Here is a 57,671-nt window from a genome sequence, read left to right on the forward strand (position 1 = left end):
ATTCCTTGCCCTTCGCTTTACGTTTCGGACGGCGATGCTTTGTCGGAAGGGCCGTACTGCCCTCGCACGCAATGCCCGGTCGCATGCGTCAGGTAGCAGATAAGCCACGCTGCTCGTGGGCGGTCGGCGACCCGGATATGGTCGAGTACCACGACAAGGAGTGGGGCACGCCGGTCCATGACGACCGGGTCTTGTTCGAATTCATCATCCTCGAGGGTGCTCAAGCCGGACTGAGCTGGAGCACGATCCTCCATAAACGCGACGGATATCGCCGCGCGTTCGCCGGCTTCGATCCGCGCAAGGTCGCACGTTTCGACGCGGCGCGGATCCGCAAGCTCTTGAAGGATCCGGGCATCGTCCGCAATCGTCTCAAGATCGCCGGCGCCGTTCGCAACGCCAAAGCGTTCCTCGAAATCGCGAAGGAACACGGCAGCTTCAGCAAGTGGATCTGGCGGTTCGTCGGAGGCAAACCGATCGTGCGTCGCGGAAAGCGCAACGTCGACAATCCCTCGACGACAGCCGAATCAGATGCGCTCTCGAAAGCGCTAAAGGAAGCAGGCTTCACGTTCGTCGGCTCGACGATCTGCTACGGGTTCATGCAAGCCGTCGGCATGGCCGACGATCACATCGCGACTTGCTTCCGCGCCAAACGCCGCCGATAATTGTAGTAGGCCGAGCGAAGCTCGGCATTTGAGACGAGGAGGGCGGCGTGAGGATGTTCGTCATGGCGATCGTGATGGCGCTTGTCGGAGCGTCGAGTTTGGCAGGCGCCTGTAGCGAGAGCAAACCCACCGTCGTCCACGGCACATCCGCCATGAAGGTAGTTAAGGGGATGGTGGGCGGTCCGGGTGCGCCGCTGCCGCTCAATCCAGCTCCCTCACCTTGGCCCAATTTCTATGGCCCGACGCAATACGATTTCGATCGAACACATCTTTCTCCGAAGCTTCGGCAAAAAGTGATGAGTATCGTGCAGCGCATTCCGTCGCGCGAGCGCCTTTACGCCCGCTGGCTTCCGTCGCAAGGCGATGTGATCGTCTTCGAAGTGCGACCTGACCAGATCCGAAGCGACGGACGCGGTTACTCGCCGTCTAAGGTCATCAACGAAAAGAACATGTACGTCGACCCGACGGATGGGAACGTTTTCGCCGGTCCGCCTTAGATCGCAAGACCGCGCCGGTCGAGCTGAAGCTCGACCGCTACAGCCGACGTTGGTTCGGCCTAGTTGATCAGTGATTCCGGATGATCGCGTCGGCTTCGATCTCGACGAGCAGATCGTCGCGGATGAGCTTGCTCACCTCGACCATCGTCGACGCCGGCTTGATGTCTGCGAAAACCTCGCCGTGAGCGCGACCGACAAGGTCTGCATTCGCCATATCGACGACGAACATCCGCGTTCGCACGACGTCGCCCAGCGATGCGCCTAACTCCTGGAGCGCGTTTTCGATGATCGCGAGCGCGCCTTTCGCCTGCTCGTATGCGTCGGCCCCAGGCGACGTCGTGCCCGCGACCGCGATAGTATCGCCGACGCGCACGGCGCGTACGTAGCCGTAGAGCGATTCCCATTTGGCGCCGGACAAGGCGGAGCGCCGCGTCATGATGCCTTTAGGCGACGGACGGCGCGCGCAAAGCGCCGGCGATCATGTCGCCGACGTCGTTCGTCGACAGCCCGCTGCTCGCGTCGAGCGATGGGATGCGCTTGCTCGACAAGAGCGAGGCGATCGTCGATTCGATCGCGGCGCCAGCGGCCGTTTCGCCGAGGTAGTCCAGCATCATCGCGACCGCGCCAATCGCGGCGACGGGACTGACGACGTTGCGGCCCTTGTATTTCGGCGCCGAACCGTGGATCGGCTCGAAGAGCGAGACCTGGCCTGGGTGGATGTTTCCCGACGCCGCGACGCCCATGCCGCCCTGCACCATCGCGCCGAGATCTGTGATGATGTCGCCGAATAGATTCGTCGTCACGACGACGTCGAACGATTCCGGGTTCTTCACCATCCACATGCATGCGGCGTCGATGTACGCGAACTCGAACGCGACGTCGGGGTACTCTTTGGCGACCTCTTCGACGGTGCGGCGCCAGAGCTGCTGGATCTCGATGGCGTTCGCTTTATCGACGAGCGTCAGCTTCTTGCGCTTGGCCCGCTTGCGTGCTAACTCGAATGCATAGCGGACGGCGCGCTCGCAGCCTTTACGCGTGAAGATCTGGTTGCCGATGACGACCTCGTCTGGCGTGCCCTTCTTGAAATGGCCGCCGATGCCGGTGTAGAGGTCTTCGGTGTTCTCGCGGACGACGACGAGGTCGACGTCTTCGGGCTTCTTGTCTTTGATAGGGCATAGATGCTCGGCGTAGAGTTTGATCGGCCTTAGGTTGATGTAGAGGTCGAGACCGAAACGCGTCGCGGCGATGACGCCGCGTTCGACGAGACCGGGCGGCAGACGCGGGTCCCCGATGGCGCCGAGCAGTATCGCATCCATTGTCCGGAACTCGTCGAGCTGACCTTCGGGCATGAACTCGTGCGTGGCGAGGTAGTGGTCGGCGCCGAACGGATACGACTTCGTCTCGTAGCTGAAACCAAAAAGGTCCGCCGCTTTCGCGAGGACCTTGAGGCCTTCATCGGTCACCTCGGGCCCGACGCCATCGCCGGGGATGACCGCGATCCGGTATGTCTTTCCCATCAGGCCGACTGCTTCTCCGCCAACCGCTTTTCGACGTAGCGCAGCAGTCCGCCCATCTTGATCAGGTCCTGCATGAACGGCGGCAGCTGCGTCGACTTGTACTCTTTGCCGCTGCGCTCGTTGCGGATGACGCCGTTCGCCGCGTCGACCGTGATCGGGTCGCCGTCTTCGATGGCATCGACCGCTTCGACGCTTTCGAAGATCGGAAGCCCCGTGTTGATGCAATTCCTATAGAAGATCCGCGCGAACGATTTCGCGACGACGCCCGCGACGCCGGCGCCTTTGAGCGCGACCGCCGCGACTTCGCGCGACGAGCCGCAGCCGAAGTTCGTGTCGGCGACGATGAGGTCGCCGGGCTTCGCCTTCTTGACGAAGTTGGCGTCGAGATCTTCGAGCGCGTGCTTGCCGAGCTCGACCGGGTCGATAAGGTTGCAATAACGGCCGGGAATGATGACGTCGGTGTCGACGTTCTTGCCGTACTTGTGCGCAGTGCCTTTGAGGATCATGATCGCTTCCTTACGCCGTCGTCGTCGCGAAGAGCTGCTCGGGTCCGCAGATGTGGCCCGCGATCGCCGACGCAGCGGCGACGTACGGACCCGCGAGGTACACTTCCGACTTCACGTGGCCCATGCGGCCGCGGAAATTGCGGTTCGTCGTCGAGATGCACCGCTCGCCGTCCGCAAGGACGCCCATGTGGCCGCCGACGCACGGCCCGCAGGTCGGCGTCGAGAGGACGCAGCCTGCGTCGATGAAGATTTCCGCCAGTCCCTCGGTGATGCACTGCTTGTACACCTTCTGGCTGCCGGGTATGACGATCGCGCGGACGCTCGGATGGACTTTGCGGCCTTTGAGAATCTCGGCGGCTTGACGCATGTCCTCGATGCGCCCGTTCGTGCACGTACCGATGACGGCTTGATCGACTTTGATATCGCTCAGCTGCGAAGCGTTCTTGTGCGTGTTCTCCGGCAGGAACGGGATCGCGACTTGCGGTTCGATGACCGAGCAGTCGATGGTGAACGAGTTCTGATATTCCGCTTTCGGATCGGCGTGGTAGACGGTGTAGTTCTTCTTGCCGACGGCGGCGCAGTACGCTTCGGCGACTGCGTCGACTGCGAAGATGCCGTTCTTCGCCCCGGCTTCGATCGACATGTTCGCCATCGTGAATCGGCCGCTGATGGGCAGCTCGCGGAGGACGGGGCCGGTGAACTCGAGCGCGCAGTACGTGGCACCGTCGACGCCGACGATGCCGAGCGTACGAAGGATGAGGTCTTTCGCGGAGACGTAAGGCCGGAGTTTGCCCTCGTAGACGAGCTTGATGCTCGGGGGAACGCGGACCCACATCTCGCCGGTCGCGAAGGCAGCCGCGATGTCGGTCGAGCCGACGCCGGTCGCGAACGCGCCGAGTCCTCCGTACGTCGTCGTGTGGCTATCGCCGCCGATAATCGTCTCGCCAGGGCCGACCATGCCGCTCTCGGGGAGCACGACGTGCTCGATGCCGCCGCGCCCTACCTCGAAGTAGTGCGTGATGTTCTGCTCGGTCGCGAAGTCGCGCATCATCTTCGAGAGCGAGGCGGTCGCGATGTCCTTGTTCGGCGTGAAGTGGCTTGGGACGAGCGCGATCTTGTCGCGGTCCCAGACCTTGGTCGCGCCTTTGATCTTGCGGAACTCGGTGATCGCAACAGCTGCCGAGAGCTCGTTCGCCATGACGAGGTCGAGCTCGATCGAGATGATGTCGCCCGGAGCGACCTGCGCCTTGCCCGAGTGGGCGGCGAGGATCTTCTCGGTCATGGTCATGGGGCGCGCCATGGGGTTCCTCCGGCTGATTGCTTGGACGGCCGACCGCACCGGACGACGCGGGTTGCGTCCGAATGGCGGTGCGTGCGGGTGGACTAAGGCGTATGTTTCTGCCCTTCGCCGTGCCGCGCCTCCGGGTGGAATTACCTCGCGGAAAGCACTAGTGGACCGCTATCCAACCCGTGCTGACGAGTCCGGTGTTCTGACCATTGATGACGCGAAGGGGCAAATAGCCGCGCGTGCTCGCCACGTCATCCCGGTAAACGAGCACCGCACTCGACTGTCCGCCGGTGAGACACGGAAATATCACGTCGCCGGCAACGTCAACTGGCCCTCCGTTGAGCGCAAATGGCTGTTGGCCTAGCGGATTGATGACCCGAATAGGCGCCACATCGCCATTCGCTATTGAGGAGAATTCGCGAACCGTTCCTTCCGGGATAATGCTGACGTTGGACACCCAGAGCGTTCCCGGACCGAGCGAGACACCGACTGGTTCGTTCAGCCCGGTGACCGGGCCGGCTATTACCTGTTTCGGCGCGACATTGCCCGACTGACTCGGGCCGAAGCGCATCACTTTCGCTGCGCCTAGATCGGCGACCCACACGTCGCCTCTATCGCTTATGGCGATGCCTGAAGGCTTGACGAGTCCGGTCGCCGGGCCTTCGATCGTGCGGATCGGTGCCGCATCGCCGCTTGCGCCGGGCGCGAACTCCTCGATCGCAGTCAGATTGAGATTGGCCACCCACAAGTCGCCGTTCTTGTCCACCGCCGTCGCTACCGACCATACGCCGCCGTATGACGACGCCGTGAGCGTGCGCGCTGGAGGCGTGTCGCCGTTCGCACCGGGCGCGTACACGACGATGGCATTTGGAGACGCGCCGACCGCGCTCGTCGCCGCATACAAGTAGCCGTTGGAATCGACCGACAAGCCGGCGACACCGAATAGCAACCCCGTATCGGGCCCGCTGATCGTGGCCACGGGCGAAACGTCGCCGTCGGCATCGAAACGATATTCCGTTATGGATGCAGTCGCCGGAAAGCCGTTGGCGGCATAAATGAGTTGCGGGTTCGCCATTTGGGCGTTTGACGCACCGCGCGCGGTGGAGCTTCCGATCACACCGATGACCGCGGCCACCGACAACGATAAGAGCACACGGATTGCACGCATACGGTGGACTTATCTCAGCGGGTCGAGGCGCCCTCTGGCTCGGCGGTCACTTTCGCCATACGACGATAGACCGCGGCGGTCGAGATGAATCTCGACCGCTCCCCGGTTCCTGTCGCGAGTCGGTTAGTGGCCGAAGCTCGTCGTGATGTCGAAGTAGAAGTCGCGTGAGAGCTTCGAGTTCGTGCACGTCGCGTGGAGCTGATCGTAGTATCGGCTGCCCTGCGAGATGAGACTTTGGCCGGTGACCTGCCACGTGCCCGAGACGCCGCATTCGAGTCCGCGGATGTACACGTACTCAGCGTTCACGGCGTCTGCATCGGTCTTCGCGGTGACGACGAGCGCCTTCGCAATGCTGGTGCCGTCGTGCGCCGCGTCCACGACCACCTGCGCCGGAGGCGGAGTCGGCGGCAACGGCCTAGACTCCTCGATCGCGCTCACCTGACCGTTGTCGATCGTATAGAACCATCTCACGCCGTCGGACTCGCCGTACGCAACGCTCGAGCCGCTATCGTAGGTGGCGATCGGAGCGCCGCGCGCGGTCTGAAGCGCAGCCGCCGACATGCCGAGCGCGCCGCCGAACGGATCGGCGAGCGACGATTGCTTCGCCGGCTTCATGCGAGCCGCGATGTTGACGAGCTGGTCCTGATCGAAGAGCAGCTCGAGCCCGACGTTGTGGCGGTCGAAGTCGTAGCGCCACAGATCGCCGGCCGAAGTCGGCACGATCTCGAGCGGCTTGCCGAGTGTCGCCCGAACGTTGAGCGTCGACTCACCGAGGGCGAGGCCGAGCCAGAGCGGCATCCCGGCTGGCGAAGCGGGGGGAGCGGGGCTTGCCGCGTCCGTCGCGCTAAGGTGTGCCGAATTCCGCTCGGCATACCACATCATTGTCATCGAGGCCGGGTTCCAGATCGGCCCCAGCGCGAGCATCATGCAGACGACCAATGCGGAAGTCATCGCGCACTCCCTCTGCTCTAATGTATCGGCAGTTCTGTCCGGAGGGGAGCGATCAGCCTTCTGCTTTGCCGGGGGCCGGCACCGCTGCGGGCGCCGGGGCTGTGAGCTTGGTCCGTCCCAACGCGACGACGACCGCAGCGTACAAGATGCCGAGCCCGATCGTGACGGCGGCGATGATCTGATCGAGTCCGGATTGGTGACGGAAGTTGAGGTCGAGCAGTGCGGCGATCGCGAGCGTGCCGATCGCCGGCAGGACGACGCGCGTCATGTCGGTGAGCGGAGTCCCTTTTCGGACGAAGTGCACCACGCACGAAGCGCCAGTCAGGATGAACGTGAGGTTCAGCAATACCGCCGTCGCGTTGACGACCTCGTTGAGTGCGGCGTTCGCCGAGGGCAGCAGTCCGGTGAGGATGGTGATGACGAACACGCCCGCATTGACGACGGCGATCGCGACGTACGGCGTGCCGAAGATCGGATGCACCGCGGTGAGCGAGCTGGGGAATAGCCGGTCTCGCGCCATCGAGAACATGCCGCGCGAGATGCCGAGCTGCGTCGTCCACAGCGTCGCCGCCGTCGAGACGAGGACCGTCGCGATCATCGCGGTGGAGAACCAGCCGCCGCCGAGCCGTGCGGCGATGTACGCAAGGCTGTCGTCCGAGTTCGACGCTAGGCCTGCGAGCGGAGCGATCTTCATGAAGGCGATCATACAAACGAGGATGAGGACGACGGTGAGGACGAGTCCGATGAGGCCGCCGAGACCGGGAATGCGAGAGCCGCCCTGATTCTCTTCGGACGAATACGATGAGACCTCCCAACCGTCCGTCACCCAAACCGCGAGAACCATCGCGGCGAGGAAGCCGTCGAAACCGCCGGATCCGAACGTGAGGATGTGGAGGTTCGAGGCGGGCGCGATCGCCGCCGCGGGCGGATGGAAGAACGCGAGCGCCGCGAAGCCGAGCAGCACCGCGCACTCGAATAAAAGGAAGAGTCCGGAGACGCGAGCGGTCGGGCGGATGCCGCCGATGAGCAGCAAGCTCGCGATGATGACCCAGACGCTGCCGGTTATCGCCACGACGAGCGCGCTGCTCGACCACGTGCTCGGCACGAGATGGAAGTGCGCCGCGAGATCGAGCGTGTAGATGCCTGCCGGCACGACCGCGGCGACGGCTGCGAAGAAATAGGAAAGCACGACGATCCACGCGCCGAAGGCGCCGATGCCCGGACCGAACGCGAGCCTCGACCACGCGTAGGTCGAACCTGCGTCTGGATGCTCCTCGCAAAGCCGGTGAAACGCGATGGCGATAAAGATGATCGGCACCGTCAAAGCGACGAGCGCCATCGGAGCGCCCGTGCCTGCGGCCGCGACCATCAGACCGAACGTCACCGCGATCGAGTACGCCGGAGCCATGCTTGCGGAAGAGAGAATCGACAGATCCGCAAGGCCTAGGACTCGCGCGAGCGAGCGCCGTTGCGTAGCCACGGCACTTCAATTCCGCCCCCTCGCCCTAGCCCCTGCTCGGGCGCCGGGTGCGACATTTGCGCTGTTGCGAGTGCGGAACCTTAAGAGCGCGCCGTCATCGAACTGCGGCTAAAGCTGCGTCGGCATCGACGCGACCGTACCCTTGGCGCGGATCGTTTACGTTCGTCGCAGTCGATGTGATCATCGTCGCGATTTGCGACGGCGTCAGGTTCGGATCCGCCGATAGCATTAGCGCTGCGACTCCGGCGACATGCGGCGATGCCATCGAGGTGCCCGCGATGAGCACCGTCTGACCGCCTCCCCCGAACGCCGTCGTCGAGTACAAGTTGAGTATCCACTGGAGGTAGTCGATGCAGCTCGACACCGGGCATTGGACTTGCTGCGTGCTCGGATCGCCTCCGGGTGCGACGACGAAGTGCCTCGATCTGTCGGTGGTATAGTTGGAATAGCTGGCGACATATTCATATGCGGTGGCGAAGTCGCGCGCCGAGGAGCCGTCGCACAGCGCCGACGCTCCGACGGCGATGACGCCGGTGTCGGCGGCCGGGAAGTCGAGCGCCGGCTGCCCGACACCGCGCGCGTTGCCGTTGCCCGCTGCTGCGACGACGGTCACGCCGGCGGCGATCGCCCGCGCAACGGCGGGTTCCTCATACGTCGGGTCCGCGCTGGCGGAGCCGAGGCTGAGGTTGATCACCTTTGCGCCGTTGCTCACCGCCCAATCGATGGCAGCGGCGACATCGCGCGTCGACGCCGGCGGATTCGGGTGCTGCGGCGAGGGCGTAGGGAAGACGCGCGCTTCCATGAGGCTGATCCCGCCGGCGACGCCTGCGGTCGCGAGCCCGTCGTTCGTGTCCGCGGCGGCGATGCCGGTCGTGTCCGTGCCGTGACCGTTGCCATCTTGGATGCTCGCGCCCGTGTCGACCGAACCGTCACCGCGATCGTAGACGACCGATGCGATGACGCGGCCGCCTTGCAGATCGCGATTGTTCGCGTCGTAGCCGGTGTCGATGATCGCGACGCGAACCGCGTTCGACCCGAACGCCGTCGCGCGTGCCCACGCGCTCGGCAGCGACATCACGTACATATCCCACTGGATCGGCGGATTCGAGATCGCCGGATCTTTGACGTCGTACGGCAGTACACCGAAGTCCGGGTCGTTGGGGATCACGTCGAGCGGATAGCGCAGCGCGATCGGAGCAGCGTTGATGACGCCCGGCAGCGAGCGCAACGTCTGCGCTGCGGTTCGGGGATCGAGCGACGGAGAGATCGCGATCGTCGCGGCATCGTGTCGATCGATCGGTTGCAGGGCGCTTCCGCCGATCGACGAGGCCGCGCGCTGGAGCAACTGTGGATCGGCCGATGCGAAACGCACGCCCACTTCGCCGATGACGATGTCCGTTGACGGTTCGATCGCCGGCGTCCGGATGCGCGCGCCGGCGAGCATCGCCGAGTTCGGAGATCCCGGCACGAGCGCGCTCTGCACGCAGCGTGTCGCATGCACGGGTGGAATCGCGGGCTCGAGCGTTGAGGATCCGCCGCCCCCGCATGCTGCGAGCGCGAGCGCGGCGGCGCACGCCGAGATGGCGGCGGCCGGCTGACGTGCTAGCGCGAGATTGGCGAGCGACATCGCCCGAAACTATTCGGCACGTGCAAGCGCAGGTGCTCCCGAAAACGCTCGGTTGGCCGCCCGCGAAACGCGGGTCAGCGAGCGGCTTTCCAAGCCATGGAGAGTGCGGCGACCGTCGCGCGACGCTGGATGACACCACGCGTACCCGGCAGGGTCAAGCGTCTTACCGTCGTCTTGTCGCCGGGTCTGGCAAGCGCGACGAAGACGAGGCCGACCGGCTTGTCTGGGGTGCCGCCGCCCGGGCCAGCTATGCCTGTCGTCGAGACCGCGATCGTCGAGTGCAGATGTTCGCGGGCGCCGACCGCCATCGCTTTTGCGACTTCCTCGCTCACCGCACCGTGCTTGGCGATAAGCGCGCGATCGACACCGAGGAGCCCCGACTTCGCGTCGTCAGCATACGCGATGACGCCGCCTTTGAAATAGTCGGAAGCACCAGGGATCGAGGCGATCGCCGCCGCGACGAGACCGGCCGTGCACGACTCGGCGACGGCGATCGACCAGCCGCGCGCGCGGAGCGCTTCGCCAAGGCTGTGTTCGAACGAACCGCCGTCGGTGGCGTATATCGAGTCGCCGAGCCGCTCGCGCAGCTTGGCCTCGAGCGATGCTATCAGCGACGACGCCGCTTGCGCGTCTTGCGCTTTCGCGGTGATCTTGACATCGACGAAGCCGGGGCGCGCCAGCACCGCGATGCTCGGGTTGCGGCTTTCGCGGAAGAGGTCGGCGATACGCTCGTCGAGATCGGACTCGCCGATGCCGAGCGTGTGGAGGACGCGAGTCACGATGACCGCTTTGATCTCGAAGCGCTTGACGATCCACGGTATCGCGAGCTCGTGGAGCATCGGATCGAGTTCGGCGGGCGGCCCCGGCAGCGCGATCGCGACGCGCCGGCCGTCGTCGACGACGAAGCCCGGCGCGCTGCCGTGCGGATTGCCGAGCACGATCGCTCCCTCGGGGACCATCGCCTGCCGCCGGTTGTTCGGCGCCATCGTCCAGCCGGCTTGAGCGAAGCGCTGCTCGATGTAGGCGAGGCTCGGTTCGTGGAGCACGAGCCGGCGTCCGAACGCTGCCGCGATGGCTTCGCGCGTGAGGTCGTCAACCGTCGGTCCGAGACCGCCCGCGCAGATGGCGATGTCTGAGCGGCCGAGCGCGTCGCGGACCGCTGCGGCGATGCGCTGCTCGTTGTCGCCGACCGACGTCTCGCGATGGACGTCGACGCCGGATGCTGCGAGGGCCCGAGCTATGGTGGACGTATTCGTGTCGACGAGCTGGCCGAGCAGCAGCTCCGTGCCGATGGTGATGATCTCGGCTGAGGGCATCGCTACTTAGGCTCGAGCAATTCGACAGGGATGCCGTTGGGATCTTCGACGAAGGCAATCCAGCGCGTGCCGCCCGGCGATTTCTTCGGACCTTTGACGACTTTGACGCCTTGGGACTTGAGCTTTTCGCACAGCGCCGGCAGGTCGCCGTCGATCTCGAGCGCGAGGTGCTCGTAGCGGTTACCGATGTCGTACGGTGCGTGGTCTTCGAGGTCGAAGACGAGTTCGATGTACGCGTTCCAATCGCGGCCGACGAACGCCATGTCGGCATTGCCTTCGTAGTGCTGCTTGTCGAGCAATTTCAGACCGAGCTTGTTCGTGTAGAAGTCGATCGACTCGTCCATGTCGTTGACGAAGATCGAGGTGTGCAGGTAACGGGGCACGACGAGCCTCCTACTTCTTCTTCTTCTTGGCGGTTTTTCTCGGCTTGGCGAGGACGGAGAGTTCCCAGCGGTAACCGTCGGGGTCGTGGAACCACAGGCCCATGTTCTTCGAGCCAGGTGCCTCCGGACCGATCTCGTCGCCGGGATCCTCGATGACCACTTTGTTCCGCTTCAGCTGCTTGAGCGCTGCGCGCAACGCAGCCATGCTGGAGAGGTGGAACGAGATGTGGTCGATCGCCTCGGGCCGCGGCGTGCCCTTGATGAGGACGATGCCGATGTCATTGGTGCCGACGACCGCACCGTTCGGGAACTCGAATTCTTTCTTGACATTGAGGTTCTTCATCCACCATGCGGCGGCGCGTTTTGGGTCGCGGACCGCGATGCAGAAGTGGCCGATCGTGCCAAGGCGTATGGGCATTGAGTCGCTCCTTTCGGGAGGGGACGATTGGACTTCGCGCGCGATTTCGCCTTGGCGTGAAGCGGGCCGCGGGTCAGTAGTCGACGGGACGCAGGTAGAACTCGTTGATCGCGGTGTTCGAGATCATCGCCGTCGTCGCGAGATGACGCTTCCAGTGCGTCGCGTCGACGCGCCGTTTCACGAGGAGCACATCCTTCTTGGCGAAGCCGCTCGCGATGATGTCGTCGACGTCGTGCCCGGAGAGCAGGCGGCTCAGGATACGGTCGGCCTGCGCGTACGTGATGCCGAGGTCGTCTTCGTCGGTTTGACCGCGGATGAGGTCCGCGGTCGCGGGCTTCTCGATGATCGCGCGCGGCACACCGAGATGTCGCGCGAGCGCCCACACTTGCGTCTTGAAGAGGTCGCCGATCGGATTGATCGGCGGCGAATCGTCGCCGTGCCAGGTGAAGTAGCCGAACATCCGCTCCGATTTGTTGCCGGTCCCGATAGGGAGGCCGCCGATCTTCGCCGATTGGTCGAAGAGGGCGATCATCCGGACGCGCGCCATGACGTTGCCGCGGCGCTGCGCGCCGGCGTCCGGTTCTTGCGCCAGGTAACCGTCGACGGCGGCCGTGATGTCGACGACGCGGTCGCGGATGCCCGTCTTTTCGATGACGAGCCGGCCGTGCTTCGCGCTCGTCGGGCTCGATGTCGCGTACGGCATGCGGACACCGAGCACGTTCTCGGGCCCGAGGGCGCGGGCGCATAGAAATGCGACGACGGCGGAGTCGACGCCACCGGAGATGCCGACGACCGCTTTCCTGATATCGCGCGCGACGACGAGTTCGTCGCGGAGAAAGCGGACGAGCCAGCGTTCGACGAGCGCCGGATCGATGCGCAGTTCGTCGTCAGCGGTTTGGGTCGGACGGACGATGCGGAAGGCGGTCTTCATGTGCGACGGGAGGGCTTGGAGCGTTGACGCGGCCGCGGCCGAAGCGCGGCCTCGTCATCGAGCATCGCAGTGAGCTCCGCAAGATTCGCTTCGAGGTCGCCGAGCATGGGAAGCGCGGCACGAGCCGCGGTGAGGTCGACCGGATCGACGTCGACCCGGAGGATCGCCGGTGAGTCGAAGGGCGCTTCAGCTCGCAGATCGCCGAACGGTCCGATGAGGCGCGACGATCCGGTGAAGCCTTTGCCGCCTTCGAAACCGAGCAGGCCGGAATACGCGATGAATATGCCGTGCTCGGCGGCTGCGACCCGCGTGATGTCGCGCCAGAGGCGGACATTGGCGGGCTCGGCATCTTCGAGGCCTCGGCCGGGCGACGCGCTCGGGATATAGAGGATCTGCGCGCCGCGCAAAGCGGCGATGGTCGTCGACAGCGAGTGGCACGCGTCTTCGCAGATGAGGATGGCGGCGCGCCCGTGCGGCGTGTCAAACGCTTCGATCGTGCGTCCGCGCGACACGAAGCGCTCTTCATCGAAGACGCCGTACGTCGCGAGGAAAAGTTTTCGGTGGACGTGACGGATCGCACCGTTGCGCCCGAGCGTCGCGTAAAGAGCGCTATTGTAGAGTTTGCCGCCGTCGGCTTCGTAGAATCCGGCTACGATGTCGAACGACGGATGCGAAGCGCCGAGCGCTTTGGCAGCGGTCGCACGGAGACGTTTGAAAAGGTCGTCGGACGTCAGCGCGACTTCGCGGACCGCGCCCTCGACGAAGTAACCGGACAGACACGCTTCGGGGAAGACGATGACATCGGGGAACGGCGCCCGGTCGCGCTTCAACGCGGCAAGCGCATCGCCGATCGCTGCAAGATTCGCGTCGACGTCGCCCTTCACCGGAGCGAATTGGACAAGTGCGAGGCCGATCGGCCTGCCGCCCTTGGGCGAGCGAGCGCCGTTCGGCTTCGGTCGGGGCACGATTCCGAGCGGTTTGATCTCCCGCTGCGCGCGCCGTTTCATCGCTTGGTCGTTCTTCGACGGCGATGGTATCTCCGGTGCCCGCGTACTGGCGTTCCGATTGACACCGGTGCGACGAACGTGGCAGACTGCCCCCATGGATATAGCGGACGCGGTGTTCGAGGTACAGCGGTCGGCGCAGCGCGCACACTTCGACCATGGCTGGCTCGACACGTATCATTCGTTCAGCTTCGCTGATTATCATGACTCGCAGAACGTCCATTGGGGCGTGTTGCGCGTGTTCAACGACGATCGAGTGGCGCCGGGCGGCGCCTTCGGTTTGCACCCGCATCGCGACATGGAGATCGTGACGTACGTCTTGTCGGGCAGGCTCGTGCACGAGGATAGCATGGGCAATCGCGGCGTCGTAGGGCCGGGCGGCGTTCAGTACATGAGCGCAGGCACCGGTGTGCGGCATTCGGAGGCGAACGACTCCGATACGGAACCGCTGCATTTCGTGCAGATGTGGGTGTTGCCGGCGCATCGCGGCGCGACGCCGCAATACGGTCAAAAGGCGTTTTCGCTCGAAGAGCGGTTGGGCAGTTGGTTGCCGGTCGCTTCGGGCGTGCATGGTCTGTATGCCCCGATTTCGATCGGCCAATCGGCCGCTTTCTTCGTGCTCCGCCTCGAAGGCAATTCTACCGCGCACTCTTTTGCCTCCGGCCGGCTCGGGTTCTTGTTCGTCGCGGATGGCGACGTGAAAGCGAACGGCGTTTCGCTTTCTGGAGGCGATGCCGTCCGTTTTTCGGGCGTCGATCGGCTCGATGTCAGCGGCACGGGTGACCTGCTTCTCTGGGACCTCGCGCCCGCAGATTAAGAGCTATCCACAACGTGGATAAGCGGGGGATAGAACCTGCGGGAATTCGCGCAAATGCCCGTCATATAAGGCATTCCCGTTGAACAAACGGGTGTTCGAAAAAACTCTTGCGGCGGCAACATAACCGCTATATAATGTGGTCTACAAGGTCCGCCACCACTACGGATGGGGGCGAACCGCCGTTCGTAGAACACGCGTGTGATTCCGTTCGGCCACCCGAGCCTCTTAGGGCCTCGGGTCTTACGTCGCCCTCAAGAAAGGTACGCACGATTCGATGAAGATCCAGCGCCGCTTCACCCAAACCGGCCTCGACCCGCTCGACGGTATGGAATGGGAGAAACGCGAGTCGGTCATTCGCGAGCCGGACGGCAAGGTCGTCTTCGAGATGCGCGACATCGAGGTGCCCGCGAGCTGGTCGCAAGTCGCGACCGATATTCTCGCCCAGAAGTATTTCCGCAAGGCCGGCGTGCCGCAGCCGGACGGATCGCTCGGACGCGAGACCTCGTTGCGCCAAGTCGTTCGCCGTCTTGCCGGATGCTGGACCGATTGGGGCCGGCGCTACAACTATTTCGACACGGCTGACGACGCGGCCGCGTTCGACGCCGAGATGTCGTACATGCTCGCGAACCAGATGGCGGCTCCGAACTCGCCGCAATGGTTCAACACCGGTCTTGCGTATGCGTACGGGATCAACGGTCCTGCGCAAGGTCACTACTACGTCGATCCGGATTCGCACGAGCTCGTGCAGTCGAAGGATGCGTACACGCATCCGCAACCGCATGCGTGCTTTATCCAGTCCGTCGACGACGATCTCGTCAACGGCAACGGGATCATGGACCTATGGGTTCGCGAAGCGCGGCTGTTTAAATACGGAAGTGGATGCATTTCGGAACGAGCGTTCGTTCCCATCGTCGGACGCGGACTTGTGCGCATCGGCGACCTTTTTAAGGAAGTATCGAAGCAACGTCCTGTCGTCAATTTCGACGGCAAGGGCAAGTATGTCGCAGTCGGTGATCTTCATTTGAAGACCCTGTCGCTCGACCGCGAAACCGGGAAGATCGTAGAAGATCCAATCGACTTCGTCTGGTCGTACGATGTTGCAAAAGACGACAAAGTCACGGTTCGCTTCGATACGGGCGCCAACGCGACCGTATCTGCGTGGCATCCGTTCATGGTTTGGAATGGATCGGATATCGTCGAGCGCAGAGCGGACCAGTTGACGAGTGGCGATGCGGTAATCGGCCCGAACTCGACTGCAAAAGACGCGATGGATGATGCGACCGCGACGCGCGTCTTGACGTTCACGGCACCGTGGTTCCGCCGTTCGAAGCTTCATGCAGTAACGGCTGATGCCGATATCGCTTGGCTGGTCGGGTACTTCCTTGGCGACGGCAACCTCGGGTATCGCAAGCAAACGATCGAGCGCGGAGTACGACATTACGAATACCGCTCGTTGCGCGTTCGGTTCTTCGACGAGGACCGTGAGCCGCTCGAAAAGGTCGCTAACATCCTTCGCAAGCGGTTTGGTGCCGCCTCGTCCATCGCCCGCGATTCCGAGAGTAAGTGCTTAGCACTTACGTGCACGAAGGCGGCTGTCTGCGCTTTCTTCAAGGAGTTCGTGCACGCGCCAGGTTCGAAGGGCGCTTCGTTGCGGATTCCCGATTTCGTCCGTCAAGGCACCACCGCGATCCAATATGCCTTCTTGGCTGGCTTGATCGACTCGGACGGAACAGCTGCAAACTCGCGCGCGACCTTTACGTCCGAGACGAAGGCGTTCGTCGAAGAGGTGGCGGCGATGGCTTCGCTGCTGGCTATGGGCGGCGGGGTTGTTGCCAACCGAACGGTTTGGACGACGACGATTGTCCGACGCTCTGCCCCCCGTGCCCGAGCCGCATTGATAGCGCAGCATTTAGCCACGCCGAAGCATGCAATCGCGCTGAGCGAGACCGACAAGCCTCGGCGGCGCAGCCACTGCCTGCCGCTAAACGACGAACTCGGACGACAAGTCTTTGCCCGTCGAGATCGCTATGGGCTGCATGGTCTCGTCGGAGATCACAGCTTTCACATCGGTCGCCTGACGTACGAGGGCGTCGTGAACCCGGCGAAACTCCAGGTAGCGCTAGGGGAGCGAACTATCGCCGCCGATGAAACCGGCCTCGCGCGACTCGACAGAATAGCGGACGGCATCGCGTTCGTGACGGACGTGACGCCGTGCACCGAAGATGTCCCCTTTAACGACCTGACGACGCGCCAAACCAACACGTACCTGGCGGGCGAAAACGGGCTCGTCATGATCCACAATACCGGTACCAACTTCTCCAATCTCCGTGGGGAAGGCGAGAAGCTCTCCGGCGGCGGCACGTCGAGCGGACTGATGTCGTTCCTCCGCGTTGGCGACCGAGCCGCAGGCGCGATCAAGAGCGGCGGCACGACCAGACGTGCCGCAAAAATGGTTATTCTCGACATGGACCATCCGGATATCGAGAAGTTCATCAACTGGAAGGTTCAAGAAGAGAAAAAGGTCGCCGCACTGATGGCGGCCGGTTATGACGGCTCGTACGAAGGCGAAGCCTACCAGACGGTTTCGGGCCAGAACTCAAATAATTCCGTTCGTGTCAGCGATGCCTTCATCGATGCCGTCCGCAAAGACGGTCCGTGGAATTTGCTCTGGCGCAAGACCCCGGGTGTCGCCAAGACGTTGCGCGCTCGTGATCTATGGGATCAAATCGGGCGTGCGGCCTGGGCATGCGCTGATCCAGGCGTTCAATACGACGACGTAATCAATTCGTGGCATACGTGTCCGGCTGGCGGGCGTATCCGCGCAAGTAATCCGTGCGTAACGGGCGACACACTCGTTGCCACCGATGCGGGTCCTCGAAGCGTCAGCTCGCTTGTTGGAACTCGTTTCCATGCGCTTGTGGACGGCGTCGTTTATCCATCAACAAATGCCGGCTTCTTCTTCACTGGGATCAAACCCGTATTCGAAGTCGTGCTCGACACCGGACATACCGTGAAGGCGACGGGGAATCATGAGTTCTTCGCCCTAGACGACGATCGCAATGGCTGGACGCAGGTTGCAAACCTCCGCGTAGGCATGATGGTTCGTCTACACACACACGCTGAAGTGTTGGCAGGATCAACAAGGCAGCTACGAGGGAACGGTTCCGACAAGCGGAGCGGACGGATCGTTTCCATTGAGTCAGTTGGCGAGGCGCCGGTCTACGATTGCACGATTCCGGGTCCGCACGCGTTTGACGCCAACGGCTTCTACGCGCACAACTGCTCAGAATACATGTTCCTAGATGACACTGCCTGTAACTTAGCCAGCATCAACCTCATGCGATTCTACGATGCGACGAAGAATCAGTTCGACATCGACGGCTATCGCCACGCGATCAGACTCTGGACGATCGTGCTCGAGATATCCGTGCTCATGGCGCAGTTCCCGAGCCCGGAGATCGCCCGCAAGTCGTATCAATATCGCACGCTCGGCTTAGGCTACGCGAACCTCGGCACGCTGCTCATGGTATGGGGCATCCCGTACGATTCACCGCGAGCACTCGCCATCACGGGTGCTTTGAGTGCGATTCTCACAGGCGAATCATACGCGACGTCGGCAGAGATGGCATCGCAAGTGGGATCGTTCCCGAAGTACGAAGAGAACGCCGAGAACATGTTGCGCGTCATGCGCAACCACCGGCGCGCCGCATACAACGCGCCCGCGGCCGAGTATGAAGAGATGTCCGTCATCCCGATGGGCATCGACCCATCGCTATGCCCGCCGTATCTACTCGCCGCGGCGCATGACGCATGGGACCGCGCTGTCGAACTCGGTGAGAAACACGGCTATCGCAACGCACAGGCGACATGCATCGCACCCACCGGCACGATCGGCCTCCAGATGGACTGCGACACGACCGGCATCGAACCCGACTTCGCGCTCGTCAAGTTCAAGAAGCTTTCGGGCGGCGGATACTTCAAGATCATCAACCAGTCGATTCCGGCGGCGCTGCGCAACTTCGGCTACGCGCAGGCTCAGATCGACGATATCGTCCGCTACGCGAAGGGCAGCGGATCGCTCTACGGCGCGCCGTACATCAACCATGAGACCTTGCGCGCACGCGGACTCAACGACGAAGATCTCGCGAAGCTCGAGAAGGCCTTGCCGACCGTCTTCGAGCTTGGCTTCGCGTTCAACCAATGGACGCTCGGCGAAGCGACGCTCGCGCGGCTCGGGTTAACTCCCGAGCAATACACGGCTTCCGGCTTCGACCTCGTCCGCGAGCTCGGTTTCTCGCGCGACGAGATCGACGCCGCGAACGACTACATCTGCGGCACGATGACGATCGAGGGTGCGCCGCATCTCAAGGAAGAGCACTACCCAGCCTTCGACTGCGCGAACAAGTGCGGCAAGAAGGGCAAGCGCTTCATCCACCACATGGGCCACGTGCGCATGATGGCGGCCGCGCAGCCGTTCATAAGCGGGGCGATCTCCAAGACGGTCAACGTTCCCAACGAAGCGACTGTCGGCGATATCGAAGAGGCCTACATGCGCTCCTGGGAGCTCGGCGTCAAAGCGATCGCGTTGTATCGCGACGGCTCGAAACTCTCGCAGCCGCTCTCGAACAAAGGCACCGACAAGACGAGCGACAAGGCGGCCGACGATCGCCAGCTCGCGCTAAGCCCGGAGCTCGAGGAGCAGCTCGCGGCCGCTCGCAAAGCGCGCGCCGAAGAGCTCGGTCCCGACGAGATCCTCGCCGCCGCCAAGCGCATCCTCGCGAACGCGACGAACACGGACTTCAAGCGCAAAGTCGCTCAAGCGCTCGAGCGCAACCGGCTGCCGGCCAAACGTCGCGGCTGGACGCAAAAAGCGAAGATCGCGGGCCACACGGTCTTCTTGCGCACCGGCGAATATGCGGATGGTACGCTCGGCGAGATCTTCGTCGATCTCCACAAAGAAGGGGCGTCGTTCCGCAGTCTTATGAACTGCTTTGCGATAGCCGTATCGATCGGTCTCCAGTACGGCGTGCCGCTCGAGGAGTTCGTCGAGAAGTTCACCTTCACACGCTTCGAGCCGAACGGCTTCGTCGACCACCCCAACGTCAAGTACTGCACGAGCGTCATCGACTACATCTTCCGCGTCCTCGGCATGGAGTATCTCGGTCGCACCGATTTCGTCCAGGTCAAACCGGAAGACCGCGACGTAGACGACCCGCACCACGACGACCACGCGATCGCGGAATTCGACGCGCTCGTCTCGGCCCAGCAGGCCGCCGACGAGCCGAAACCGGCTCCGATGAAGCGCGCGCTGCCCGCCGACGCGGAAGCGTCACGCTCGCAGATCGCGGCCGCGAAGAACATCGATCCCGGGCTCGCACAGCAGCTGAACGCGTTGCGTTCGCAGCAGGCGCAGCTCGCGTCGATGATGGGTGACGCACCGCTCTGCGACACGTGCGGCTCGCTCACGAGGCGCAACGGCGCGTGCTACGTCTGCGATTCGTGCGGTCGAAGCATGGGCTGCTCGTAAGAGCACTCTCCAACCGTACCAGAAGCATGCCGAAGACGGCGTACAAACGCGCCGTCTTCATTCTTGATATCGAAGATAATTTCGAGGCCGCCAGAGAACACGACCACTCACATGATAAAAGTGCCCGCGGATCTTCGCAAAGCCCTCGCAGCCGCGCCGGCATCCAAGGCGCTATGGGGCGATCTGACGCCCATCGCGCGTATGGACTTCGTCAGTTGGATCGAGGCCGCCAAACAACCTGAGACGCGGAGACGCCGGATCGAGCGGGCTTGCGACATGCTCGAAAAGGGCAAGCGGCGTCCCTGCTGTTATTCGATCGTGCCGTTGGATTTCCACAACGCTCTCGCCGCTGCACCCACGGCGAAGGCCGCGTGGGGCGGCCTCACGTCGACCGCGCGCAGAGACCTTCTTCGTTCGATCGAGGCCGGCAAGCAACCGGATAAACGCAAGAGCCGGATCGAGAAGGTCTGCCTACAGCTCGCGACGCGAAAGCGACGACCCTAAGGCTCCCGTCTTCAATGGCCGAGATGCCAGCCGTGCCTATCGCAAGAATAGGGCCGTAGCCGGACGCTCGTGTTCGGGATCGCCTTCTCCGCATCGCGCCGCGACCTGAACGACGACTTCGGCGCGCCGTTCTGCTTAAAGCACGACCGAGGGCCGCCCGATTTACGGCGCGGGCGTTCGCCTTTCAATGCCACACCACGGACCCCACGGACCCTTCGGCCGCTTACGAGCAGCCGTTGTTCGTGAGCAGCACCCAGCCGTCATCTTGACCGACATGGAGCGGATCCGTCACGCGCCGGCCCTCGATGTCTGTGTACGACGACGCTGCGTGCGGCAGCGTCACCCATTCGTCCGACTTCCCTACGTTGACGATGACGAGCGACCCGGTATTCTTGCGCAGATAGACGCCTTGGTCGGCGTACATGTCGGCGCACGGCGAGCCGACCGCTGAATCGTACTCGGGCCAATAGTGTTCGACGCCGTACGATCCATACTGCGCGGTCATCATCGCGTCTTGATGGTAGCGCCCCATGAGGTACGTCGAGATTGCGAAGTCGCGCTGCGTCGGCGACGGCTCTTGATGCTGCCACAGGTCGGTCACCATGAACGCCTTGCCCTGCGCCTGCACGTATTGCGCCCACCAGATCTTCGTCCTGAAGTCGGCGTCGCCGATCATGTGGTTGCCGAAGCTCGTGAAACCCGCCTCGTCTTGGAAGCCGTCAAGATGCGAGATGAGCTGTTCGTACGCGTGATCGCCCTGCGCCACGCCGCCGAGACCCGCGTTCGCGACGAACGGCATCGGCACGGGCATGCCATGCATGTACCACTGCGCGTACGCCGCCCAATATTGCGCGCCTGCCGCCCAATTGGGGTCTTCCTTCTGGCCGGTGAAGCGCTGCTTCCAAACGCTATGATGGTGCGTCCATACGCCGCACCCGCCCTGACCGTTGTTGATGCTGAGCACGTCGACCGCCAGACTCGAATAGCCGCTCGCCGCCATATACGGACCGATGATCGACATCTGATACGCGACGACTGCCGGGTTCGATATGTCGAGCGGCACGTTCGACGGCAATCCGCCGACATACGCCGGCGTCTTGCGGTCGCACTTGTAGAGCACCCAGTCCGCGTGCGGGCTTTGCTGCCACCACTCCAGATCGTGCCCGAGGTTGCCGAACGCGCCCACATCGGCGTCAGTGTCGAACGCGATGTAATACGTGGCGTTGATGGCCGAGTTGCCGTCGATCCAGTTCGCCGGCTTGTCCGTTCCCCAGGTCAGCACGTAGCGCGGCGCGTGCGCGGTCGCCTGCTGCCTCGAAATGCCGCCATCGAACGGCTGGAAAGCGCCGATCCTCGACCACGTATCGGCGATGATCGGTCCCGGCAGCGGTGATGCGCTGGGCACGCCGGTCGGTGATGGCGACGGACTCGGTGTGGCTGTCGGCGTCGCGGTCGGCGTCGGCGTGGGAGTCGGAGTCGGGTGCGGCGTTGGCGTCGGAGTCGGCCGCGGGGTCGGCGTAGGGTGAGGCGTCGCCGTTGGGCTGGGAGTCGGTGTCGGCGTCGGCCGTGGCGTCGGAGTCGGACGCGGTGTCGGCGTAGGACGCGGCGTCGCGGTCGTGGTCGGCGACGGCGAAGGTTGGGGCGTCGTTGTCGGAGTCGGAGATGGCGAAGCGGTCGGCGTCGGCGACCCGCCGTTGAGCGGGATGAGCACGACGGAACCCGCGCCCTTGCCGCCGCCGCCGCAAGCAGCGACAACGAGCGCGAGCGCCGACAATAATGCCGACGCCGCGATGCGTACCGTCCCCCACCGTATCGCCATCAACCTTCCATCGGCGCCGCCGCCGCTCGCGGACATTGGCGCGCGACACACCTCATGCGGCGCGTCAAAAGGAATGCGCCGCGTCATACGACTTTAGTCTCGCGCACTAAGGTCAGGAAGCGCTGCCGCTCTGACTCGTCATGCGCCCGCTTGCCTTGCCGCCACTAAGCAAGAAACCGACCGGAGCGATCGTCCGGCCGAGTCAGCTTCTTGCTTCTCTTATGTGCGCTCCGTCTGCGACGCCGCGTCAACGAGGCGCCATCCGCATCGCACCATCGATGCGGATGACCTCGCCGTTGAGCATCGCGTTCTCTGCGATGTGTCTCACAAGCGCGGCGTACTCCGCCGGCTTGCCCAATCTCGACGGGAACGGGATCTGCTGCGCGAGCGACTGACGGGCAGGCTCGGGCAGACCGGCAAGCAGGGGCGTGTCGAAGACCCCGGGCGCGATGCTCATCACGCGTATGCCGTTGCGGCTCAGGTCGCGCGCGGCGGGCAGCGTCATCGCAGCGATGCCGCCCTTCGACGATGCGTAGGCGATCTGGCCCATCTGACCGTCGTACGCGGCGACGGAGGCCGTGCACACGATGACTCCGCGCTCGCCGCCTTCGTCGGGATCGTTCTTCGACATCGCTTCCGCGGCGAGCCGCAGCGCATTGAACGTGCCGACGAGATTGACGCGGATGACCCGTTCGAAGCGGTCGAGCGGATGCGCGCCTTCCTTGCCGAGCGTCTTCTCCGCGATCGCGATGCCCGCGCAGTTGATGAGCACGCGCAGCCCGCCGGTCTTGGCCGCCGCCGCGCTCACCGCCGCTCGCACATCGGCCTCGCTCGTCACGTCGGCGTGGACGAACGACGCCTTGGCGCCAAGCCGTCCCACGAGCTGCTGGCCGACCGCGTCGTTGACGTCCGCGACGACCACCGTCGCGCCTGCGTCGCACAACGCCTCGACCGTCGCGGCACCGAGTCCGGACGCACCACCTGTGACGAGCGCGCTCGCTCCGGCAAGTTTCATGACGCCCTCCTGAACGACGAGGCCGCTTGCGCGTGACAATACAATGCCGCGACGCGCTTACCTGCTTGTCACCGGCGACGTCAAGCGGCGAACTGTCGTTCCGTTGGTTAGCAGGCAGCGGGGCAGGGTAGGAAACCTGCATGACCCGATCTCGCTGCGAGAGGTTGCGAATGACCTTTTGGCGTTTTCTCGCGGTAGCTGCGGCCGTCGTCATCGCCGGCTGCTCTTCGAGCGCCGTGCCCGGCGTGTCGACGCAACAAGGCCGCGGCCCGTTGAACGGACCCCAGCACGGCATCATCAAGCACGTCGTCATCATCATCCAAGAGAACCGCACCGTCGACAACCTGTTCAACGGCTTCCCAGGCATCGACACCGCGCAGAGCGGGCTCGACTCGCACGGCAACACGATCCAGCTCGTCAAACGTCCGCTGTTCCAGCGCAACGGAGCCGATCACAACCACACGGCGTTCGAGACCGCGTACGATCACGGCAAGATGGACGGTTTCGACCTGGTGCCGAACAGCCGGCACATCCAGGACTTTTCGTACTCGTATACCGACCCGGCCGACGTCGCTGCGTATTGGCAGATGGCGCAGAAATACGTGATCGGCGATCGCATGTTCCAGTCGAATTCCGGTCCGTCGTTCCCCGCGCACCTCTACCTCATCGCGAGCCAATCGCCGTTCGCCGACGAAAACCCGACCGCGAACACGTGGGGCTGCGACGCGCCGCCGGGAACGACGGTCGACGCGCTCAACTCTTCGGGTCAGGAATACGTCTACGGCTTCCCGTGCTTCGACTTCCAGACGATCGGCGACGAGCTCGACGCCCAAGGCGTCAGCTGGCGCTACTACGCGCCGACCGCCGCCGCTCCATGGTCCATCTACGATGCGATCAAGCACATCCGCTACGGCGCCGACTGGAATACCGACATCGCGTCCTTCGGCAAATATACCCCGGCGCAGGACTTCGCGACCGGCGATATGGCGTCGGTGACCTGGGTCGTGCCGCACGGCTTCGACTCCGATCATCCGAATCGGGTCGGCGACTATGGGCCACAGTGGGTGTCGAGCCTCGTCAACGCGATCGGCGAAGGGCCAGATTGGAATACGACCGCTATCTTCGTCGTCTGGGATGATTGGGGCGGCTGGTACGATCACGCACCGCCGAAACAGCTCGACGTGTATGGTCTCGGGTTACGCGTGCCGGTCATCGTCATATCACCATACGTGCGACAAGGCTACATCTCTCACGTCGACCATGAGTTCGGCAGCATCATGCGCTTCACCGAGGAGACGTTCGACCTTCCGACGCTCGCGGCCGCGGATGCGCGCGCCGACGACCTGCTCGACTGCTTCGACTTCACGCAGCCGCCGCAGCCGTTCAAGCCGATCACCGGCATCGGAGCGCCCCCGCTGTACAACGGCACGTCCATATTGAGCGACATCGCGCCCGACGACGAGTAAAGGTTCGTCCGGCCGAAGAACCCGCCCGAATGGCCCTCGAACGCCAGGCACTCGACGCGCTTCGCGAGCGCGTCGTCGCATGTCGGCGCTGCCCCGAGCTGCGCGCGTACTGCCGCGAGATCGGTCGCGCGGGCAAGCGCGAGTTCGCCGGCGATACGTATTGGTCGAAACCCGTGCCGGGGATCGGACCCGCCTCAGCGCGCCTTCTCATCGTCGGCCTCGCGCCTGCCGCGCACGGCGCGAATAGGACCGGCCGCATGTTCACCGGGGACTCGTCCGGCGCGTGGCTTTCGCGCGCGCTTCATCGGTCCGGCTTCGCTACCGTTCCGCACTCGATCCGCCGCGGCGACGGCTTCGCGCCGATCGACGCCTACATCACCGCCGCTTTGCGCTGCGCGCCGCCGGGCAACAAGCCCACCGCGATCCAGCTCGGGCGCTGCGCGCCTTATCTGCGCTCCGAGATCGAGCTACTGCACCGACTTCGGGTCGTCGTCGGGCTCGGCAAGATCGGTTTCGACAACGTCGTCCGCGCACTCGAATCGTGCGGCTACGTGCATGCGGATGCTCGACCCGTATTCGCGCACGGCGCGACGTCGACCATGAGCGCATCGGACGGCCGAGCGGTGACGCTCATCGCGTCGTATCACCCGAGCCGGCAGAACACGAATACCGGCGTGCTGACCGAGCCGATGCTCGACGCCATATTCCGCGAGGCCCGCGTCGCTCTCGGCCCCGCCCGGCGCTAACGACGAGAACGATTCGCAGCGTGGTCGTTGATCGTCGAAGCTAAGTAGGCGATCCGGCGTTCGCGCGCAGCCGGCGTCCAAGCGCTCGAGTGAGGCGTCATGATGACGTTGTCGAGCGCGTCGAACGCCATATCGCTCGGCTTGACGATGTCCGTCGACTTGTGCGGATAGCGATACCACACGTCGATCGCCGCGCCCGCGATGCGCCGAGTGGACAACGCATCGAACAGCGCGCGTTCGTCGACGACCGGGCCGCGCGCGACGTTGACGAGGACCGCGTGCGGCCGCATGAGCTCGAAGCGGCGGGCGTCGATGAGACCTTGGGTCAGCGGCGAAAGCGCGCACGCGACGACGAGCGCATCGCTCTGCCCGATCAGCGCGTCGACGCCCGCCTTCGAATCGAGCGGTGCGGGGCGCTCGGCTAGCAACCCTGGCTTCACCGCTTTGTCCGGATGGAGCGTGACGGCCCGGCACTGCATGCCGAATGCGACGGCGCGGAGCGCGACCTGCTCGCCGATGCGTCCGAAACCGACGAGCCCGAGCGACGAGCCCCACAGCTCGTCGACGAGCTCGCGCGAGCCGAAGTATCCGAAGCGCCACTCGCCGCGCCGAAGCGCCGCATCGGCTGCGAAGAAGCGCTGCCGGAGCGCGACGAGCGCGCCGAGGACGTACTCCGCCATCGGTATCTCGTGGCCGATACCGGCGACGAATTCGACCCCGATGGGCAGCGCCGAGCGATCGATCATCTCGGTGCCCGCTGCCGGACATATCAACAGCTCGAGCGCACGAGCGTTGCGCGCCATCTCGGCGTCGAAGCGCGTCGCCAGGATCACCTGCGCGTCGGCGATCGCGGCGCCTACGCCGGCCGCATCTCTCGGATCGGCGGCGACGAGCGCGATGCCCTCGTCGAGCCTGCCGTTCAGATCCTCGAGCCACGACGGCGACAACGACACGACTTTCATCGAGCTCATCGCCGGCGCATGACGACGACCATACGCCACGAGTCCATCTTCATCGTGAAGGGCACGCCCACATCGAGATCGCCATACCAGCCGACGACGTCGAAGGCGCCGCTGCGCGCCGCGATGTTCGAGACCGACCCGCGCAGCCACATGCGGTGGAGCTGCTTGCCCACGATCTTGCGCGGACGTCGCCCATCCGCGTACTTCGCGTCGATCGTCAGCGTCGCGCGGTACGTCTCGGCGACCGCGTCGCGCGCGCTCGTGTCGTAGCGCGCATCGACGACGACACCGGGGTGACGTTGGGTCCATCGGCCGAGCGTTCGCCCGTGGCTCGGATCGAAATAGTCGGCCGGATGGGTCAGCTCGAGGACGAACAATCCGCCGCGGCGGACGGCTGCGCCCGTCGCGCGCAGGGCGGCGATGCCATCCTCATCCGACGTACAGTGCGCGAACGAGTCGAAGAGGCACATCGCGATGTCGACGCGTTTAGCGAGCCGGAACGATCGCATGTCAGCTCGGCGGAGATCGACGGACACACCGTCGACCAGCATCAAACGCTTCGCGTACCCCAGCATCGACGCGTTGAGGTCGACGCCGACGGCGCCGATGCCGCGTTTGGCGAACTCGCGCAGGTGATGCCCCGGACCGCATGCGATCTCGAGAACGCGCTTCGGCCTCTCGACGCCGTGCGCACGTGCGAGCGCGAGCAGCCCGTCGCACTCCTCGGGGATGTCGCGGAACGAAAACGCGAGATCGTAAAGGCGCGGCTCTTCGTAGATCAGACCGCGCTTCTCAGGGCGTGACAAGCTGCCGCTTTTCGTGATCGAGCCGCTCCATGAGCGACTCCGCCGGATACGTCATGATCTCGGCAAGCGTCGGATGCAAGTGCGGCATCTCCAACACGTCGCGGACGTTCGCGCCGAAGTAGAGCAGCGCGATCGCCTCGTGGATCAGATCCGCCGCTTCAGCGCCCACGATCGCGACGCCGATGATCTTGCCGTCGCGCGAGGCGAGCATCTTGACGAACCCCTCCGTGCGCCCGGTCGCGATGCCTTTGCCAAGGTCGTCGAAGGGGTACGACGCGATCGCGTAGACGATGCCGCGTCTCGCGCACTCACGCTCGGTGAGGCCGGCGACGGCGACCTGCGGTTCGGTGAAGACGGCGCGCGCGGATTGCAGGCTGTAGTCGACCTTCGACGGACGCGACGAAAACGCGTTGCGGACCGCCAGCATACCCTCGTGCACCGCGACGTGGACGAGCTGCCAGCTTTGGTGAAGCACGTCGCCTGCCGCATAGACTCTCGGGTTCGTCGTCCGCAAGAACTCGTCGACCGTGATGCCGTCGCCGTGATCGATACCCGCGGCGTCGAGCCCGAGTCCGTCGATGTTCGGGTCGCGGCCGAGCGCGACGAACACCTCTTGCGCGCTGACGGACTCCTCGCGAGCGTCGCGCACGTATCGTACGCTCTTCGAAGCTCCCGAGCGCTCGACACCGATGAGGTTCGTACCGGCGATCACGGTGATCCCGTCACGCTCGAGCGCGCCGCGCAGCGACAACCCGACGTCCTCATCTTCATCCGAGAGCAGCGTCGGGCTTCGCTGCACCAAGGTCGTCGCGACGCCGAGCCTGCTAAGGTATTGAGCGAGTTCGCATGCCGTCGGGCCGCCGCCGAGCACGACGACGCTTTCCGGCAACGATTCGAGTTCCAGCACGTCGTCGCTCGTGATAAAACCGGTTTCGGTGAGACCGGGGATCGCCGGCACGGCGATCCTCGACCCCGTCGCGATGAGAAACCTTTCGGCAGCAATCGTCGCGGCTCCGACCTCGATCGTGTCGGGACCGCTGAAGCGGGCGGCTTCGCGGATCACCGGAAAAGATTCGATCCCCTCGATCCGATAGTCGGCGAACTCTTTGATGATGCGTCGTTTGCGCCGGACGACTGCGTCGACATCGATGCGTGGCGGCTGCACGATGATGCCGTACTCGCTTGCCCGGCGGACGAGCTGTGCGACTTCGGCCGAACGCAGGAGCGTTTTCGACGGCATGCAGCCGCGCAATATGCACAAGCCGGCGAGCGGGCCGGGGCCGTCGACGATGACGACCGATTTTCCGAGGTCGGCAGCCGTGACGGCTCCCGCGTAGCCCGCGCTTCCTCCGCCGATGACGCAGAGATCGTATTTGGTCTCGATCGCCTCGCTCATTGGCCGCTTGTTCGGACCGACCGGAGCCGCCGCCCTCTAAAGGCGGTGGCTCTGCGCGCGCGAATGGGCCGTGGATGTCGAAGTCGCAACCTTTCACGGATTCGAGCGCGAGAGAGCGCGTCGTCCGAAAGCTTTTCGGCATGTTCGCGCTATCTGTCATCATCCAAGCCGCGCTGTTCATCGCGCTGGCGGCGATCTATCGCTTCGGTGCGCGATTCGCGCTCGACACGATCGCGAGCGCATCGCAAGGGAGTCTACCTGCAGGGGCCGACGGGATCGCGGCGCTCATCGTCCTCGTCCTCGAGCTCTTCACGGCGCTCGTCATCGGCTTTTTCGCCGCGCGCAGACTTCAAAGCGCCGTCGTGCGGCTGACCCCGCATCCAATGAAACCGCCGACCCGCCCGATACCGATGGCCAGCCTCTACGCAGGCGGCATCATCGCGGTCATCGGCGTGCTCGATTTCGCGCGTCAGCCCTTGCTCGGTCAGCCGTGGTCGGCGTGGCTCGTCGAACTCGTCCGCGATATCGGCATCGCATTGCTCTTCTGGTACGCAGCCGCGCGATCGATGAGCCCGCGGAAAGCGATGAGCCAGCGGAAGGCATCGTGACAGCCTACGTCCGATACACCGGCCCCGACGGCGCACCCCGCGACGGGATGCTCGAAGGCACGGACGTCGTCTCCGGAGGGTCGCGCACCGCGCTCGGATCGGTCAGGCTTCTCGCGCCATGTACACCGACGAAGATCGTCTGCGTCGGGCGCAACTATGCCGATCACGCAAAGGAGCTCGGATCGACGCCGCCCGTCGAACCGCTCCTGTTCTTCAAGCCGCCCTCGGCGGTCATCGGACCCGGCGACGACATCGTCTACCCACGGCAGAGCCGGCGCGTCGACTACGAAGGAGAGCTGGCCGCCGTCATCGGCCGGCGCTGCCGCGACGTTTCGCCGGAACGAGCGCGCGATTTCGTCCGCGGGTTCACCGTGTTCAACGACGTCACGGCGCGCGATCTCCAACGCACGGACGATCAATGGGCTCGCGCGAAGGGCTTCGATACGTTCGCGTCGATCGGGCCGTGCATCGTCGACGGCGTCGATCCGTCAAAGCTCCGCATCCGGACGACGCTCAACGGCGAGGTGATGCAGGAAGCGCCGACGTCGCTCATGCTCGTCGACGTCTGGACGCTTATCGCATACGCGAGCGCGGCGTTCACGCTCGAACCGGGGGACGTCCTCGCGACGGGCACGCCGAGCGGCGTCGGGCCGATGCAGCCCGGCGACGTCGTCAGCGTCGAGATCGATGGTATCGGAACGCTGACGAACCGAGTCGTCAGCCCTTAGACTCGGTACCTGTCAGGAGTTCGGCGGCGCGAAGAACGCGTCTTCGGTGACTGCGACGTGGAACGGCGCACCGCGCGTGAGCGTCACGTCGTTGCCTTTGCGCAGGAAATCGATGAGGAAGAACCCGGGCACGGTCATGTCGGCCACTTCAGCGACACTTCCGCCCATGCCGTTGTTGGAGTTCTGGTCGGCGACGAGGCTCGCTTGCGTGATGTCGACGGCGACATCCGGACCGTTCGGCACCGCGATCGGATCGAATTGCAGCTTCAAGATGCCGTCGACGCGGCCGCCGTGTGCCGGCGCCACGCGCACGATCTTGCCCGTGCCGACGGTCCCCTTCGGGATCGCTACGCGCGTGCCGACCATGACGTCATCGACGATCGTGTACGCGAACGTGTCGCCCGCGTGGTTGTGCGCCGACGAAACCGTCTGGTTCATCGCGATGCGCAACAGCGTGCCGGTCGACAACAACGTGTCGCGCGTCTGATCGGTCTCTGGGGCGTTCGCGTGCGGGATGGCGAGCGCGACACGGGGCACGCTCGTGACGAGCAGGATCGCTACCCCTGCGAGGGCTGCGCCTAAATGGGCTGGTCGCATAGTCGTGGCCTCGGAACTACGCCCTGTCGTGGTGATTCTACAACGTAACGGGCGCCGCAGCCTCCGCGTTGCGGCCGGGTCGAGCCATCGGAAGCGGGCGACACGTGAGGGCGGTCATTGTGCGCGGCTGCCCGGAAAGGCTTTAATGGAGCCGGGAGGGCCGATGATGGGTCTCGGCCCCCACCTTCTTCTCAATGTCATACGCGACCGGGGTGCCGGCTATGCGCCACGCCAGAGCGACGTTCGAGACCCTTCGCACCTCGTCAAGCCGCATCGACGATCAGGGCGGAGCAGCCTTATTCTATGCGATGAGCGGGCTCTTCTTCGCCCTCTTCGCGTTTGCCATCTGGTATTGTCCGCGACACCTGTGAACCGCGTTCAAGCAGGCGCCATCTCGCCGTCGAGGACCGCCGCCGCCCACTTCACTGACTCGCCGGGCTCCGGCGCCCGATCCGGCAACGGCACGTAGCTCAACCCCTCACGACGATCGCGATTCCACGCCGCCAGTATGAACAGCTGGTCTATTTCGTCTTGACGTACGAAGGAGCGCGAGACGTCCTTCGGGCGATGATTCGCCTCGAGGAGCGCCGCGAGTTCGGCGTGCGCTCGCTCGCGCTGCGTCAACCTGCGAGGCAATGAGGTACGCGCCGCGAGCCGGCCGCCGCAGAACAAAAAGCACGCCTCGCTCGCCGCATCGGTCGAAGGCGCCATCACGAGCACGTTGAGCGCGATCGCCGCCTCGAGGTCGCCGTGAAGGCCCCGCAGCCTCCTGAGCCGGTCGAGCCGCCGGTCCTCTCGCTCCGACACGTCCGGCCGGTTCCGCGCGGCGGCTTCGTCGCGCCTTCGCGCGACCGCCAACATCACGTCGTCCGCCTCGCCCTCGATGAAAGCGATGGCATCATCGACGAGCGCCGCATGTTGCGCGGCCGGCAGCGGCGCTTCGCATCCGTCCGGAGCGTCGGTCGAGCGCAATCCTAGTGCATCCTGCAGCGCCTCGACTGCGGCTCGCGCGGATGGTGCGTTGCGGAACGGCCCGTAATAACGCGCTCCGTCAGCGATGAGGCGCGTCGTCGTCAGGAGACGCCCGTACGTTCCGGCCTCCACTTTGACGAACGCGAAGTCGCGGAAGTCGCGCAATCTATCGTTGAACGGCGGATCGTGCGCGCGCACGAGTTCGGCTTCGAGCAGGAGCGCCTCGAGCTCCGATCCGGTGACGAGGTAGTCGAAAGACGCGACGACGCCGCGCAGGGCACGCACCTTGGCGGTCGCTGGCTTTGCTCCGCTCGCGTACGTCCGGAGGCGCTGGCGCAGGCTCCGAGATTTGCCGACGTATACGACCGTGCCGCCGGCATCCTTGAGCAGGTAGACGCCAGGCCTCGTCGGGACTTCTTCGAGCTCCTGGCGCAGGATCGACGTCCACACGGGCAGCTGCGTGATCGAAGCCAAGCGCTTTGGCGCTGGGCGTTTGCGCGCCGCGCGATGGCGCAGGAATTCAAGCAGCGCCCCATACGTGAACACGCCGTTGTCTTCGAGCTTTTTGATGCAATGGACGAGCAGTTCCGCGGTCGCGCGCGCGTCGGCGAGCGCGCGATGGTGGCGTTCGACGTCGAAGCCGAGCTCGCGCGTCAGCGTACCGAGCTTGTAGTTCGCGACTTCGACGATCGTCCGGCGCGCGAGCGCGAGCGTGTCCACTTTCGGGTTCGGCAGAGGCGCGCGGCCATGGCGCCGTAGTTCGAAGTCGATGAAACCCGCGTCGAATCGGACGTTGTGGCCGACGAGCACCCCGTCGCCGATCGATTCGACGATCTTGGGCAACAGCTCGCGGATGGGCGGCGCATCGGCGACCATCTCGTCGGAGATCCCGGTCAGCTGCGTGATGAACGCCGGGATCGGGGCGCAAGGGTTGACGAACGAGCGCCATGCGCGCACGATCCGCCCTTCCTCGACGCCGACGATGGCGATCTCGGTGATGCCGTCGTGACCGGGAATGCTTCCGGTCGTCTCGATGTCGACGACGGCGAACGTGCACGACCAAAGATCCGTGGCCGCTAATCGCCGCTGGCGTTCGAGCGCGTCGCCGAGCTCGGGCACTTTCGGGCAAAGCGGATCGGCGACGACTGGTACGTATGGGTGACGCGTAAGGAGCGCGTCACCCTGGGTGATCGGCCAGAGCATATCGTTGGGTCATGCGTTCATCGAACGTACGTGCGATTCCCGCGAGAGGCTGACGTTGGGCCTGACCGAATGCGCCCGCGTGATCCCCATGGTGCTCGTCCACGGCTCGGGCCATACGCACGAAAGCTTCGACGCACAAGTCGCCGAGTTCGGCTGCGATGCCGTGTCATTGCCCGGCCATCCTGAGGGCGAAGCACTCGCATCTGTCGGCGATTGCGCCGCGTGGCTCGCGAAATATCTCCATTGGAAGGGGGCGGACCGCGCCATAGTCGGCGGCAACTCACTTGGCGGCGCCATAGCGATCGAATTCGCACTGCGCTATCCGGATCGCACCGCCGGACTCATCCTCTTGGGAACCGGCGCACGGCTCAAGGTCGCTCCGACGATCTTCGAGATGATCGACGCGCGCTGGCCCGACTGCATCGACGAGCTCGTCGGCTTTTCGCTCGCCCCGAACGCCGACCCATCGTTGCGTGCGCGCGCACGCGATTGGCACATTCGCGTCGGCCAACGCTCGACGCGGCGCGACTATCAGGATTGCGACGAGTTCGATGCGATGGATCGCGTCGGATCGATCCGCGCGCCAACGCTGATCGTCGTCGGCTCCGAAGATAAGATGACACCGCAGAAATATTCCGCGTACCTCCACGGCAGCATCGCGGGCAGCGAGTTGTCGGTCATCGAGGGAGCTGGCCACCTCGCGCACGCCGAGAAACCGGAAGCGGTCAACGCGCGGATACGAGCGGTGTTTTCCGAGTCGATCGCGTGAGCACGGCGCTCGTCACGGGCGCGACCGAGGGGATCGGACTCGAGCTCGCGCGCGTCTTCGCCGCAGACGGCTGGGATCTCGCGATCGTCGCTCGCGACCGGAAGCGTCTCGATGAGACGGCAGCCGAGCTTCGCGCGACGGGCCGCGCGATCTCGACGTTCGCGTTCGACCTGTCGCTCGACGGCGCGGCTCGATCGCTCTTCGACGCGGTTCGCGCGGCCGGACTGCGGATCGATGCGCTCGTCAACAACGCCGGCATCGCGACGCACGGCAGATTCGTCGACATCGCATCGACCGACGAACTCGCGATGCTTCACCTCAACGTCGTCACGCTGACGGAATTGACCAAGCTCTTCTTGCCGCTCATGGTCGAGCGGCGCGCCGGCAACGTCCTCATGCTCGCTTCGACGAGCGCGTTCCAGCCGGGCCCCTACATGGCCGCATACTACGCGACGAAGTCGTACGTATTGTCGCTCGCCGAAGCGCTCGAGGTCGAGCTGGCGGGTACGGGTGTCCGCATCACCACCCTATGCCCGGGTGCGACGCACACCGGCTTCACTCGACGCGCGAAGATGACGGCCGAGACCCGCTTGTTCCGATACAACGCGATGGACGCACACCGGGTCGCGCTCGCCGGTTACCGCGGAATGCGAGCCGGCCGGACGATCGTCATCCCCGGCGTCATCAACAACGTGCTCGCGTTCGTCGTTCGGATATCACCGCGCAAGATCGTCTCTCGGGTCGTCGGCTGGCTCAACAAGGTCCCCCGGACATAAGGCCACAGAGCGGTCGAGCTTTAGCTCCACCGGCGTCGAGCTTTCAAATCTACAAGGCCGCGGCGGTCGAGATGAATCTCGACCGCTCCCATTTTTCACGGATTCCATAATAATATTCGGGGAGATTGTGAAATCGCCGTTTCGGGCTGGCGGGGTCCCACACGGCGTCTACATGCTCGACGCGAACGGCGATCGGCGCTTTGGGCGTCTTTACTGGACCGTGACTGGCACCGGAAAGCTGTTCCCCTTATGGTCGCTCACGGTAACGTTGCAGGACCCCGCTCCAGTCGCCGTTACCGTGAATGTGTCCGATCCCGCCGGCGCAACGGTCGCTACTGCAACATTCGAACTCTTGGCCAGCAGCGGGGCGGATGCGGTCGGCTCTGAGGCGATCAGCGTACTCGACTGTCCGACCGAAAGGGCAAGGCTCGTGGGCGTCACGGTCAATACGTTGCGCACGAACACCGACATCGTGCCGAACTCGGGTTGGGTGAACCAAACGTTTCCATCAGGCCCAATAGTGAGCGGGCCAACGCCGGGAAAGTTCGGCGCGTTCCCAAGGACCGTAAATTTGTGGGACTGGATGTTGTATCTCGCGAGACCCTCGTCAACCATGACGAACAGCTCGAACCGGCTTCCTCCATTCGCCAGGGCCTCGGGATGCCGACCGTGGGCGTAGAATTCGGTCACGGTACCGGAAGGCGTGATTCGGCCGAGCCTGTGATCGAAGAACTCGCCGAACCAGACGTTCCCATCGCTCGCCAACGTAATGCCGCTTGTTTCTGTCGTTGCGTGCGTCCGAAATTCAGTTATTACACCAGATGTCGTGGCCCGGCCTATTAGCGGAGAACCTTCGGTGAACCATAAGTTGCCGTCGGAACCGACCGTTAGTTGTTGCGGGGGATTGCCCGACGGCGTGGTGAACTCGGTCACGGAACCGGTCGTGGTAATGCGGCCGATCGCCGCGCGGGCTTCGTCCGTAAACCAAAGGTTCCCGTCGGGCCCGGACTTTATGTCGAACGGGCTCGCTCCCGTCGGCAGCGAGTATTCAATGATCGTGCCGTCGGTCTGAAGGGTTCCGATTTTTCCCGGCCCGGGCTCGGTAAACCAGATATCTTTGTCCGGGCCGACAGCCAACGCCGATACGTCAGCGTTCTTGGTCGGGATCGCAAATCGGGTGACGCGATTTGTCCTCATCGCCAGCCGATCGACCGCATTACCTACATTCTCGGAGAACCAGATGTTGTTGTCGGCACCGCTCACAATGGCGAATGGATCGCCTGGGACCTGCGATGGGCCGAAGGCGACCCATTGCGCAGGTCCGGGTCCGCCTTGGACGATTTTGGGCCTTGGGATGACGCCAGCGCCGGTCGCGCCTGGATGCGTTGTGGCCCCAGAAACGCAGCCGCTGGCGGTCACCACAAAGGCGAGCAGAAAAATCCACGCACGCATGCTGACGCTCACTTCCGATCCGACCGCTATTGAAGAACGTTGCCTGGTCACACGCGGAGCACCTGCGGTCACTGGAGGAGAACCACGCCCGACATGGGCGGAATCCCGTCCGTCGTATGAAGCATGTCTACGGACGGGCAGTTAGAAACGCTGAACGCGAAACTGGGGTACCCTGCACCGCACAGCGTGCCGCCGCCACCATTGCCATTGGCGTCTACCTGAATGGTGGAGGAGGGACTTCTGAATCCGACGCTGCCGCTGTGTACCTTATTGAAAACGGCCTGGACCTGCCTTAAGTGTCAGGTTTACGGCGGTAGCTAGAACAGTCTCCTGATTTGTACCGGGCGAGTCAACGAGATAACTCCCGTTGACGTAGACGTTCGTGACACTCCCGAGCGTGACGGTGAGCATGCACGGAGGACTCGCACAGTTGATAGTTCCCGACGTATTGACGGGCGGGGTTTCTCCGAGACAGCCGTCGTCCTTCGCGTTGATCGCGCCGCACACGTGGGTGTATGCGTGCGTCAAGCAGTAGCCGCCAGAGCCACAAGAACCTCCTTGAGTCGAAGAAAGCAAGCTCTTGAAGCTCACTTTTGCGTTTGTCATGTTCACGCACGCCGCACCATTCATCGTCATCGCCGCATAGACGGTCAAGGCATTAAACTCGCGACAATACACGCCGCCGGCACGATGCAGCGCGGTGCCGTCCTCGCCGCACGTCCCAGCGATGAGATAGTCGGCGATGCCGCCGCTCGTCGACGCGTCCGGCGTCGGCTGCGGGCTGGCGCCCACCATCTGGCAACCATCGTACGCCTGGGTGCCACGCAGAATCGAATTGGTGCCGTGCACAAACGCGACGCTGTCGAATGTGACTTTATTCGTCGTGCGGTTGACGGCGTTGACGGTGACCTGTTCCCATGAGGACTTGTCGTTGTTGAAGAGATTCAGGGTTTGGCCTGGCTGGATGTTCTTAGCGTTGTTGACGATCGCGGTCGCCATCGGTCCGGGGGAAGCTATGCCGCCCGCTATCTTCGTGAATACGGGGTTGCCCAGGAATGTCGCCATCGTCTTCACCGGTGAACCCGGGTATATGAGCGCCTCGGCATAGAACGGCACGTCGAGGTGACTCGAACCGTATTTCATCTGCACAACGGTCCGACCGTCGACGTAGGCCAAAAGCGTCAACGCATACGTCGTTATCCGATACGAATATGGCGAGAGCGAGCGAACGACGTAGCTCGTCGAGTGGCTGTTTGTGAAGATCGCAGTGATGGTAGGGGTTGGCGAGTTCATCGAATCGACGACGGAGACTATTTCCTGATTCCCTCCGCCTCCGACTAAGAGGGCGAAGGGATTGTCGTGCCCCATCGGCGCGCCGTTCAACTGCGTGCTCCCGACCGTGATAACTTGCGGCGAAGGATTGGGGCTCACCGCTGTCGTCGCGGTCGTGTTGAGGTCGTAGCCGTCGGCAGACGTGTCGAACGCTGTGCTGTGCCCGCCGACTTCAGCGAAGACTGGCGTCGGGGAATTCTCCGCGTGGATGTCGGACGTGCAGTTCATGTTCACCGCCCAGTTGACGGAAAGAGGCACCTGTGTACTGCCATCCAGCCAGGAATCCTCGATGGACCCGCCTACGATCCCCGGCGCCGTCGTCGCCGTTGCGCCGAAGGCGTCTTGACCAAGCTCGTCTGCGTTACAGCTCTCGACCGTGGCGCCGGTCGTGGAGTCATCGGAGCGCGTTCCGCCATTAAAGGTCGCGAAGCCGTTCAGCCAAACCGGAAACGGCGCGCCAGTGTCCCCGGCCCCCGTTCCGGTCGGCCGAAGGACGCCGTTCGCGAACGCGAGCTGCGCTGCGACCAAGCCGGGATAGCTGTTTGTCCAGTCCCAGATGCCGGTAGGTCCCGGCGAGGGATCAAGCTCGAGCGAGCCGGTCCACGTAATGGAGGACTGGCCGCGATTATAGTGCGGAGCGGCCTGATCCAAATAGAAGATATCGTAACAGCTGAACGGGCCGAGCTTCGCAGTATCGTAATCGCACGTATTGATGCCACTGCCGTTTGGATTCGACGCCGACGGAGCCGGCGTCGGCGAGATGTAAGTAAAACCGGTGACGACGTAGGGCGCCTTCGACCCCAAGACTCCTCGAAAATAGTCCTGCGCCATACCTATCATGTCGATGCCCTGCGGGTTCATCATGTATTTCTGCACGGTCGCATCCGGATTAGGACTTTGCGTGCAGTCGGTCGGCGCTCCGACAATCCGTCCGCTGTCACCGTCGCCCATGCTGATCGCCGAGGTCGGCGTAGGACCAGGCTTGGCATGAAGGACGTCGTCGTTGGTGCTCGGCGGAGACGCCGACGATTCGGCCGTACCGTGCAAACGGATCCAAGTAAGAAATGCCGTGTCGCGCTTGTCGTTTTGATTGAGGCAAACGCCCGGGCTCGCAGGCGGGCCTCCCGTATTACCGTTGATCTCGTTCTTATAGTCGAACATGATCTCTTCGTTCGTATATTCGAGGGACTTGCAGCCTGTGCCTAACGGCGTGTACGTTGCGTCGAACCAGGAGTGAGACGACGACTGAGACGGCGGAGACGCGTACGCTGGTCCGTCCGTGACATCGTCCTGGCACACGTCCTGCCATTGGTTGACAATCTGCCACTTTAAGCCATCGCCGCCGAACTTGTCGTCGACTCCCTTGATCAAGATGTGATAAGGGCGGCAGACACCTCCTCGCGTTAGGCCGTTCTGATTCCAGTCGCCGCCGGTGGTACACGGAGTCCCGTCAGCGACAAGAAGCGTCCTGGGCGTTCCGCACGAGGCGACGATGCTGGAAACCAATGCAACGATGGTCGCAAGCAAGGTAACGATGCGCATCTGAAAGCCCTCCAAATGCATAAGACGCCAGGCCTCGCAGACGAGGCCGGGCCTGGTGATTCACCATCGGGTCACGCGGCCCTGGCAGAGGTCATAGCAAGCCTTGACGTCGATGCCGCGGCGCAGCAACCCAGCGCGTCAGGCGCCGAGCGCCTGGCGCTATGTTATGGGCGAGGACTCGAGCGACACCAACGACTGCGAGCGATAGGGACGGCGGAGACGAGCGGTGCCCGTAGCGGAATCGCGAAACAAAGTCGACCCCCACATCCCGAGCAACGCGCTCGTTTGCAAGCGTATCATCGTGCTTTGTGAGTATCTCCGCGCCACTATCGGCGGACGTCGTCGGTCTGAGACAGTTAGCACATTTGCCACCGAGGATTTGACGCTCTCGCGCTACGTCTGTCTCCAGCAATGCTGCCAATGGCGACTGACGCAACGCACTCTTGTGGACCGCAGATCAACGTGAACGCCTCAACGAGATTGGAGGTGTCGCGGATTCGATGATCCTTTCTCGCCCTGGCGAACGTTATGCTGTGAAATCGCGGTTGAGGGCGACGTTCTTGTGAACAAACGCAATATTGGTTGGAAGCCATTCTTAAGGTGTGATCGCGTCTTACAGGTCCTCGAAGCCGGGCGGCAATGACGTCGAGATCGTCTTTGAAGCGACATCGATGACGAGGCTGTACGCCGCCAGCATAGGGACGAGGAGCGAGCGGTCGCCTACGACGAGCATGTCCGCGTGCGGGTAGTGCGCGATCGAAGTCACCGCACCGAGCTCGCCGAGGCGCTCGTCCGTCACGCGCATCCCGATGAGGTCTTCGTCGCGATACGTGTTCGGCGGCAAGTCGGGAAGGTCGCCGATGCGCGCCGACAGGACCGCTCCATTCAGCGTCTCGGCCGCAGTCGCGTCCTCGACGCCCTCGAAAAGCACGAGCAGCCGCTCTTTGTGCGGACGGATCGCGGCGATGACGAGATCACGATCGTTCCTGGATGCGCGGACCGACAGACCCGGCCGGAAATCGGACGGGTCCGTCGTGACGACTTTCACCTCACCTCGAAGACCGAAGGTTCCGGCGACGCGGCCGATGACGGCGCGAGCGTCATCCGCTTTCGACGTCAATCGAGGATTTCGACGTTGACTTTCTCGCCGGAACCGACCGACGCGGCCTTCACGATCGTGCGGATCGCCTGCACGATGCGGCCCTGTCGGCCGATGACCTTGCCGCGGTCGTCTTCGGCGACGCGAAGAAGCAGCACGGGTCCGCGGTCGTCAGTGCTCGCGCCGATCTGGATCTCGTCGGGCTCGTCCACGATCTGCTCGACGATATACTTCAGCACTGCGGCCGCGCGGCCGATGCCGTCGCGGAGGTTGCCTGGGTCCTCTTCGTCGTCGATAGGCTGCGGTTCGCGCTGCGGCGGCACATCTTCGTCGTCGTCGAAGTCGATCGCCTCGGCCCGCGGCGCGGGCTGCGGCTCTTCGTCGTCAAAATCGATGAAATCGGTGGGGCGTTCGGGCATGGCTGACCTCTTACGACTTCTTCGCGCGCTTCGCTCGCGGCTTACGCGCCTTCACCTTCGAAGGATCGATGAGCCCTTTCGCCGCGAGCAGCCTCGCGACGGTATCGGACGGCTGTGCGCCGTCGCTCAGCCACTTCTTCACCTTCTCTTCGTCCAGGACGATCTCGACCGGATCGCGTCGCGGATTGTAGTGACCGACGATCTCGAAGAAGCGCCCATCGCGCGGCGCTCGCGCGTCGGCGACGACGAACCGGTATGTCGGCTGTTTTCTCGCGCCCGTCCGGCGCAAACGGATCTTGACCAAGTGATCTCTCCTCGTTACGTCGTTATATCTTGTGCGCGAACCGCTTCATGAGTTTGCGCGATTGCTCGAACTGCTTGATGAGACGGTTCACGTCTTGCACTTGCGTTCCGCTTCCGGCGGCGATCCGCTTTCGGCGGCTCGCATTGAGCACGCGCGGCTCGGCCCGCTCGCGCGGCGTCATCGAGCAGATGATCGCCTCGATCCGCGTCGCTTCTCTCTCATCGATCTTCGCGCCGGCCGCGAGCTTGCCCATCCCCGGCACCATTTTGAGCAGATCGCCGAGCGGACCCATGCGCCGCACTTGACGCAGCTGCTCCAAGAAGTCTTGCAGCGTCAGATCGTGACGGCGGATCTTGCCGGCGAGCTCTTTCGCCTGGCCCTCGCTGAAGACGCTCTGCGTGCGCTCGATGAGCGTCAGCATGTCGCCCATGCCGAGGATGCGCGACGCCAGCCGGTCCGGATGGAACGGCTCGATGGCCGTCACCTTCTCGCCGATGCCCGCGAACTTCACGGGCTTTCCCGTCACGGCACGGATCGAGAGCGCGGCCCCGCCTCTGCTGTCGCCGTCCAGCTTCGTCAGTATCGTTCCCGTCAGCGCGATGCGCTCGTCGAACGCCTTCGCGACGTTGACCGCTTCCTGGCCCGTCATCGCGTCGACGACGAGCAGCGTCTCGAGCGGTTTCACGTCGGCCGCGATCGCGCAGAGCTCGTCCATGAGCGGCTCGTCGATCTGGAGACGGCCGGCGGTGTCGATGATGACGGCCCCGTAGCCGGTCTTGCGCGCCTCGTCCACCGCCGCCGCGGCGATATGCGGCGGCTTGCCCGGCTGCGAGAAGACCGGCACGCCGATCTGCTCGCCGAGCACTTGTAGTTGATGGATCGCCGCCGGCCTGTAGATGTCGCACGCGACGAGCAGCGGCCGCCGCCCTTGTTCCTTGAAAAGCAGCGCCAGCTTCGCCGCGTGAGTCGTCTTGCCGCTGCCTTGCAGACCGACGAGCATCATCGGCGTCGGTCCGGATGGTGCGAAGCGCACCGTCGCGGTCTCGCCGCCCATGAGCTCGACGAGCCCGTCGCGCACGATCTTGATGACGGACTGAGCCGGCGTCAGCGACTCGAGGACCTCGGCGCCGACCGCGCGCTCGCGGATGCTCGCGATGAAGTCCTTGACGACCTTGAGGTTGACGTCCGCTTCGAGCAGCGCGATGCGCACCTCGCGCAAGACGTCGGCGACGTCGGCTTGCGTGAGCTTGCCGCGTGAACGAAGGCGTTGGAAGATCGCCCCGAGGCGATCGGAAAGCGTTTGAAACATTCAGTGCATCGGCGCGGGTGCGAAAAAGGTGGCGGGGCCGCGCGGGGCCGGGCCTAAGCTTTTTCGGTCACCTCTTCGATGTAGCGGACGGCATCGCCGACGGTCTTGATCTTTTCGGCCTCTTCGTCGGGGATGTCTAGATTGAACTCGGTCTCCAACGCCATGACGAGCTCGACCTGGTCGAGCGAGTCGGCGCCGAGATCGTCGGTGATGGAGGCGTCGAGCGTCACTTCATCCTCGTCCACGCCGAGCTGCTCAACGATGCACTTCTTCACTTTGTCGAACACTGACATCGGGCTCTACCGACCTCCTTACGTCTGTGGTATTGGAACCGGGGGTTCCTAGTGGCTGGGCGCGAGTCCTCGGTCTAAGCGACTTACGTCGCCCCTACATATGAAGGCCGCCGTCGACGGCGATGACTTGACCCGTGACGTAGCTCGCGCCGTCGCCGGCGAGGAACAGCGCCACGCCCGCGACCTCATCCGGTGACCCGAAGCGCCCGAGAGGCACTTTCGCGAGATATCGCTCCTTCACGGCGTCGGTCAAGGAGCGGGTCATATCGGTCTCGACGAAACCCGGCGCGATCGCGTTGACGCGGATGCTTCTCGAGCCAAACTCCTGCGCGAGCGACTTCGTCAAGCCGATGACGCCCGCTTTGGCGGCGACGTACGCGCTCTGTCCGGCATTGCCCATGATCGCGACGACCGAGGATATATTGATGATCGCCCCGCCCTTTTGAGCGAGCATCACCTTCCCCGCCGCCGATCCGAGGTAGAACACGCTCTTGAGGTTGATCGCGATCGCCTCGTCGAGCGCGTCCCAACGCATTCTCAAGATGAGCGCGTCGTACGTCTTGCCGGCATTGTTGACGAGCACGTCGATCCGGCCGAGCGCGGCCTTCGTGTCGTCGACGAGCTTCTGCGCCTGCGCCTGATCCGAGACGTCGGCCGTCAAGACGTGCGCTTTTCCGCCCTCCGCTTCGATCTCGCGACGCACGGCATCGAGCGGCTCGGGCCGGCGGCCGTTGAGCACGAGCGTGGCGCCGGCGCGCGCGTACGAAAGCGCGATCGCCCGGCCGATGCCGGTGCCGGCGCCGGTGACGAGCGCTCCCTTTCCTTCGAGCGACAGCGCGGCCATCACGCGGCGAAACCGTCCGCTGCGGCCGAGAGCTTCGCGAGGCTCGCCGGGTCGGCGACGTGGAAAACGCGACTGCTTTCGACGCCGTCCAGACGCGCCATCATCGGCGCGAGCACGCGCGTCGCGCCGCACTCGACGATGATGTCGGGCCGCATCGCGGCAAGGGCGACTGCGGCTTCGTGCCAGCGGACGCGCGCGCTCAAGCTCGCGATGAGACAGCGCCGGATCTGGGCGACGCTCGAGTAGGTCTCGACCTCGACGTTGCTGATGACGGCGAACGACGGCACGTCGATCGGCGCCGCCTCGACGTGCCGCGCGAACGCCGGCACGGCGGTCGCCATGAGCGGGCTGTGCCACGCGCCGGAGACGTTGAGCATGACGACGCGCTTGGCTCCCGCGGCGCGCGCGATATCGCACGCGACGGTTACGCCCGCGACGTCGCCGGAGACGACGATCTGCACGGGTGCGTTGAGATTGGCGACGTCGACGCGCGCGCCGCTTTGGGTGCGTGCTTGATCGCAGATCTCCTCGACCTTGGTCTGCTCGAAACCGATGAACGCGGCCATCGCGCCAGGCGCGACGTCTGCCGCGGCACCCATCGCGATAGCCCGCTCGTTCACGAGTGCGACCGCATGCTCGAGCGACAGGGAGCCCGCGATCGTGAGCGAGCAATATTCGCCGAAGGAATGCCCCGCCGACACGAGCGGCGTCAAACCGAGCGTTTCGACCGCGCGGTAGATGGCGACGTTCGCCGTGAAGATCGCCGGCTGGCTGACTCGCGTCTCGCGAAGCTCTTCATCCGTGCCCGTCTCGCACGTACGCAGCACGTCCCAACCCAAAACCGCGGAGGCGCGTTCGAAAGTCTCACGCGAAGCCTGAAACGAGCGCGCGACTTCGACGCCCATCCCGGTCGCTTGCGACCCCTGTCCGGGGAAGACGATGCCGAGGGTTGGCAATCGATCTCGCCTATGCCGTCGCGACTTGCGCCGCTCGTTCGGGCTGGGCGTACGACGCAGGCACTTTCCCGACCCGAGCGCCATCCCAGCGCCAGACGTTGGCGCCCCACGAGAGTCCACCGCCGAACGCGACGAGGACGACGATGTTGCCGTCTTTCACGCGGCCGTCCGAGACCGCCTCGGCCAGCGCGAGCGGGATCGAGGCCGACGACGTGTTGCCGTACTCTTGGATGTTGACGACGCACTTGTCGGGCGACACCTTGAGCATCTTCACCGTCGCATCGATGATCCGCGCGTTTGCCTGGTGGGGAACGATGAAATCGATGTCGCCGGGCGTGAGACCGGCTTGCGCGAGCGCGGCGGTCGTCGACGCGGCCATCATGTTGACCGCGACCTTGAAGACGCTTTGCCCCTGCATGTGGACGAAGCCGAGCCGCTTGTCGTGGAACTCGCCGTTGACGCTCGAATACGGCGTGCGGCTGCCGCCGCCCGGTAGGTAAAGCACGGTCGGATCCGCACCGTCCGCGCCGAGGGTCGCGCCGAGGAAACGATCGTCCTTGGACCGCTCGAGGAGCGCGGCGCCGGCGCCGTCGCCGAAGAGGACGCAGGTCGAGCGATCCGTGTAGTCGACGATCTTCGAAAGCGTCTCGGCGCCGATGACGAGCACGGATTCGTACATGCCGCCGCGGATGAGCGATGCGGCGGTCGTCAAGCCGTAGACGAATCCCGAGCACGCGATCGAGATGTCGAACGCCGGCGTGCCCGCGACGCCGAGCCGGTCGCCGACGATACAAGCCGTCGCCGGGAAAAGATAATCAGGGGTCGCCGTCGCGACGATGATCGCGCCGACGTCCTTCGGTTGCTTACCGGCGGCGTCGAGCGCGGCGAGCGCCGCTGGAACGGCTATGTCCGACGTCGCTTGATCGGGAGCCGCGATGTGGCGCCGGCGCATGCCGGTCCGTTGGACGATCCATTCGTCAGTGGTGTCGACGAGGCGTTCGAGGTCTTGGTTCGTCAGAACGCCAGCGGGAGCGTAGCTGCCGATGCCTGCTATCCGAACGCCGAACACGAGGCGCGGTTACGCCTTCGCCCCGGCCGACTCGTCCGGTCGGGCGACGGCCACGCGGCCGTTATAGTAACCGCAATTGCTGCACGCGTAATGCGGCCGGCGCGGCTGATGGCACTGAGGACATGTCGAAACCGCGGGAGCCGCGGTCTTCCAATTGCTCCGCCTCGAGCGGGTGTTCGACTTGCTCCGTTTTTGCTTCGGGTTCGCCATATCTCTCCGGTTCCGGTCGAGTTTGGAGCGGTCGACCTTTACGGTCGACCGTCAGTTGTTGTCGCGTTCTTGTATCAACCGGGACAGGCCTGCCAGCCTCTCGTCCAAGACCGTCTCCTTGCAATCGCAATCGGTCAGGTTGCGGTTGCCGCCGCATACCGGGCAGATGCCCTTGCAGCGTTCGTCGCATACGGCCGCCATCGGTTCGTCGACCTCGAGCAATTGCACTACGAGATCGTCGAGATCGATGCTCCTGTCGACGAGCGGCGACACATCGGAGAAGAGCGCGTCTTTCGGCGCGACGTCTTCGCTGAACGCCTCTTCGATCGTCACTCGAGTCGGACGTTTGAACGCCTCGAGGCAGCGCACGCACGTCTCGGCTTCGACGCCTTCGACCTGACCTTCCATGTAGACGCCGTGTGATATTCGACCGATGGTCGCGACCACGCGAACGCCGTCAGGGTAACGAGCGCCGACGTCGCCCGGCGGCCGGACGACTTGATCGACTTCGATGGCTTCGACATCGCTGCCGAAAAGACGATCGACGGGAATCTTCACAGGGGGAGCCTTGCGCATACGAAAGCCCGGCCACGAGGGCGGGCTGCTGGAACGACGGCTTTATTATAGAAAAGCTGCCGCCCGATGTCAAATGGTTTTACGGCTCGGGACGGGCCGCTAGCTCGCTTGATCTAGCGTTTCGAGCGCCTTCACGGCATCGCCGAACGACGCCACGGGAATGATCCGGATCCCCGGCGTTCCTTTTATATCCGTGTAGTTTTGGAGCGGCACGAGAAAGACGGTCGCACCGGCGTGCTTCGCCGCCTGCAGTTTTTCTTTCGTGCCTTCGATCGGGTCGACGGTGCCGTTCAGTTCGAGCACGCCCGTGCCGGCGACCATGCGCGCAGGTCCGAGATCCTTGCCGGTCAGCGTCCGATAGATCTGCAGCGCGAACATCAGCCCGGCCGATGAGCCGTTGATATCGTGCACGTCGTACTTCACCGGAATAGGAACGCTGTACGCGCCGGGGTCGAAGCTGACGATCATGCCGAAACGGGGACGTCCTTGGATCGTCGCCGTCTTGCACGTCACCGTCTCGTGCGACCCGCCGCGGACGAGGCTGAATCGATACGCGCTGCCCGTCGGCTTCGATCGGGTCGCGTCCGTCACGGCGCCGATCGTCGCGACGAGTTTCCCATCGACGGCCACGATACGATCGCGCAGGCGTAGGCACGAGGCTGCGGGGGTTTTCGGCAAGATGCGCTCCACGACGACCGCCGCATGCGAGGGCACGTGGAGTCCCGCGGCTCGTTCAGCGACGACTTCCGCCGTCTCTTGGCTCTGCTTCATGTCGTCGACGAGCGCCGAGTCGAGCTGCTGGTCGGTCATCGACGGCGGTACGAGGTCCTCGCGTTTGACGATCTCGAAACCCGGCAGGATCTTCGCGGCCGCGTAGTATGCCGGCCGGCCAGGCAGCACGTTGACGTCGGTGAGGAACAGCGAACCTGGCGGCGGCGAGTGCCCGGCGATCGCGATGACGCCGTTGAGATCGACGGCCGCGCCCGGACCGAATATATAGTAGGGCAAGCTGACGTAGAAGAGCAGGTACGTCACGACGAACGTGATCGCGCCGGTCGCGAGCGCGACGCCGAGCAGCGCGAGCCGCCGGCGACGGCGGAACTCGCGCATGAACTCTTGGTCTTCGGTCGGGATCTCGCTCAACGAGTCGCTGCTCCGTTCCCCGATGCGCCGTTCAAGGTCGAGGCGAGCGTCTGCCGGCCTTTTTGAACGGTGGCGAGAGCACCGCCGAGCGTCGTATCGAGCTGGGCGAGGACACGGTCGGCGTACTCGTCGGCGCCGCGCCGGATCTCGGCGGCACGCGCTTCCGCTTGCGAGATGACTTTGTCGGCGCGCGTCTGAGCGAGCCGCCCGAGTTCGTTCTCATCGAGCAGTTGGCTTTTCGTCGTCGACGCTTCCTCGACGATACGATCGGCCTGCTCTTTGGCCTGCGAGAGAAGACGGTCTTTCTCTTGCGTCACTTGTTTTGCGCGGCCGACTTCGTCGGGCAAGCTAGCGCGGAGCTTCTCGATGAGGTCGAGCGTGCGCTCGAGGCCGACGACCCGATAGCCGAAAGGCAGCCATAGCCCTTCCTTGACGGTCGTCTCGAGCTTGTCGATGACGCGATAGATGCTCATGAGAGCTTCCTTTCCTTTATCTTTGCCTTTGCCTTGGCCGGACGCATCGCGCTCATCGCGCGCAGGACGAGCGGCGGCACGAAATCCGAGATGTCGCCGCCGAGCGAGAACACTTCTTTGACGGACGACGACGAGACGTACGCATACTCGATGGACGCCGGGACGAATATCGTGTCCGGATTGCCGCGCAGCTTACGGTTGAGGACGGCCATCGAATACTCATGCTCGAAATCCGATACGATGCGCAACCCCTTGACGATGACCTGAGCGCCGACGCCGCTGACGAAATCGACGAGCAGCCCCGCGAACTGAGCGACTTCGACGTTGGCGATACCGGAGCACACCTCGCGCAGCAATTCGACGCGCCGGTCGAGCGAGAACATCGGAACTTTGTTCGGGTTGTCGACGACCGCGACGATCAGTCGCGGAAAACACCGCGCTGCGCGAACGATGATGTCGAGGTGACCGTTCGTCACCGGGTCGAAGCTGCCGGGATAGACCGCGGGCCGCCGGTTCTCGACGGACCCATTGCGATTACGCAACGCTGCTCTAGCTCCGCGGCGAACGCGGACGGCCGTCGTCGGCGGAACGTTCGCTCGCCTGCAGCTCGCGTTCTGTCCGGACGCCGGCGAAGGTGAGCGACGTGTCGCCGTACTTCGAGGTCTTGATGAGCTTCATCGAAGTCGGCAGCGCGAGCGTCTCCTTCGACCTGTGTTCGACGACCGCGATCCCATCGGGGGCCAGCAAGCCTCGCTGCATGAGCAGCGCGAGCTCGTCCGCCGCGCCGCGCTCGTACGGCGGATCGATGAGGATGACGTCGAACGTGCCGCGCAGCGTGCGAAGCGCGCGGGTCGCTTGCATCGGGAGGATGCGCCAGCGATCTTCGTCTTCGATGAGGTGCAGCGCGTTCCGGCGGATCGCAAAGGCCGCGGCGCCGTCGTTGTCGACGAAGACCACGCTCGCCGCGCCGCGCGAGATCGCCTCGAAGCCGAGCGCGCCCGAGCCGGCGAAAAGATCGAGCACGCGCGCGCCGTGGACGCGACGCCCGAGCACGGCGAACATCGCCTCGCGTACTTTCGCCGCAGTCGGACGCGTCTTGCGACCTTTAGGCGCGCTGACGTTCTGACGCGCTCGATCGCCGCCGGACAATCTCATGGGTGCGGTACTTAAAGGGTTGCCGTCGGGCGCCCTACCGCCTACGACGTCGCCTTGATCATCGTGTCGCGATCGAGCGACGCGAGGTGAGCGGCGAGCCCTTTGTTCTCAGGCTTTCGCAGGTGCGGATCGGCCGCGACGACGCCTTCGGCTGCTTTTTTCGCCTCGAGGAACACGGGGAAATCGCGTATGAGGTGAGCGAGCTTGAAGTCGTCGCCGCCATGTTGGCGCACGCCCCCGAGGTCGCCGCGCCCTCGGATCTTCAGATCTTCCTCGGCGACGACGAAGCCGTCGTTCGTCTGCTCGAGCACGTCGAGGCGGCGCGTCTCATCGGCACCGTCGACGGCGACGAGGATGCAGTACGACTTCGCCGTTCCCCGGCCGACGCGCCCGCGCAGCTGATGGAGCTGGGCGAGTCCGAAGACGTGCGCGTCGAGGACGACCATGACGCTCGCGTTCGGGATATCGACTCCCACCTCGACGACGGTCGTCGAGATGAGGACTTGGATGAAGCCGTCGCTGAAGAGGCGCATGACCTCGTCCTTCTCCTGCGACGACATGCGGCCGTGGACCAACGCGACTCGCAGACCGCGCAGCTCCTCCGCACGAAGCCGCTCGGCTTCTTCTTCCGCGGAATGGACCGCTCGTTCGGACTCTTCGATCGCCGGGCATACGACGAACGCTTGGCGTCCGGCCGCGACCTGCTCGCGGACGAACTCGAAGATCTTCGGCTTCGCGCTCGCCGGCCGGACGTATGTCTTCACCGGCTGTCGCCCGGGCGGCAACTCGTCGATGATCGAGACGTCGAGATCCGCGTACACGGATTGGGCGAGCGTTCGCGGGATCGGCGTCGCCGTCATGACGAGCGTATGCGGGGTGTGTCCGCGCGCCTTCGCGCGCAGCGCGGCGCGCTGCAAGACGCCGAACCGGTGTTGCTCGTCGATGACGACGAGCCCGAGCTTCGCGAACTCGACGTCGTCGGTGATCAGCGCGTGCGTGCCGACGACGACGTCGATCGCGCCGGCCTTCAACTCGTCGAGCACGAGATCGCGAGTCCGCCGGCGCAGCCCGCCGACGAGCAAGGCGCTGCGAATACCGGCTCGCGAGAGCTGCTCATCGAGCTTTTGGAATTGCTGCTGCGCGAGGATCTCAGTCGGCGCCATGAACGCCGTCTGATAGCCCGCTCGAGCCGCCAGCAGCATAGCTCCGGCAGCGACCGCTGTCTTTCCGGATCCCACGTCGCCCTGCAAGAGCCGGTTCATCGGCGCTCGAGCGGTCATATCGGCCCAGGTCTCCGCAAGCACCCGGCGCTGCGCGCCGGTCATGGAGAACGGAAGCAGCGCGACGAATTCGCTTTCGAGGACGGCGAGCGCTTTACGGTCGAGGAGGATGATCGGAGCGGGCTCGGCTTTGATGGCCGCTCGCCTCAGCGCGACGCTCACCGCGAGCAAGAAGAACTCTTCGAAGATCAGGCGGTGCCGCGCGCGCTCCGTTTCTTCCATATCCTTAGGTTCGTGGATGGCGCGAAGCGCCCAGCGTGCGTCGACGAATCGCCGGCCGGCGACGACCCTTGGCGGCAGCGGGTCGATGACGCTCGCCGGGTCGGCGAGCGTCGCGCGGACGCCTTTGCCGATGAGCCGGCGCAGCGTCCGGTTCGTCAGACCGGCGGTCAGCGGGTAGACCGGCTCGAGGTCGCCCTCGAACTTCTCGCCGTCCTGAACGACGCGATGCTGGCTGACGCTCATGCGCGGACCGGCGAGCGTGCGCTCGACACGGCCGCGGAGGAAGAGGCGCATACCAGTCTTGAGCTGCGTCATGAGATACGGCCGTCCGAACCAAACGGCTTGAAGCAAGCCGCTTCCATCTTCGACGACCGCGGTCGACTTCGACCGCACCCGGCCGCGCAGGCGGACGTGCGAGATCCGCGTGATCACACCGAGCACGTTGACGTCGCCATCGGGTGCCTGCGCCAAGTCGGCGATCTTCACCGGGGCGCGCAGATCGTCGTAGCGCGTGGGATAGTGACGGACGAGATCCCGGACGGTCGCGATGCCGAGCCTGTCGAGTTGCGCGACGAGCGCGGGCTTCAGCGGTCCGAGCGATTGGACGGGCGTCGACGCGGGCGAGACCTCGGCCGGCTTGTCGTCCGCGGGTCGAGATCGAGGCGCAAGGCTCACGTGCCGAAAGTTCGCGGCACCTGAGAGCGCCGACCTTGTATGTGGAGGCGACACCCGGACTCGAACCGGGGATCAGGGTTTTGCAGACCCTTGCCTTACCAACTTGGCTATGTCGCCTCGAGAGACTCGGCTTTTCGGATGAGTGGAAGGGCAGTCCTCCGGAACGCGCTGAATGACGCGCGCGATGAAGCCGACGAAAGACGAAGTCGCGCGCCAATTCGATCGTATGTCGACGGCGTATGCGCGCAGCGTCGGCCACGCCGGCGGCGACGATCTCGACATACTCGTCCGGTTCGTCGCGCCGACGAGCGACATGCGCGTGCTCGACGTCGCGACCGGCACCGGCAATACGGCGGCAGCGATCGCTCCCTCCGTCGCATCGGTCATCGCGATCGACATCGCGCCGTCGATGCTCGAGCGGACGCGCGAGCTCGCAGCACGCAAAGGACTGACGAACCTGACGACCGCGCTCATGGATGCCGAAGCCCTCGATTTCGACGACGCGTTTTTCGACGTCGTGACGAGCCGCATCGCACCGCATCATTTCATCGACATAGCGCGGGCGATCCGCGAGATCGCGCGCGTGCTTCGTCCGGACGGCGCTTTCGTCGTCGAGGACAGTATCGTGCCGGACGAGCGTGAGCTCGACACGTTCCTCAACGACGTCGAGAGGCTGCGCGACCCGACGCACGTCCGCTCGCTCACCGCACGCGAATGGACCGACCTCCTCGCCTCAGCCGGACTAACGCAGACGAAATCGAGCGTGTGCCGCAAGCCGCACCCGTTCGCCGAATGGATCGCGCGCGCTGGAATGGAGGAGGCGGATGCCGAGCGCGTCTATGCGGCGTTCGCCGCCGCGCCGCCCGGGGCGGTCGAGTGCTTCGATATCGTGTATGAAGGCGGACGACCGCTCAGCTTCACCGACGACAAACTCATCATCCGCGCCGAGAAGTCGTCCCGACCGACCTTGTAGCGGTCGAGATTTATCTCGACCGCCGCGGCCCGGCCTTTGAACGCTCGTCGCCGGTCGAGCTGAAGCTCGACCGCTACATGACTCGCGGGGCGCAACGGCGAACCGTGTCGTACTTACATGTCTCATAAGTCGAACGCAGCGCTCGACACGCTCGGCCGCCCCCTCACCGATCTCCGGATCTCCGTCACCGACCGCTGCAACTTCCGCTGCACGTACTGCATGCCGAAGGGCGTCTTCGGGCGCGACTTCAAGTTCCTGCCCTCGACCGCGCTGCTGACGTTCGAAGAGATCGAGCGGCTGGCGCGCATCTTCGTCGCCCAAGGGATCGAGAAGATCCGCCTCACCGGCGGCGAGCCGCTGCTGCGCCGCGGACTCGACCGCCTCGTCGCGCGCCTTGCCGCGATCGACGGACTCGTTGACCTGACGCTCACGACGAACGGCTCGCTGCTCGACAAACAGGCTCGAGCGCTCCGCGACGCCGGCCTTCGCCGCATCACGGTGAGCCTCGATTCGCTCGACGATGCGGTCTTCCGCGCGATGAACGACGTCGACTTTCCGGTAGCCCGCGTGCTGGCGGGGATCGACGCAGCTGCGGCCGCCGGCTTCGACCGCATCAAGATCAACTGCGTCGTCAAACGCGGCGTCAACGAGTCGAGCGTGATCGAGCTCGCTCGCCGATTCCGGGGCACCGGCCACGTCGTCCGGTTCATCGAATATATGGACGTCGGCTCGACGAACGGCTGGCGCCTTGACGACGTCGTGCCCGCTTCGGAAATTCTCGCGCTGCTCGATGCCGAGTTCGGCGTCAAGCCTGTCGCGCCGGACAAGCAGAGCGACGTCGCCCGCAGGTACGAGTTCGCGGACGGCTCCGGCGAGTTCGGCGTCATCGCGTCGGTATCGCGGCCTTTCTGCCGCGACTGTTCGCGCGCGCGCCTCTCGTCGGAGGGGCTGCTCTACACGTGCCTATTCGCTACGGTCGGACAGGACTTCCGAGCGCCGCTGCGTACGGGCAAGTCCGACGCCGAGATCGCCTCGCTGCTGCGCGGCATCTGGCGCGTCCGCGCCGACCGTTACTCGGAACTGCGCACCGCCGACACGGTCAAACTTCCGAAAGTCGAGATGTCGCACATCGGCGGGTGACCCGCTCCGCGAAATTCTTCAAGAATCATGTGAACCGTCCGGCCGCTGGGGGTGTACTCGTAGCATGAAGAACCTCATCGCCTCCATCTCGGCCGCGGCCGCGGTCGTCGCCCTCCTCGGCGCAAGTGCGTCGCCGAGCCCGTCCGTCAGCACCACCGCGGCGGTCGCGATCGCCGACTACTCGTTCAAACCTGCGACCATCACGGTGACTGCGGGCACACGCGTCGTGTGGACGCAGAAAGACGACGATCCGCACACGGTGACCGCCGACGACGGATCTTTCGACTCCAAAGGGCTCGGCCAGGGAGACACGTACGGGCGCGTTTTCGCCAAGCCCGGCCGCTATCCGTATCACTGCTCGGCGCACCCCTTCATGAAGGGCGTCGTGATCGTCACGAAAGGAAAAACGCCATGAGCGAAACGTTCGACCGCTCGAAGTTCCTCGAGTGCATGGCATGGTGCGGCACCGGAGTCGTCTACGCGCTCACCGGCGCGGGCATGGTGGGCCGTGCGCTTGCAGATGTCACCGCCCAACCGCTGCCGGCCGGCGCGCCGACGTTCGTCCAGATAAGCGACACGCACGTCGGTTTTCACGGTGACGCGAACCACGACGTGCTCGCGACGTTTCAGACGGCGATCGACCGCATCAACGCGCTGCCGTCGCGGCCGGAGTTCGTCATGCATACGGGCGACCTGTCGCATCTGTCGGCGGACGCGCAGTTCGACACCGTGAAGCAGATGCTCGGCACGATCAAAACGGGCGCGACCTATGCCGTGCCCGGCGAGCACGACGTCATCAACGACAAGGGCGTGGAGTTCTTCAAGATGTTCGGCCATCCGTCGGGTGAGAAATGGTATAGCTTCGACGCGGCGGGCGTTCACGCGCTCGCTTTGACGAACGTCGTGGACATCACGGCGGGTGGCCTGCTCGGGCGCGACCAGCTCGATTGGGCGCGCAAGGATCTCTCGGCGATTCCGAAGAGCACACCGGTCACCGTCTTCGCGCACATACCGCTCTACGCCGTCTATCCCGATTGGGGCTGGACGACCGACGACTTCTCGGAGCTGCTGACGATGCTGCGCCCGTTCGACTCCGTCACCGTCCTCAACGGGCACATCCACCAGGTCCTGTCAAAAGTCGACGGGAATGTGAAGTTCTTCACCGCCGCGTCGACGGCGTTTCCGCAGCCGAAGCCCGGCGCGGAGCCGAAACCGCACCCGCTCGTCGTGCCGGCCGGCGAGCTCGCAAGCCATCTCGGGATCCGAAACGTCACGATCGTCTCGGGCACCCATGAGATCGCGGTAGCAGACGAGACGCTCGCTGGGTCGTGAGGTAGGTCGATGGCGGCATCCGCCGATGCCGAACTCATATCTCGCCTCGCCGGCGACGACGAGTCCGCGCTCGACGAGGCGTACCACGCGCACGCACATCGCTGCAAAGCAGTTGCGATGCGCACGCTATCCGATGATGCCCTCGCTCAGGACGCGGTGCAAGAAGCGTTCCTCTCGCTTTGGCATCATCGAAGCGGCCTCGTCGTCCGAGCTGCCGGCATCGGCCCCTGGCTCGTCGTGGTGACCCGCAACGCCGCCCTCAACCTCGCGCGCACTGCGCGCCGTCGTTCGGCACGCGAGGCCGCGAACGCGCCGCTCGAATCGCCGCCCGATCCGACCGAACTCGCAGTCGCTAACGTCGAAGCCGCCGGATTGCGTCACGCGATCGAGCGGTTGCCCGACGAACAGCGCCAAGTCATTCGGCTCGCTTATTTCGGCGGGGCGACGCTCGCCGAAGTCGCGGCCCGGACGGGCTCGCCGCTCGGCACGGTCAAGCGTCGCGCGCAGCTCGCGCTCGCGCGGCTGGCGCGAACGCTCGGAGGTGCAGCGCGATGATAGATCATCCGACAGGCTTGCTGCAATCGCTCGGCCTCGGCGAGCTCGATCGCGACGATGCGCGCGCGGTGATGGAGCATGCGGATACGTGCGCCGCGTGCGCCGCCGAGCTCGCCGATGCGATGCGAGGCGTCGCCGCGCTCGCCTATGCTGCCACTGCCGAGCAGCCGGCGCATCAAAGACCGCCACTCCGCACGAGAGACTCGCGTTGGCTCGTAGGCGGCCTCGCCGCCGCTGTCCTGGCGCTCGGCGTTTGGAACGTCCAACTCGAAACGGCCGCAGTGTCCGTGCCGGTCGACGCGCTCGTGAACAGCCATTTCGCGCACCATGCGTTGGCCGGCGCCGGCGGACACGCCAAACTCATCCAGGCGCTCGACGGGTCGTGGGTCTACATGGTAGCGACGGACCTGCGGCCGCTGCAGGCGTATGACGTGCTGGTCGATGGAACGAAGATCGGCTCGATACGAGCCGATCTCAGGGGCAATGCGACCGGCTACTGGCACCGGCCGGCGGGCAAGATCGCGAGTGCATCGCTCGCAGGTCAGGATAGTACGCTACGATGGGACGGCCGCTGACGCGGCAAAACTCTCTCGAAGCATCTCCCAGAACCTGCGGGTGCGCGCGCACGCCGAGCAGATGAGCCAGCCGTTGATCTCATAGAGATCATCGGATTCGCACTCGCACGCGCGGCATCGTTTCGACATCTATATACGCTCCTGTTGCGTTCACAGTTCCCAATCAGGTCGAGCATCAAACACGATGCCGCCTTGCGGCCCGCCGGGCGAGCGAGCGCCGCATGAACCGGCAATGACCGTTTTCGCGATGGAACCACGGGGAACGCTATGACGTCACAACATCGAGGGGCGAATAGTCCGGACTGAAAGGAAACCAGACTCTTGAAGAATCGATTCATCGCCGCGTGGCTCGCGGCTGCGGTAGCAACCGCGGCCGGGTGCAACGGGCTCGGAAACACGATCGCCGGCTCGCTCGGTGGCAGCGGTACCGCCCGATTGATCGTCGCAGCGCCGAAGACGACCCAGAGCGGCATCGCCTTGCAGGCCGACCACGGCACGATCAACTCCGGCCTCAGCGCGTCGACGCCTATCGGCACGTATGCGAAAGTGAATGCCGGTAACGTCACGTTCGACATCAATACCGGGTCAGGCACCTCGGACCTCGTGCCCGCGATCAACGTCAACATCACGGCATCGACGAACTACAGCGTCGTCCTCGAGGGTGAACCCGGCCTTTCCGATTACATGGCCGTCAGCTTCGCCGACACGAACGCGCTCAACAATCCGAACACCGTCCGGTTCAAGGTGAACAACGCGGCGCCGAACCTGGCGACACCTGTGGACGTCTACGTCTGGCCGGCGTCGCAGTCGATGCCGACGACGCCGACGGTTCCCGCGCTTCCGCTTAATCAGGATTCCGGATCCGAGCCGAACCCGCCAGGCAACGCGTACATCCCGACTCTCGGAAGCTCCAACACACTGCCGAGCGGCACGTACGATCTCGCAATCGTTCCTCAAGGCACCATCCCCAACGGTTCGAGCGACCTGTTCGACGGCGCCACCGGCCTCAACGTGAACACGTCGTATTCGTTCACCATCGAAGACAACAACTCGACGCAGAACAACATCGGCGTGCTCTTGTCGATCGACGAGCCGATCCAGACGCAGAACCAGCTGAGGATCACCAAGCACGCCGTTCGATGACGCGACCGCTTCCGATACAACGACAAACAAACCCACAAATACAACCCACAAAATGTAGTAGGCCGAGCGAATGCTCGGCCTACTTCGTTAGGGTGACTGCATCCGAGCTTCGCTCGGACTACTACGCGTCGGTCGGCGTAGCCGTGCGGATCTTCTCGAGCGCGCGGCGCTGCAGCCGCGACACGTGCATCTGCGTGCACGAAAGGCGGCGCGCGATCTCCGACTGCGAGACGCCCTGGAAGAAGCGCAGATAGACGATGACCCGCTCGCGCTGCGACAGCGTCGCGCACGCGTCGCGTAGGAACGTTCGCTCCAGCAGCAGGTCGAGGCCGGCGTCGTTCGCGCCGACCGAGTCGCCGAGCGTCGTCGACGACCGCCCGTCGCGGCTGTCCATCTCGGCGTCGAGCGACGCGAGCGCGTATGCCCGGCTCGTCTCCTGTGCTTCGACGATGTCCTCGACGGATACGCCGAGCCGCGCCGCGAGATCGGCCGGAGTCACCGCTCTTCCCATCTCGATCGTCAGCTCTTCCACCGCGCGACCGACTGCGACGTTGAGATCTTTGAGGCGTCGCGGCACTCGCATCGCCCAGCTCTTGTCGCGGAAATGACGCTTGATCTCGCCGACGATCGTGGGGACGGCGAACGAACTGAACTCGACGCCGCGGCTCGGGTCGAAGCGGTCGATCGCCTTGATCAAACCGATTATGCCGACTTGGATGAGATCCTCGAGGCTCTCAGCGCGGCTCGCGAAACGCGAAGCGAGCTGGCGGACCATCGCGAGGTGCGCGAAGACGAGGTCGTCGCGGAGCGATTGCTCGCGGGTCTCCGCGAAGCGGGCGAACATCTCGCGACGCCGCGCGACGTCGATGACGCCGCTCGGCGGCGGCGTCGCGGGTCGTACTCCGAATGTCCGTTGAGAAACAGCCACTGGGAACGTCACCTCCCGTTGGTCCGCCGGTGCCGGACCTTCACGCCGGGTACCGCTTACCTGATACCCTGCCACACCGGGCGGAAACTAGCGATTCCGCAGAGGCGGACGCGAGCGGTCCGTCAAGCGAACCGCTCGCTCCATATGCGTTACGCACGGCCGCCGGCGATTATGCGACTGCCCGTCCACCGCTGAGCGCGCGGACGATCCACA

56 protein-coding genes and 1 tRNA gene (1 of these 57 cut by a window edge) are annotated in these 57,671 nt (G+C 64.4%); 18 read left to right on the plus strand and 39 right to left on the minus strand.

Annotated features, from left to right (window positions below; genetic code table 11):
- Positions 1–83: 83 nt before the first annotated feature.
- Both VFO25_12625 and VFO25_12630 read left to right on the plus strand, forming a co-directional pair.
- A complete protein-coding gene (locus VFO25_12625) occupies positions 84–662 on the plus strand; it encodes a DNA-3-methyladenine glycosylase I (GenBank protein HET9343750.1) in 579 nt (192 codons plus the stop codon).
- A 47-nt stretch (positions 663–709) separates the two neighbouring features.
- The gene (locus VFO25_12630; GenBank protein ID HET9343751.1) at positions 710–1,159 is read left to right on the plus strand and encodes a hypothetical protein; all 450 of its coding nucleotides are present in this window, start codon (positions 710–712) and stop codon (positions 1,157–1,159) included.
- 67 nt (positions 1,160–1,226) lie between these two features.
- Here the strand turns inward: VFO25_12630 and VFO25_12635 are convergent, their stop codons facing one another.
- The 13 genes from VFO25_12635 to VFO25_12695 form a co-directional block, all read right to left on the minus strand.
- A complete protein-coding gene (locus VFO25_12635; protein ID HET9343752.1) occupies positions 1,227–1,595 on the minus strand; it encodes a RidA family protein in 369 nt (122 codons plus the stop codon).
- Between the two features lie 7 nt (positions 1,596–1,602).
- Positions 1,603–2,676: a 3-isopropylmalate dehydrogenase gene (locus VFO25_12640; GenBank protein ID HET9343753.1), complete on the minus strand. Its 1,074-nt coding sequence runs from the start codon at positions 2,674–2,676 to the stop codon at positions 1,603–1,605.
- Positions 2,676–3,182, minus strand: coding sequence for a 3-isopropylmalate dehydratase small subunit (locus VFO25_12645; protein ID HET9343754.1), 507 nt, complete (start codon positions 3,180–3,182; stop codon positions 2,676–2,678). Before VFO25_12645 ends, VFO25_12640 begins: the two co-directional genes overlap by 1 nt.
- Positions 3,183–3,192: 10 nt before the next feature.
- Positions 3,193–4,482, minus strand: coding sequence for a 3-isopropylmalate dehydratase large subunit (gene leuC, locus VFO25_12650; protein ID HET9343755.1), 1,290 nt, complete (start codon positions 4,480–4,482; stop codon positions 3,193–3,195).
- 148 nt (positions 4,483–4,630) lie between these two features.
- Entirely contained in the window at positions 4,631–5,638 is a 1,008-nt protein-coding gene (locus VFO25_12655) for a hypothetical protein (protein ID HET9343756.1), read from the minus strand.
- Positions 5,639–5,761: 123 nt separating this feature from the next.
- Positions 5,762–6,589, minus strand: a complete 828-nt coding sequence (locus VFO25_12660; GenBank protein ID HET9343757.1) for a hypothetical protein — start codon at positions 6,587–6,589, stop codon at positions 5,762–5,764.
- A gap of 52 nt (positions 6,590–6,641) precedes the next feature.
- Complete coding sequence (locus VFO25_12665) at positions 6,642–8,069, minus strand: APC family permease (protein HET9343758.1); 1,428 nt, start codon at positions 8,067–8,069, stop codon at positions 6,642–6,644.
- Between the two features lie 94 nt (positions 8,070–8,163).
- A complete protein-coding gene (locus VFO25_12670) occupies positions 8,164–9,696 on the minus strand; it encodes a S8 family serine peptidase (GenBank protein HET9343759.1) in 1,533 nt (510 codons plus the stop codon).
- Between the two features lie 74 nt (positions 9,697–9,770).
- The gene (locus VFO25_12675; GenBank protein HET9343760.1) at positions 9,771–11,012 is read right to left on the minus strand and encodes a competence/damage-inducible protein A; all 1,242 of its coding nucleotides are present in this window, start codon (positions 11,010–11,012) and stop codon (positions 9,771–9,773) included.
- A 2-nt stretch (positions 11,013–11,014) separates the two neighbouring features.
- Positions 11,015–11,395: a VOC family protein gene (locus VFO25_12680; protein ID HET9343761.1), complete on the minus strand. Its 381-nt coding sequence runs from the start codon at positions 11,393–11,395 to the stop codon at positions 11,015–11,017.
- Positions 11,396–11,405: 10 nt separating this feature from the next.
- Complete coding sequence (locus VFO25_12685) at positions 11,406–11,813, minus strand: VOC family protein (protein ID HET9343762.1); 408 nt, start codon at positions 11,811–11,813, stop codon at positions 11,406–11,408.
- Positions 11,814–11,886: 73 nt separating this feature from the next.
- A complete protein-coding gene (locus VFO25_12690; GenBank protein HET9343763.1) occupies positions 11,887–12,744 on the minus strand; it encodes an NAD+ synthase in 858 nt (285 codons plus the stop codon).
- The gene (locus tag VFO25_12695; GenBank protein ID HET9343764.1) at positions 12,741–13,751 is read right to left on the minus strand and encodes a nitrilase-related carbon-nitrogen hydrolase; all 1,011 of its coding nucleotides are present in this window, start codon (positions 13,749–13,751) and stop codon (positions 12,741–12,743) included. The genes VFO25_12690 and VFO25_12695 overlap by 4 nt, the downstream gene beginning before the upstream one ends.
- 94 nt (positions 13,752–13,845) lie before the next feature.
- Here VFO25_12695 and VFO25_12700 point away from each other — a divergent pair, with 94 nt between their 5' ends.
- The 3 genes from VFO25_12700 to VFO25_12710 all read left to right on the plus strand — a co-directional run bounded on the left by VFO25_12700 (position 13,846) and on the right by VFO25_12710 (position 20,596).
- Positions 13,846–14,565: a pirin family protein gene (locus VFO25_12700; protein ID HET9343765.1), complete on the plus strand. Its 720-nt coding sequence runs from the start codon at positions 13,846–13,848 to the stop codon at positions 14,563–14,565.
- A 274-nt stretch (positions 14,566–14,839) separates the two neighbouring features.
- On the plus strand, positions 14,840–20,092 hold the full coding sequence (locus VFO25_12705) for an LAGLIDADG family homing endonuclease (GenBank protein HET9343766.1): 5,253 nt from the start codon (positions 14,840–14,842) through the stop codon (positions 20,090–20,092).
- A gap of 111 nt (positions 20,093–20,203) precedes the next feature.
- Positions 20,204–20,596, plus strand: coding sequence for a YdeI/OmpD-associated family protein (locus VFO25_12710; protein HET9343767.1), 393 nt, complete (start codon positions 20,204–20,206; stop codon positions 20,594–20,596).
- 223 nt (positions 20,597–20,819) lie between these two features.
- On the opposite strand, the gene VFO25_12715 is transcribed toward VFO25_12710, so the two are convergent.
- A complete protein-coding gene (locus VFO25_12715) occupies positions 20,820–22,415 on the minus strand; it encodes a hypothetical protein (GenBank protein HET9343768.1) in 1,596 nt (531 codons plus the stop codon).
- A gap of 247 nt (positions 22,416–22,662) precedes the next feature.
- A complete protein-coding gene (locus tag VFO25_12720) occupies positions 22,663–23,430 on the minus strand; it encodes an SDR family NAD(P)-dependent oxidoreductase (GenBank protein HET9343769.1) in 768 nt (255 codons plus the stop codon).
- Positions 23,431–23,600: 170 nt separating this feature from the next.
- On the opposite strand from VFO25_12720, the gene VFO25_12725 reads away from it, so the two are divergent.
- Complete coding sequence (locus VFO25_12725) at positions 23,601–24,896, plus strand: alkaline phosphatase family protein (GenBank protein ID HET9343770.1); 1,296 nt, start codon at positions 23,601–23,603, stop codon at positions 24,894–24,896.
- A gap of 29 nt (positions 24,897–24,925) precedes the next feature.
- Positions 24,926–25,642, plus strand: a complete 717-nt coding sequence (locus tag VFO25_12730) for a uracil-DNA glycosylase (GenBank protein HET9343771.1) — start codon at positions 24,926–24,928, stop codon at positions 25,640–25,642.
- On the opposite strand, the gene VFO25_12735 is transcribed toward VFO25_12730, so the two are convergent.
- Genes VFO25_12735 through VFO25_12745 form a run of 3 tightly spaced genes read right to left on the minus strand, consistent with a single transcriptional unit; the run spans position 25,639 to position 28,806 of the window.
- Entirely contained in the window at positions 25,639–26,643 is a 1,005-nt protein-coding gene (locus VFO25_12735) for an NAD(P)-dependent oxidoreductase (protein ID HET9343772.1), read from the minus strand. The two genes, VFO25_12730 and VFO25_12735, sit on opposite strands and share 4 nt — an antisense overlap.
- Entirely contained in the window at positions 26,610–27,410 is an 801-nt protein-coding gene (locus tag VFO25_12740; GenBank protein ID HET9343773.1) for a class I SAM-dependent methyltransferase, read from the minus strand. Before VFO25_12740 ends, VFO25_12735 begins: the two co-directional genes overlap by 34 nt.
- A complete protein-coding gene (locus tag VFO25_12745; GenBank protein HET9343774.1) occupies positions 27,397–28,806 on the minus strand; it encodes a dihydrolipoyl dehydrogenase in 1,410 nt (469 codons plus the stop codon). The genes VFO25_12740 and VFO25_12745 overlap by 14 nt, the downstream gene beginning before the upstream one ends.
- A gap of 140 nt (positions 28,807–28,946) precedes the next feature.
- On the opposite strand from VFO25_12745, the gene VFO25_12750 reads away from it, so the two are divergent.
- Both VFO25_12750 and VFO25_12755 read left to right on the plus strand, forming a co-directional pair.
- Positions 28,947–29,414 (plus strand): hypothetical protein, encoded by a 468-nt coding sequence (locus tag VFO25_12750; protein HET9343775.1) that lies wholly within the window; start codon positions 28,947–28,949, stop codon positions 29,412–29,414.
- Positions 29,411–30,142, plus strand: coding sequence for a fumarylacetoacetate hydrolase family protein (locus tag VFO25_12755; GenBank protein HET9343776.1), 732 nt, complete (start codon positions 29,411–29,413; stop codon positions 30,140–30,142). Before VFO25_12750 ends, VFO25_12755 begins: the two co-directional genes overlap by 4 nt.
- Before the next feature lie 12 nt (positions 30,143–30,154).
- On the opposite strand, the gene VFO25_12760 is transcribed toward VFO25_12755, so the two are convergent.
- Positions 30,155–30,739, minus strand: coding sequence for a hypothetical protein (locus VFO25_12760; GenBank protein ID HET9343777.1), 585 nt, complete (start codon positions 30,737–30,739; stop codon positions 30,155–30,157).
- 378 nt (positions 30,740–31,117) lie between these two features.
- A complete protein-coding gene (locus VFO25_12765) occupies positions 31,118–32,914 on the minus strand; it encodes an exonuclease domain-containing protein (GenBank protein HET9343778.1) in 1,797 nt (598 codons plus the stop codon).
- An 88-nt stretch (positions 32,915–33,002) separates the two neighbouring features.
- On the opposite strand from VFO25_12765, the gene VFO25_12770 reads away from it, so the two are divergent.
- Both VFO25_12770 and VFO25_12775 read left to right on the plus strand, forming a co-directional pair.
- The gene (locus VFO25_12770; protein HET9343779.1) at positions 33,003–33,683 is read left to right on the plus strand and encodes an alpha/beta hydrolase; all 681 of its coding nucleotides are present in this window, start codon (positions 33,003–33,005) and stop codon (positions 33,681–33,683) included.
- Complete coding sequence (locus tag VFO25_12775; GenBank protein HET9343780.1) at positions 33,680–34,459, plus strand: SDR family oxidoreductase; 780 nt, start codon at positions 33,680–33,682, stop codon at positions 34,457–34,459. Before VFO25_12770 ends, VFO25_12775 begins: the two co-directional genes overlap by 4 nt.
- Before the next feature lie 210 nt (positions 34,460–34,669).
- Here the strand turns inward: VFO25_12775 and VFO25_12780 are convergent, their stop codons facing one another.
- From VFO25_12780 to VFO25_12860, 17 genes are all read right to left on the minus strand, one after another.
- Positions 34,670–35,911 carry a hypothetical protein gene (locus VFO25_12780; GenBank protein ID HET9343781.1) on the minus strand — a complete coding sequence of 414 codons (1,242 nt, stop codon included), beginning with the start codon at positions 35,909–35,911 and terminating at the stop codon, positions 34,670–34,672.
- A gap of 267 nt (positions 35,912–36,178) precedes the next feature.
- Complete coding sequence (locus tag VFO25_12785; GenBank protein ID HET9343782.1) at positions 36,179–38,404, minus strand: hypothetical protein; 2,226 nt, start codon at positions 38,402–38,404, stop codon at positions 36,179–36,181.
- 994 nt (positions 38,405–39,398) lie between these two features.
- Positions 39,399–39,905, minus strand: a complete 507-nt coding sequence (gene rimM, locus VFO25_12790) for a ribosome maturation factor RimM (protein ID HET9343783.1) — start codon at positions 39,903–39,905, stop codon at positions 39,399–39,401.
- On the minus strand, positions 39,902–40,303 hold the full coding sequence (locus VFO25_12795; protein ID HET9343784.1) for a KH domain-containing protein: 402 nt from the start codon (positions 40,301–40,303) through the stop codon (positions 39,902–39,904). The genes rimM and VFO25_12795 overlap by 4 nt, the downstream gene beginning before the upstream one ends.
- Before the next feature lie 10 nt (positions 40,304–40,313).
- Positions 40,314–40,607, minus strand: coding sequence for a 30S ribosomal protein S16 (rpsP, locus tag VFO25_12800; GenBank protein HET9343785.1), 294 nt, complete (start codon positions 40,605–40,607; stop codon positions 40,314–40,316).
- A 22-nt stretch (positions 40,608–40,629) separates the two neighbouring features.
- A complete protein-coding gene (ffh, locus tag VFO25_12805) occupies positions 40,630–41,916 on the minus strand; it encodes a signal recognition particle protein (protein ID HET9343786.1) in 1,287 nt (428 codons plus the stop codon).
- Between the two features lie 53 nt (positions 41,917–41,969).
- The gene (locus tag VFO25_12810; protein HET9343787.1) at positions 41,970–42,209 is read right to left on the minus strand and encodes an acyl carrier protein; all 240 of its coding nucleotides are present in this window, start codon (positions 42,207–42,209) and stop codon (positions 41,970–41,972) included.
- Between the two features lie 94 nt (positions 42,210–42,303).
- The gene (locus VFO25_12815; protein ID HET9343788.1) at positions 42,304–43,053 is read right to left on the minus strand and encodes a 3-oxoacyl-ACP reductase family protein; all 750 of its coding nucleotides are present in this window, start codon (positions 43,051–43,053) and stop codon (positions 42,304–42,306) included.
- Entirely contained in the window at positions 43,053–44,009 is a 957-nt protein-coding gene (locus VFO25_12820) for an ACP S-malonyltransferase (GenBank protein ID HET9343789.1), read from the minus strand. The genes VFO25_12815 and VFO25_12820 overlap by 1 nt, the downstream gene beginning before the upstream one ends.
- A 10-nt stretch (positions 44,010–44,019) precedes the next feature.
- Positions 44,020–45,078, minus strand: coding sequence for a beta-ketoacyl-ACP synthase III (locus VFO25_12825; GenBank protein ID HET9343790.1), 1,059 nt, complete (start codon positions 45,076–45,078; stop codon positions 44,020–44,022).
- 261 nt (positions 45,079–45,339) lie between these two features.
- Positions 45,340–45,846: a DUF177 domain-containing protein gene (locus VFO25_12830; protein HET9343791.1), complete on the minus strand. Its 507-nt coding sequence runs from the start codon at positions 45,844–45,846 to the stop codon at positions 45,340–45,342.
- Between the two features lie 117 nt (positions 45,847–45,963).
- Positions 45,964–47,007, minus strand: coding sequence for a S16 family serine protease (locus tag VFO25_12835; GenBank protein ID HET9343792.1), 1,044 nt, complete (start codon positions 47,005–47,007; stop codon positions 45,964–45,966).
- Positions 47,004–47,480, minus strand: coding sequence for a hypothetical protein (locus VFO25_12840; GenBank protein ID HET9343793.1), 477 nt, complete (start codon positions 47,478–47,480; stop codon positions 47,004–47,006). The genes VFO25_12835 and VFO25_12840 overlap by 4 nt, the downstream gene beginning before the upstream one ends.
- Positions 47,477–48,022, minus strand: coding sequence for a pantetheine-phosphate adenylyltransferase (coaD, locus tag VFO25_12845; GenBank protein ID HET9343794.1), 546 nt, complete (start codon positions 48,020–48,022; stop codon positions 47,477–47,479). Before coaD ends, VFO25_12840 begins: the two co-directional genes overlap by 4 nt.
- 7 nt (positions 48,023–48,029) lie before the next feature.
- A complete protein-coding gene (rsmD, locus tag VFO25_12850) occupies positions 48,030–48,635 on the minus strand; it encodes a 16S rRNA (guanine(966)-N(2))-methyltransferase RsmD (protein ID HET9343795.1) in 606 nt (201 codons plus the stop codon).
- Between the two features lie 41 nt (positions 48,636–48,676).
- Positions 48,677–50,812 carry an ATP-dependent DNA helicase RecG gene (recG, locus tag VFO25_12855; protein ID HET9343796.1) on the minus strand — a complete coding sequence of 712 codons (2,136 nt, stop codon included), beginning with the start codon at positions 50,810–50,812 and terminating at the stop codon, positions 48,677–48,679.
- Positions 50,813–50,854: 42 nt separating this feature from the next.
- Positions 50,855–50,929: transfer RNA gene (locus VFO25_12860), tRNA-Cys, on the minus strand.
- 67 nt (positions 50,930–50,996) lie between these two features.
- Between VFO25_12860 and VFO25_12865 the strand changes: the two genes are divergently transcribed.
- The 7 genes from VFO25_12865 (at position 50,997) to VFO25_12895 (ending at position 56,530) form a co-directional block, all read left to right on the plus strand.
- Positions 50,997–51,785, plus strand: a complete 789-nt coding sequence (locus VFO25_12865) for a methyltransferase domain-containing protein (GenBank protein HET9343797.1) — start codon at positions 50,997–50,999, stop codon at positions 51,783–51,785.
- Between the two features lie 117 nt (positions 51,786–51,902).
- The gene (moaA, locus tag VFO25_12870) at positions 51,903–52,925 is read left to right on the plus strand and encodes a GTP 3',8-cyclase MoaA (GenBank protein ID HET9343798.1); all 1,023 of its coding nucleotides are present in this window, start codon (positions 51,903–51,905) and stop codon (positions 52,923–52,925) included.
- Positions 52,926–52,989: 64 nt separating this feature from the next.
- Positions 52,990–53,340, plus strand: a complete 351-nt coding sequence (locus tag VFO25_12875) for a cupredoxin family copper-binding protein (protein HET9343799.1) — start codon at positions 52,990–52,992, stop codon at positions 53,338–53,340.
- Entirely contained in the window at positions 53,337–54,257 is a 921-nt protein-coding gene (locus tag VFO25_12880; GenBank protein HET9343800.1) for a metallophosphoesterase, read from the plus strand. Before VFO25_12875 ends, VFO25_12880 begins: the two co-directional genes overlap by 4 nt.
- A 9-nt stretch (positions 54,258–54,266) precedes the next feature.
- Positions 54,267–54,812 (plus strand): sigma-70 family RNA polymerase sigma factor, encoded by a 546-nt coding sequence (locus tag VFO25_12885; protein ID HET9343801.1) that lies wholly within the window; start codon positions 54,267–54,269, stop codon positions 54,810–54,812.
- The gene (locus VFO25_12890) at positions 54,809–55,387 is read left to right on the plus strand and encodes a hypothetical protein (GenBank protein HET9343802.1); all 579 of its coding nucleotides are present in this window, start codon (positions 54,809–54,811) and stop codon (positions 55,385–55,387) included. The genes VFO25_12885 and VFO25_12890 overlap by 4 nt, the downstream gene beginning before the upstream one ends.
- Positions 55,388–55,708: 321 nt before the next feature.
- On the plus strand, positions 55,709–56,530 hold the full coding sequence (locus tag VFO25_12895) for a hypothetical protein (GenBank protein HET9343803.1): 822 nt from the start codon (positions 55,709–55,711) through the stop codon (positions 56,528–56,530).
- A 121-nt stretch (positions 56,531–56,651) separates the two neighbouring features.
- On the opposite strand, the gene VFO25_12900 is transcribed toward VFO25_12895, so the two are convergent.
- Complete coding sequence (locus VFO25_12900) at positions 56,652–57,458, minus strand: SigB/SigF/SigG family RNA polymerase sigma factor (GenBank protein HET9343804.1); 807 nt, start codon at positions 57,456–57,458, stop codon at positions 56,652–56,654.
- Between the two features lie 169 nt (positions 57,459–57,627).
- On the minus strand, positions 57,628–57,671 hold the 3' portion of the coding sequence (locus VFO25_12905) for a GlsB/YeaQ/YmgE family stress response membrane protein (protein ID HET9343805.1). 220 nt of this gene lie beyond the right edge of the window; only the last 44 of its 264 coding nucleotides appear in the window; its start codon lies beyond the right edge, outside the window; the stop codon is at positions 57,628–57,630.

This window comes from Candidatus Eremiobacteraceae bacterium (assembly GCA_035710745.1).
Classification (GTDB): Bacteria; Vulcanimicrobiota; Vulcanimicrobiia; order Eremiobacterales; family Eremiobacteraceae; genus JANWLL01.

Excerpts from the sequence above, each read along its gene's own strand:
- VFO25_12785 (HET9343782.1), bottom strand. The coding sequence starts at position 38,404 with ATGTTCGACTATAAGAACGAGATCAACGGTAATACGGGAGGCCCGCCT.
- VFO25_12865 (HET9343797.1), top strand. The coding sequence starts at position 50,997 with ATGAAGCCGACGAAAGACGAAGTCGCGCGCCAATTCGATCGTATGTCG.
- VFO25_12660 (HET9343757.1), bottom strand. The coding sequence starts at position 6,589 with ATGACTTCCGCATTGGTCGTCTGCATGATGCTCGCGCTGGGGCCGATC.
- VFO25_12750 (HET9343775.1), top strand. The coding sequence starts at position 28,947 with ATGTTCGCGCTATCTGTCATCATCCAAGCCGCGCTGTTCATCGCGCTG.
- VFO25_12875 (HET9343799.1), top strand. The coding sequence starts at position 52,990 with ATGAAGAACCTCATCGCCTCCATCTCGGCCGCGGCCGCGGTCGTCGCC.
- VFO25_12730 (HET9343771.1), top strand. The coding sequence starts at position 24,926 with ATGGCCCTCGAACGCCAGGCACTCGACGCGCTTCGCGAGCGCGTCGTC.
- VFO25_12655 (HET9343756.1), bottom strand. The coding sequence starts at position 5,638 with ATGCGTGCAATCCGTGTGCTCTTATCGTTGTCGGTGGCCGCGGTCATC.
- VFO25_12810 (HET9343787.1), bottom strand. The coding sequence starts at position 42,209 with ATGTCAGTGTTCGACAAAGTGAAGAAGTGCATCGTTGAGCAGCTCGGC.
- VFO25_12760 (HET9343777.1), bottom strand. The coding sequence starts at position 30,739 with ATGCGACCAGCCCATTTAGGCGCAGCCCTCGCAGGGGTAGCGATCCTG.
- VFO25_12670 (HET9343759.1), bottom strand. The coding sequence starts at position 9,696 with ATGTCGCTCGCCAATCTCGCGCTAGCACGTCAGCCGGCCGCCGCCATC.
- VFO25_12700 (HET9343765.1), top strand. The coding sequence starts at position 13,846 with ATGGATATAGCGGACGCGGTGTTCGAGGTACAGCGGTCGGCGCAGCGC.
- VFO25_12640 (HET9343753.1), bottom strand. The coding sequence starts at position 2,676 with ATGGGAAAGACATACCGGATCGCGGTCATCCCCGGCGATGGCGTCGGG.
- VFO25_12720 (HET9343769.1), bottom strand. The coding sequence starts at position 23,430 with ATGAAACTTGCCGGAGCGAGCGCGCTCGTCACAGGTGGTGCGTCCGGA.
- VFO25_12685 (HET9343762.1), bottom strand. The coding sequence starts at position 11,813 with ATGCCCATACGCCTTGGCACGATCGGCCACTTCTGCATCGCGGTCCGC.
- VFO25_12745 (HET9343774.1), bottom strand. The coding sequence starts at position 28,806 with ATGAGCGAGGCGATCGAGACCAAATACGATCTCTGCGTCATCGGCGGA.
- VFO25_12885 (HET9343801.1), top strand. The coding sequence starts at position 54,267 with ATGGCGGCATCCGCCGATGCCGAACTCATATCTCGCCTCGCCGGCGAC.
- moaA (HET9343798.1), top strand. The coding sequence starts at position 51,903 with ATGTCTCATAAGTCGAACGCAGCGCTCGACACGCTCGGCCGCCCCCTC.
- VFO25_12880 (HET9343800.1), top strand. The coding sequence starts at position 53,337 with ATGAGCGAAACGTTCGACCGCTCGAAGTTCCTCGAGTGCATGGCATGG.
- VFO25_12705 (HET9343766.1), top strand. The coding sequence starts at position 14,840 with ATGAAGATCCAGCGCCGCTTCACCCAAACCGGCCTCGACCCGCTCGAC.
- rsmD (HET9343795.1), bottom strand. The coding sequence starts at position 48,635 with ATGAGATTGTCCGGCGGCGATCGAGCGCGTCAGAACGTCAGCGCGCCT.
- leuC (HET9343755.1), bottom strand. The coding sequence starts at position 4,482 with ATGGCGCGCCCCATGACCATGACCGAGAAGATCCTCGCCGCCCACTCG.
- VFO25_12625 (HET9343750.1), top strand. The coding sequence starts at position 84 with ATGCGTCAGGTAGCAGATAAGCCACGCTGCTCGTGGGCGGTCGGCGAC.
- VFO25_12780 (HET9343781.1), bottom strand. The coding sequence starts at position 35,911 with ATGCGTGCGTGGATTTTTCTGCTCGCCTTTGTGGTGACCGCCAGCGGC.
- VFO25_12710 (HET9343767.1), top strand. The coding sequence starts at position 20,204 with ATGATAAAAGTGCCCGCGGATCTTCGCAAAGCCCTCGCAGCCGCGCCG.
- VFO25_12840 (HET9343793.1), bottom strand. The coding sequence starts at position 47,480 with ATGAGCATCTATCGCGTCATCGACAAGCTCGAGACGACCGTCAAGGAA.
- VFO25_12765 (HET9343778.1), bottom strand. The coding sequence starts at position 32,914 with ATGCTCTGGCCGATCACCCAGGGTGACGCGCTCCTTACGCGTCACCCA.
- ffh (HET9343786.1), bottom strand. The coding sequence starts at position 41,916 with ATGTTTCAAACGCTTTCCGATCGCCTCGGGGCGATCTTCCAACGCCTT.
- VFO25_12675 (HET9343760.1), bottom strand. The coding sequence starts at position 11,012 with ATGCCCTCAGCCGAGATCATCACCATCGGCACGGAGCTGCTGCTCGGC.
- VFO25_12695 (HET9343764.1), bottom strand. The coding sequence starts at position 13,751 with ATGAAACGGCGCGCGCAGCGGGAGATCAAACCGCTCGGAATCGTGCCC.
- VFO25_12635 (HET9343752.1), bottom strand. The coding sequence starts at position 1,595 with ATGACGCGGCGCTCCGCCTTGTCCGGCGCCAAATGGGAATCGCTCTAC.
- VFO25_12725 (HET9343770.1), top strand. The coding sequence starts at position 23,601 with ATGACCTTTTGGCGTTTTCTCGCGGTAGCTGCGGCCGTCGTCATCGCC.
- VFO25_12690 (HET9343763.1), bottom strand. The coding sequence starts at position 12,744 with ATGAAGACCGCCTTCCGCATCGTCCGTCCGACCCAAACCGCTGACGAC.
- VFO25_12890 (HET9343802.1), top strand. The coding sequence starts at position 54,809 with ATGATAGATCATCCGACAGGCTTGCTGCAATCGCTCGGCCTCGGCGAG.
- VFO25_12645 (HET9343754.1), bottom strand. The coding sequence starts at position 3,182 with ATGATCCTCAAAGGCACTGCGCACAAGTACGGCAAGAACGTCGACACC.
- VFO25_12715 (HET9343768.1), bottom strand. The coding sequence starts at position 22,415 with ATGGCGATACGGTGGGGGACGGTACGCATCGCGGCGTCGGCATTATTG.
- VFO25_12770 (HET9343779.1), top strand. The coding sequence starts at position 33,003 with ATGGTGCTCGTCCACGGCTCGGGCCATACGCACGAAAGCTTCGACGCA.
- VFO25_12795 (HET9343784.1), bottom strand. The coding sequence starts at position 40,303 with ATGCCCGAACGCCCCACCGATTTCATCGATTTTGACGACGAAGAGCCG.
- VFO25_12815 (HET9343788.1), bottom strand. The coding sequence starts at position 43,053 with ATGGCCGCGCTGTCGCTCGAAGGAAAGGGAGCGCTCGTCACCGGCGCC.